Annotated in this window: 53 protein-coding genes and 5 pseudogenes (2 of these 58 running past the window's edge); 32 read left to right on the top strand and 26 right to left on the bottom strand. The window is 59.1% G+C overall.

The features are described 5' to 3' along the window. Positions 1-395 carry the final stretch of an alpha,alpha-trehalose-phosphate synthase (UDP-forming) gene (otsA, locus tag FS819_RS17985; protein WP_156549185.1) on the top strand. The gene continues 1,009 nt to the left of window position 1, outside the view, so 395 of the gene's 1,404 nt are visible here — the last part of the coding sequence; its start codon lies beyond the left edge, outside the window; the stop codon is at positions 393-395. Positions 396-459: 64 nt separating this feature from the next. Here otsA and FS819_RS17980 read toward each other — a convergent pair whose 3' ends face one another. Next, complete coding sequence (locus FS819_RS17980; RefSeq protein WP_156549183.1) at positions 460-2,043, bottom strand: peptide chain release factor 3; 1,584 nt, start codon at positions 2,041-2,043, stop codon at positions 460-462. A gap of 84 nt (positions 2,044-2,127) precedes the next feature. Here FS819_RS17980 and dut point away from each other — a divergent pair, with 84 nt between their 5' ends. Together dut and FS819_RS17970 are read left to right on the top strand one after the other, a co-directional pair. Next, positions 2,128-2,592, top strand: coding sequence for a dUTP diphosphatase (gene dut / locus FS819_RS17975; RefSeq protein ID WP_156549181.1), 465 nt, complete (start codon positions 2,128-2,130; stop codon positions 2,590-2,592). Between the two features lie 8 nt (positions 2,593-2,600). After that, complete coding sequence (locus tag FS819_RS17970) at positions 2,601-3,491, top strand: GNAT family N-acetyltransferase (protein WP_156549179.1); 891 nt, start codon at positions 2,601-2,603, stop codon at positions 3,489-3,491. A 2-nt stretch (positions 3,492-3,493) separates the two neighbouring features. On the opposite strand, the gene FS819_RS17965 is transcribed toward FS819_RS17970, so the two are convergent. Continuing rightward, entirely contained in the window at positions 3,494-4,126 is a 633-nt protein-coding gene (locus FS819_RS17965; protein WP_156549178.1) for a LysE family translocator, read from the bottom strand. A 130-nt stretch (positions 4,127-4,256) separates the two neighbouring features. Between FS819_RS17965 and FS819_RS17960 the strand changes: the two genes are divergently transcribed. Continuing rightward, the gene (locus tag FS819_RS17960) at positions 4,257-4,874 is read left to right on the top strand and encodes a LysE family translocator (protein ID WP_156549176.1); all 618 of its coding nucleotides are present in this window, start codon (positions 4,257-4,259) and stop codon (positions 4,872-4,874) included. A 135-nt stretch (positions 4,875-5,009) separates the two neighbouring features. Beyond that, complete coding sequence (gene cysK / locus FS819_RS17955) at positions 5,010-5,978, top strand: cysteine synthase A (protein ID WP_012654775.1); 969 nt, start codon at positions 5,010-5,012, stop codon at positions 5,976-5,978. 280 nt (positions 5,979-6,258) lie between these two features. Here cysK and FS819_RS17950 read toward each other — a convergent pair whose 3' ends face one another. The 9 genes from FS819_RS17950 to rsmI form a co-directional block, all read right to left on the bottom strand. Then, on the bottom strand, positions 6,259-7,791 hold the full coding sequence (locus FS819_RS17950) for a YifB family Mg chelatase-like AAA ATPase (RefSeq protein WP_070164041.1): 1,533 nt from the start codon (positions 7,789-7,791) through the stop codon (positions 6,259-6,261). A 346-nt stretch (positions 7,792-8,137) separates the two neighbouring features. Beyond that, positions 8,138-9,085: a glutathione synthase gene (gene gshB, locus FS819_RS17945; RefSeq protein WP_156549174.1), complete on the bottom strand. Its 948-nt coding sequence runs from the start codon at positions 9,083-9,085 to the stop codon at positions 8,138-8,140. 86 nt (positions 9,086-9,171) lie between these two features. Then, positions 9,172-9,663: a cupin domain-containing protein gene (locus FS819_RS17940; protein ID WP_156549172.1), complete on the bottom strand. Its 492-nt coding sequence runs from the start codon at positions 9,661-9,663 to the stop codon at positions 9,172-9,174. A 151-nt stretch (positions 9,664-9,814) separates the two neighbouring features. Then, entirely contained in the window at positions 9,815-10,921 is a 1,107-nt protein-coding gene (locus FS819_RS17935; protein WP_156549170.1) for a sn-glycerol-3-phosphate import ATP-binding protein UgpC, read from the bottom strand. A gap of 11 nt (positions 10,922-10,932) precedes the next feature. Then, positions 10,933-11,775, bottom strand: coding sequence for a sn-glycerol-3-phosphate ABC transporter permease UgpE (gene ugpE / locus FS819_RS17930; protein ID WP_156549169.1), 843 nt, complete (start codon positions 11,773-11,775; stop codon positions 10,933-10,935). A 10-nt stretch (positions 11,776-11,785) separates the two neighbouring features. After that, positions 11,786-12,667, bottom strand: coding sequence for an ABC transporter permease subunit (locus FS819_RS17925; protein WP_156549167.1), 882 nt, complete (start codon positions 12,665-12,667; stop codon positions 11,786-11,788). Positions 12,668-12,743: 76 nt separating this feature from the next. After that, positions 12,744-14,042: an extracellular solute-binding protein gene (locus FS819_RS17920; protein ID WP_156549165.1), complete on the bottom strand. Its 1,299-nt coding sequence runs from the start codon at positions 14,040-14,042 to the stop codon at positions 12,744-12,746. 173 nt (positions 14,043-14,215) lie between these two features. Further along, a complete protein-coding gene (locus tag FS819_RS17915; protein WP_234624716.1) occupies positions 14,216-14,602 on the bottom strand; it encodes a YraN family protein in 387 nt (128 codons plus the stop codon). Further along, a complete protein-coding gene (gene rsmI / locus FS819_RS17910) occupies positions 14,599-15,519 on the bottom strand; it encodes a 16S rRNA (cytidine(1402)-2'-O)-methyltransferase (protein WP_070163814.1) in 921 nt (306 codons plus the stop codon). Before rsmI ends, FS819_RS17915 begins: the two co-directional genes overlap by 4 nt. Before the next feature lie 298 nt (positions 15,520-15,817). On the opposite strand from rsmI, the gene dnaN reads away from it, so the two are divergent. The 4 genes from dnaN (at position 15,818) to pyrF (ending at position 19,067) form a co-directional block, all read left to right on the top strand. Beyond that, positions 15,818-16,936 carry a DNA polymerase III subunit beta gene (gene dnaN, locus FS819_RS17905; RefSeq protein WP_041697382.1) on the top strand — a complete coding sequence of 373 codons (1,119 nt, stop codon included), beginning with the start codon at positions 15,818-15,820 and terminating at the stop codon, positions 16,934-16,936. 241 nt (positions 16,937-17,177) lie between these two features. Beyond that, entirely contained in the window at positions 17,178-17,771 is a 594-nt protein-coding gene (pmtA, locus tag FS819_RS17900; protein ID WP_012654764.1) for a phospholipid N-methyltransferase PmtA, read from the top strand. A 13-nt stretch (positions 17,772-17,784) separates the two neighbouring features. Beyond that, complete coding sequence (locus FS819_RS17895) at positions 17,785-18,372, top strand: histidine phosphatase family protein (protein WP_156549163.1); 588 nt, start codon at positions 17,785-17,787, stop codon at positions 18,370-18,372. Next, positions 18,372-19,067, top strand: a complete 696-nt coding sequence (gene pyrF / locus FS819_RS17890) for an orotidine-5'-phosphate decarboxylase (protein ID WP_156549161.1) — start codon at positions 18,372-18,374, stop codon at positions 19,065-19,067. Before FS819_RS17895 ends, pyrF begins: the two co-directional genes overlap by 1 nt. Before the next feature lie 36 nt (positions 19,068-19,103). On the opposite strand, the gene FS819_RS17885 is transcribed toward pyrF, so the two are convergent. Beyond that, positions 19,104-20,243 carry a right-handed parallel beta-helix repeat-containing protein gene (locus FS819_RS17885; RefSeq protein ID WP_197434070.1) on the bottom strand — a complete coding sequence of 380 codons (1,140 nt, stop codon included), beginning with the start codon at positions 20,241-20,243 and terminating at the stop codon, positions 19,104-19,106. A 265-nt stretch (positions 20,244-20,508) separates the two neighbouring features. Here FS819_RS17885 and FS819_RS17880 point away from each other — a divergent pair, with 265 nt between their 5' ends. The 3 genes from FS819_RS17880 (at position 20,509) to FS819_RS17870 (ending at position 22,373) form a co-directional block, all read left to right on the top strand. Next, the gene (locus FS819_RS17880; RefSeq protein WP_156549157.1) at positions 20,509-20,799 is read left to right on the top strand and encodes a DUF1330 domain-containing protein; all 291 of its coding nucleotides are present in this window, start codon (positions 20,509-20,511) and stop codon (positions 20,797-20,799) included. Positions 20,800-20,933: 134 nt separating this feature from the next. Next, entirely contained in the window at positions 20,934-21,911 is a 978-nt protein-coding gene (locus FS819_RS17875; RefSeq protein WP_156549154.1) for a complex I NDUFA9 subunit family protein, read from the top strand. Between the two features lie 309 nt (positions 21,912-22,220). After that, a complete protein-coding gene (locus FS819_RS17870) occupies positions 22,221-22,373 on the top strand; it encodes a hypothetical protein (protein WP_085946581.1) in 153 nt (50 codons plus the stop codon). Positions 22,374-22,643: 270 nt separating this feature from the next. On the opposite strand, the gene FS819_RS17865 is transcribed toward FS819_RS17870, so the two are convergent. After that, positions 22,644-23,450 carry an undecaprenyl-diphosphate phosphatase gene (locus FS819_RS17865; RefSeq protein ID WP_156549152.1) on the bottom strand — a complete coding sequence of 269 codons (807 nt, stop codon included), beginning with the start codon at positions 23,448-23,450 and terminating at the stop codon, positions 22,644-22,646. A 173-nt stretch (positions 23,451-23,623) separates the two neighbouring features. Here FS819_RS17865 and FS819_RS17860 point away from each other — a divergent pair, with 173 nt between their 5' ends. The 14 genes from FS819_RS17860 to FS819_RS17795 all read left to right on the top strand — a co-directional run bounded on the left by FS819_RS17860 (position 23,624) and on the right by FS819_RS17795 (position 38,697). Next, on the top strand, positions 23,624-24,316 hold the full coding sequence (locus FS819_RS17860; protein ID WP_156549150.1) for a glutathione S-transferase family protein: 693 nt from the start codon (positions 23,624-23,626) through the stop codon (positions 24,314-24,316). A gap of 11 nt (positions 24,317-24,327) precedes the next feature. Further along, positions 24,328-25,500 (top strand): tRNA epoxyqueuosine(34) reductase QueG, encoded by a 1,173-nt coding sequence (queG, locus tag FS819_RS17855; RefSeq protein ID WP_156549148.1) that lies wholly within the window; start codon positions 24,328-24,330, stop codon positions 25,498-25,500. Beyond that, positions 25,497-26,369: an SDR family oxidoreductase gene (locus FS819_RS17850; protein ID WP_197434071.1), complete on the top strand. Its 873-nt coding sequence runs from the start codon at positions 25,497-25,499 to the stop codon at positions 26,367-26,369. Before queG ends, FS819_RS17850 begins: the two co-directional genes overlap by 4 nt. A 373-nt stretch (positions 26,370-26,742) precedes the next feature. Beyond that, positions 26,743-27,078 carry a septal ring lytic transglycosylase RlpA family protein gene (locus FS819_RS17845; protein ID WP_409050036.1) on the top strand — a complete coding sequence of 112 codons (336 nt, stop codon included), beginning with the start codon at positions 26,743-26,745 and terminating at the stop codon, positions 27,076-27,078. A gap of 198 nt (positions 27,079-27,276) precedes the next feature. Further along, a complete protein-coding gene (locus tag FS819_RS17840; protein WP_156549144.1) occupies positions 27,277-28,563 on the top strand; it encodes an RsmB/NOP family class I SAM-dependent RNA methyltransferase in 1,287 nt (428 codons plus the stop codon). 130 nt (positions 28,564-28,693) lie between these two features. Then, entirely contained in the window at positions 28,694-29,971 is a 1,278-nt protein-coding gene (locus FS819_RS17835; RefSeq protein WP_071202480.1) for an imelysin family protein, read from the top strand. Positions 29,972-29,989: 18 nt separating this feature from the next. After that, on the top strand, positions 29,990-31,564 hold the full coding sequence (locus FS819_RS17830) for a di-heme oxidoreductase family protein (RefSeq protein WP_156549142.1): 1,575 nt from the start codon (positions 29,990-29,992) through the stop codon (positions 31,562-31,564). After that, positions 31,564-32,688: an imelysin family protein gene (locus tag FS819_RS17825; protein WP_156549141.1), complete on the top strand. Its 1,125-nt coding sequence runs from the start codon at positions 31,564-31,566 to the stop codon at positions 32,686-32,688. The genes FS819_RS17830 and FS819_RS17825 overlap by 1 nt, the downstream gene beginning before the upstream one ends. A 5-nt stretch (positions 32,689-32,693) precedes the next feature. Continuing rightward, on the top strand, positions 32,694-33,767 hold the full coding sequence (locus FS819_RS17820) for a DUF1513 domain-containing protein (protein WP_156549139.1): 1,074 nt from the start codon (positions 32,694-32,696) through the stop codon (positions 33,765-33,767). A 48-nt stretch (positions 33,768-33,815) separates the two neighbouring features. Further along, complete coding sequence (locus FS819_RS17815) at positions 33,816-34,280, top strand: TspO/MBR family protein (RefSeq protein WP_156549137.1); 465 nt, start codon at positions 33,816-33,818, stop codon at positions 34,278-34,280. Positions 34,281-34,403: 123 nt separating this feature from the next. Continuing rightward, positions 34,404-34,841 (top strand): PaaI family thioesterase, encoded by a 438-nt coding sequence (locus FS819_RS17810; RefSeq protein ID WP_060719693.1) that lies wholly within the window; start codon positions 34,404-34,406, stop codon positions 34,839-34,841. After that, on the top strand, positions 34,838-35,476 hold the full coding sequence (locus tag FS819_RS17805) for a 5'-methylthioadenosine/S-adenosylhomocysteine nucleosidase (protein WP_156549135.1): 639 nt from the start codon (positions 34,838-34,840) through the stop codon (positions 35,474-35,476). Before FS819_RS17810 ends, FS819_RS17805 begins: the two co-directional genes overlap by 4 nt. A gap of 84 nt (positions 35,477-35,560) precedes the next feature. After that, positions 35,561-37,123 carry a glutamine-hydrolyzing GMP synthase gene (guaA, locus tag FS819_RS17800; protein WP_012654745.1) on the top strand — a complete coding sequence of 521 codons (1,563 nt, stop codon included), beginning with the start codon at positions 35,561-35,563 and terminating at the stop codon, positions 37,121-37,123. A gap of 317 nt (positions 37,124-37,440) precedes the next feature. After that, a complete protein-coding gene (locus FS819_RS17795; protein ID WP_156629734.1) occupies positions 37,441-38,697 on the top strand; it encodes a tyrosine-type recombinase/integrase in 1,257 nt (418 codons plus the stop codon). Here FS819_RS17795 and FS819_RS17790 read toward each other — a convergent pair. Further along, positions 38,687-38,959, bottom strand: a complete 273-nt coding sequence (locus FS819_RS17790) for a helix-turn-helix transcriptional regulator (protein WP_156629735.1) — start codon at positions 38,957-38,959, stop codon at positions 38,687-38,689. The genes FS819_RS17795 and FS819_RS17790 overlap by 11 nt on opposite strands. Before the next feature lie 197 nt (positions 38,960-39,156). Further along, entirely contained in the window at positions 39,157-39,384 is a 228-nt protein-coding gene (locus tag FS819_RS17785; protein WP_156629736.1) for a DUF2274 domain-containing protein, read from the bottom strand. A 188-nt stretch (positions 39,385-39,572) separates the two neighbouring features. On the opposite strand from FS819_RS17785, the gene FS819_RS17780 reads away from it, so the two are divergent. Then, on the top strand, positions 39,573-39,806 hold the full coding sequence (locus FS819_RS17780; protein WP_156629737.1) for a DUF6429 family protein: 234 nt from the start codon (positions 39,573-39,575) through the stop codon (positions 39,804-39,806). Here the strand turns inward: FS819_RS17780 and tnpC are convergent. The 4 genes and pseudogenes from tnpC to FS819_RS17760 form a co-directional block, all read right to left on the bottom strand. Further along, positions 39,787-41,211, bottom strand: a pseudogene (gene tnpC, locus FS819_RS17775) (IS66 family transposase); the annotation flags it as partial. The gene FS819_RS17780 and the pseudogene tnpC sit on opposite strands and share 20 nt — an antisense overlap. Positions 41,212-41,312: 101 nt before the next feature. Continuing rightward, positions 41,313-41,777: pseudogene (locus FS819_RS17770) on the bottom strand (IS66 family transposase); the annotation flags it as partial. A gap of 633 nt (positions 41,778-42,410) precedes the next feature. After that, positions 42,411-42,584 (bottom strand): annotated as a pseudogene (locus FS819_RS17765) (MerR family transcriptional regulator); the annotation flags it as partial. Positions 42,585-42,923: 339 nt separating this feature from the next. Then, on the bottom strand, positions 42,924-44,324 hold the full coding sequence (locus FS819_RS17760) for an IS1182 family transposase (protein WP_234624717.1): 1,401 nt from the start codon (positions 44,322-44,324) through the stop codon (positions 42,924-42,926). Between the two features lie 95 nt (positions 44,325-44,419). Between FS819_RS17760 and FS819_RS17755 the strand changes: the two genes are divergently transcribed. From FS819_RS17755 to FS819_RS17740, 4 genes are all read left to right on the top strand, one after another. Beyond that, complete coding sequence (locus tag FS819_RS17755) at positions 44,420-44,788, top strand: YybH family protein (RefSeq protein WP_156629740.1); 369 nt, start codon at positions 44,420-44,422, stop codon at positions 44,786-44,788. Between the two features lie 263 nt (positions 44,789-45,051). Further along, positions 45,052-45,873, top strand: coding sequence for an LON peptidase substrate-binding domain-containing protein (locus FS819_RS17750; protein ID WP_156629741.1), 822 nt, complete (start codon positions 45,052-45,054; stop codon positions 45,871-45,873). Between the two features lie 146 nt (positions 45,874-46,019). Then, positions 46,020-47,873, top strand: coding sequence for an ABC transporter ATP-binding protein (locus FS819_RS17745; protein ID WP_156629742.1), 1,854 nt, complete (start codon positions 46,020-46,022; stop codon positions 47,871-47,873). A gap of 79 nt (positions 47,874-47,952) precedes the next feature. Next, on the top strand, positions 47,953-49,110 hold the full coding sequence (locus tag FS819_RS17740) for a M20 aminoacylase family protein (RefSeq protein ID WP_156629743.1): 1,158 nt from the start codon (positions 47,953-47,955) through the stop codon (positions 49,108-49,110). A 168-nt stretch (positions 49,111-49,278) separates the two neighbouring features. Here the strand turns inward: FS819_RS17740 and FS819_RS17735 are convergent. The 7 genes and pseudogenes from FS819_RS17735 to trbL form a co-directional block, all read right to left on the bottom strand. Next, positions 49,279-49,721: pseudogene (locus FS819_RS17735) on the bottom strand (DUF1403 family protein). Then, a pseudogene (locus FS819_RS17730) lies at positions 49,681-50,039 on the bottom strand (DUF1403 family protein). Before FS819_RS17730 ends, FS819_RS17735 begins: the two co-directional pseudogenes overlap by 41 nt. Positions 50,040-50,210: 171 nt before the next feature. Beyond that, positions 50,211-50,456, bottom strand: coding sequence for a DUF2274 domain-containing protein (locus FS819_RS17725; RefSeq protein ID WP_156629744.1), 246 nt, complete (start codon positions 50,454-50,456; stop codon positions 50,211-50,213). Beyond that, positions 50,453-51,673 carry a TraB/TrbI/VirB10 family type IV secretion system protein gene (locus FS819_RS17720; RefSeq protein WP_156629745.1) on the bottom strand — a complete coding sequence of 407 codons (1,221 nt, stop codon included), beginning with the start codon at positions 51,671-51,673 and terminating at the stop codon, positions 50,453-50,455. The genes FS819_RS17725 and FS819_RS17720 overlap by 4 nt, the downstream gene beginning before the upstream one ends. Then, positions 51,670-52,710 carry a P-type conjugative transfer protein TrbG gene (gene trbG / locus FS819_RS17715; protein WP_156629746.1) on the bottom strand — a complete coding sequence of 347 codons (1,041 nt, stop codon included), beginning with the start codon at positions 52,708-52,710 and terminating at the stop codon, positions 51,670-51,672. The genes FS819_RS17720 and trbG overlap by 4 nt, the downstream gene beginning before the upstream one ends. After that, positions 52,707-53,396, bottom strand: a complete 690-nt coding sequence (gene trbF / locus FS819_RS17710; protein ID WP_156629747.1) for a conjugal transfer protein TrbF — start codon at positions 53,394-53,396, stop codon at positions 52,707-52,709. Before trbF ends, trbG begins: the two co-directional genes overlap by 4 nt. Next, on the bottom strand, positions 53,396-54,787 hold the full coding sequence (gene trbL / locus FS819_RS17705) for a P-type conjugative transfer protein TrbL (protein WP_156629748.1): 1,392 nt from the start codon (positions 54,785-54,787) through the stop codon (positions 53,396-53,398). The genes trbF and trbL overlap by 1 nt, the downstream gene beginning before the upstream one ends. Positions 54,788-55,425: 638 nt before the next feature. On the opposite strand from trbL, the gene ltrA reads away from it, so the two are divergent. Further along, positions 55,426-56,749, top strand: the 5' portion of a protein-coding gene (ltrA, locus tag FS819_RS17700) for a group II intron reverse transcriptase/maturase (RefSeq protein WP_156629749.1). It continues 203 nt past the right edge of the window; only the first 1,324 of its 1,527 coding nucleotides appear in the window; its start codon is at positions 55,426-55,428; the stop codon falls past the right edge of the window.

The following is a 56,749-nucleotide window of genomic DNA, read 5'->3' as shown; positions in this document are numbered from 1 at the left end:
TCCGCTATATGACCCGCTCGGTGGCACGTCCGGTGCTGGCTGGGCTCTATCGGCTGGCCAAGGTCGGGCTGGTGACGCCGATGCGTGACGGCATGAACCTGGTTGCCAAGGAATATGTTGCCGCCCAGGACCCCGATGATCCCGGCGTTCTCGTCCTGTCACGCTTTGCCGGGGCGGCCCGCGAATTGAAGGGGGCCTTGCTGGTCAATCCATACGATACGGAAGGCACAGCCCAGGCCATTGCCCGCGCCCTCGATATGCCGCTTGCCGAGCGTCAGCAACGCTGGAAAGGCATGATGGACCATCTGCTGGTCAACGATGTCAACCATTGGTGTGACACGTTCCTCTCGGATCTGATGGAAATGCCGAGGGAAAAGTCCGCCGAAGCGGCGTGAAAACAGTCTGAGACCGCATCACGATCTTTCAATCGTGATGCGGTCTCAAGCTTTTCAACAATGATCATGCCGCCTTGGCGACGTGATATTCCTTGATCGCCACCATCTTGATCGCCGGATAACGTTCTGCCTCATAGCGCAGCGAAAACGCATCCTGCGCCATGAACACCGGGTCGCCGTCCAGATCCCGGCAGATGTCACCGCGCCGCGCCGTCATGAACTTGTCGAGTTCGCCGGGTTGATCTGACGAAATCCAGCGGCAGACGGAAAAGCGCGACATTTCAAACGACACCGGCAGGGTATATTCACCCGAAAGCCGTTCCTTCAGCACATCGAGCTGCAAGGCCCCGACCACGCCGACAATGGCGGGCGAACCGTCTTCCGGCGAAAACAGCTGCACGACGCCCTCTTCGGCCATCTGCTGCAAGGCTTCCTTCAGCTTCTTGGCCTTCATCGCATCTTCGAGCCGCACGCGGCGCAGGATTTCCGGCGAAAAGTTCGGCACCCCCTGAAACACCAGCGCTTCGCCTTCGGTCAGCGTATCGCCGATACGCAGCGTGCCGTGGTTGGGAATGCCCACCACGTCGCCGGCAAAGGCGGTATCGGCCAATTGTCGCTGCGAGGCGAAGAAGAATTGCGGCGCTGTCAGGCCCATCAGCTTGCCGGTGCGCGCCAGCCGTGCCTTCATGCCGCGCTCCAGCTTGCCAGAGCAGATCCGCGCAAAGGCGATGCGGTCGCGGTGATTGGGGTCCATATTGGCCTGGATCTTGAAGACGAAGGCGGTCATCTTGTCTTCCGCCGCATGCACCTTGCGGATATCGGCCATCTGGTCACGTGGCGGCGGGGCGAAATCGCCCAGCGCATTGATCAGGTCGCGCACGCCGAAATTACGCAAGGCCGATCCGAAGAATACCGGGGTCATATGGCCTTCCAGAAAGGCCTGCCGGTCGAAGGGGCGGCAGGCTTCCTGCGCCAGCTCCAGCTCGTCGATAAAGGTCTGACGCTCGTTTTCCGGCAGGTTTTCCGCGACATTCTTCGGGCTGTTGACGGCTAAGGCCTCGACCTGCTTGTCGGAGCCACGGAAGGTATTATCGACCAGATTGTAGGAGCCGCAGAAGCTCTTGGAACGACCGACCGGCCAGGTGATCGGGGCGGTGTCCAGCGCCAGCTTTTCTTCTACTTCATCCAGAACCTCGAAAATATCCCGGCTTTCGCGGTCCATCTTGTTGACGAAGGTGATGATCGGAATATCGCGCATCCGGCAGACTTCGAACAGTTTCAGCGTGCGCGGCTCGATGCCCTTGGCGGCATCGATCACCATAACGGCGGCATCGACCGCCGTCAGCGTGCGATAAGTATCGTCCGCAAAGTCTTCATGGCCGGGCGTGTCGAGAATATTGAAGACATTGCCTTCATACTCGAACGTCATCACCGAGGTGACGACGGAAATGCCACGCTCGCGCTCGATCTTCATCCAGTCCGAGCGGGTCTGGATACGGTCTTTTTTGGCTTTTACCTCACCCGCCAGCTGAATAGCGCCGCCGAACAGCAGCAGCTTTTCGGTCAGCGTGGTTTTACCAGCGTCCGGGTGAGCGATAATAGCGAAGGTGCGGCGGCGGGAGACCGCCTCTGCGAGCGTTTCGGCCATGTGAGGAATTCCTTTTAACTGGCCGGTTATCTAGCGTTTTGGCGTTCAATATGCAATTGACCCCGGCAAACAAAGGATACCCCCATGCACGATACGTCCGCGCCACGCCTTCATCTCAAGCGTCTATCCCATGGCGAAGGGCTGGAATTGCCCGCCTATGAGACGGCGGGTGCGGCTGGCATGGACCTGCGCGCAGCGGTAACGGAGGCCGAGCCGCTGACCCTTACCCCCGGAAAACGCGCTCTGGTGCCAACCGGGCTGATTATGGAAATCCCCCAGGGCTTTGAAGCGCAGATCCGCCCCCGCTCCGGCCTCGCCTTCAAAAACGGCATCACCTGTCTCAACACCCCAGGCACCATCGACAGCGATTACCGGGGCGAAGTAAAAGTGCTGCTGATCAATCTTGGAGACGAGGATTTCACCATCACCCGTGGCATGCGCATTGCCCAGATGGTGATTGCGCCGGTGACGCAGGCGCAGGTGATTGAGGTTACAGAAACATCGGATACGGTGCGGGGTACGGGCGGATTTGGCTCGACGGGGGTCTGAGCGACATCATGAAGCCGGACGGGCTAACATTGCGACAAGGATATTTCAACGATCCATCGGCTTTTCAAGGGCTTGTTGATCTGCTGCATGACGTCTTCGGTATCGATATCGGTGCGCAGGAACAACTTGGCGGCCCCGATCCCACATGCATGCCGTTTGGATATTTTGACCGGTCCGGCCGCTGCATTGGTAATTTTTCAGTCTTCGTCATGCCCCTCATGATTAATGGGACGACGGTAACTGCTGCGGGCTATCAATCCGGCGCAGTCCGCCCGGAATTCCGGGGGCGTGGCCTTTATCGCGACCTGATGCAGCGGGCCTATGCGTGGGCAGAGCAAGCAGGATATCGAACCGGAATTCTCCTGACCGACAAGCCCGCGCTCTACCAGTCTTATGGTTTTCGCGTTGTAACGCATCGTAAATTTGGTGGCCCGGTTCCGGCCTTTCAGCCGATTATCAACGGCAACGCACGAAAACTCGATCTCGGCAAAGCGGCGGACCTCGCCCTTTTGCGTGACATGCTCGCCTGTCGCCAACCAGTCTCCAACCACTTCGCCGTTGTCAGCCAAGCAGAGATGTTTCTGCTCAATGCTCATTTCGATGCATCGATTACGTTGAGCCTATTGCCTTCTCTCAAGGCGGTTATCGCATGGAAATGCGCCAACGATGGCGGTGTGAAGCTTCTGGATATTGTCGCTCAGGATATTCCGCCGTTAAGTGCCATCCTATCGCATCTCAATATTCAAGCCGACTCTGTGGAAACCTATTTTCCACCTGATCGCCTCTCGTGGGAAAGCCAGCCTGTACCTTACGAAGGCTCCTGCTCCTTGATGATGTCGGGCCTCGGGCTGGAGGCCGCAGTTGGGCCACTCATGCTGTCGCCTATGGCCGATTTTTAACATCAGCGCTGCGCCTGCGTTGCCATCCTCACCGCCAGCACAGCCAGTACCGTACCCATCAGCCAGCGCTGCACCATGATCCAGAGCGGGCGGCGGCTGAGGAACAGGGCGATGGAGCCGGCAGTCAGCGCGATCACTCCGTTGATCGTCGTACCGATGGCGATCTGGGTGAGGCCGAGAAACAGTGATTGCAGAAAAACGCTGCCGCTGTTCGGATCGATGAATTGCGGTAGCAGCGACAGATAGAGAACAGCCACTTTCGGATTGAGAAGATTGGTCACGAGGCCCATGGCAAACAGCCGTCTTGGGCTGTCCTTGGGCAGGTCGCGCACCTGAAACGGCGAACGACCGCCGGGCCTGACCGCCTGCCAGGCAAGATAAGCGAGATAGGCCGCACCGGCCAGTTTCAGCGCCTCATAGGCATAGGGCACGGCCATTAGCAGCACCGTAATCCCCAGCACCGACATCAGCATGTAGATCAGGAAGCCCAGCGCGACACCACCCAGCGAAATCAGTCCGGCCATCGGTCCCTGACAAATGGAACGCGACACGAGATAGACCATATTCGGGCCGGGTGTCAGCGCCATGCCAAGGCAGATCAGGGCAAAGGCAAGAAGTGACGTGGTGGTGGGCATGATGTCTCCTTGGCGGAAAGCTATATCCACTGAAAGAGCAGAAAGTGCCGTACCGGGCAATTTCAATCGTGTCACCGTTGCAAGTTGCAGCCGGGCGGATTAGCACTGCGTGTATTGATGGAGTGATTTCATGACCCTTGCCAGCCTGCTTGCCTATGCCGGAGCCCTGTTCATTGCCGCTGCCATTCCCGGCCCGGGCATGACGGCGATCGTGGCGCGGGCGCTTGGCTCCGGCTTTCGCCCGACCTTTTTCATGGGACTGGGTTTGATTCTAGGTGATCTCTGCTACCTGACCGCCGTCATTCTGGGCCTTGCCTATATTGCCCAGACCTTCGTGACGCCGTTCATGATCATCAAATTCGCAGGCACGCTCTATCTGGCCTATATCGCCTGGAAGCTCTGGACGGCAGGGCTTTTGCCGCAAAATATTGAGGCACGCAAAAGTGCGGGCGTGTTGGCGTCCTTCCTATCCGGCCTGTTCGTGACGCTTGGCAATCCGAAGACCATGCTGTTCTACGTGGCCCTGGTGCCGACCCTCATTCCACTTCAGGCCATCGGCCCGTCGGATTACGGGCTATTGGTCGGCACGACTTTCGTCGTGCTGATGGCCGTACTCATTCCCTATATTCTTCTGGCTGCCAAAGCCCGTCTGCTTCTGAAACAGCCATCGGCGCTGAAACTGCTCAACCGGGCCGCCGCCAGCATTCTGGCCGGAACCGCCGCCTATATCGCCACAAAGGCGGCGTGAAATAAACATTTGTTTCCGCTGGCTTTGCAGCGGGTTTTTTCTCCCCGAAACCACGGCGATAGGCAAAGGGTTCTGGTCGCTTGGGTGATTTGGTCCTATTGTCCCTGCAAAGCCCGTTATTCTGGAGGACCACACATGTCTGAAGCAAAGAAGCCTGGCCGCGGCCGCATCTATGGTTCGATCACCGAGACCATCGGCGATACGCCGATCGTGCGGCTGGACAAGCTGGCGAAGGAAAAGGGCGTCAAGGCTCATCTTCTGGCCAAGCTGGAATTCTTCAACCCGATTGCCTCCGTCAAGGACCGTATCGGTGTGGCGATGATCGAGAGCCTGGAAACCCAGGGGACGATCACACCGGGCAAGACCGTTCTGGTCGAGCCGACCTCCGGCAATACCGGCATTGCGCTCGCCTTTGCCGCCGCCGCCAAAGGCTATCGCCTGATCCTGACCATGCCGGAAACCATGTCCATCGAGCGTCGCAAGATGCTGGCTCTGTTGGGCGCCGAACTGGTGCTGACCGAAGGTCCCAAGGGCATGAAGGGCGCGATTGCCAAGGCCGAGGAACTGGCCGCGACCATTCCCGACGCGATCATCCCGCAGCAGTTTGAAAACCCGGCCAATCCGGAAATCCACCGCAAGACCACAGCGGAAGAAATCTGGAACGACACCAATGGCGAGGTCGATATTTTCGTTTCCGGCATCGGCACTGGCGGCACGATTACCGGCACCGGCCAGGTGCTGAAAGCCAAGAAACCGTCTGTTCAGGTGATCGCCGTGGAACCTGCCGACAGCCCGGTTCTGTCGGGCGGCAATCCCGGCCCCCACAAGATCCAGGGCATCGGCGCCGGTTTTGCACCGAAGATCCTCGATACCGGAATCTATGACGAAGTTGTCACCGTTACCAATGACGAGGCGTTTGAACTGGCCCGGCTGGTCGCCCGGCTGGAAGGCGTGCCAGTCGGCATTTCCTCAGGTGCCGCCCTCACCGCCGCCATCAAGGTTGGACAGCGCCCGGAGAATGCCGGAAAGACCATCGTGGTGATCATTCCCTCCTTTGCCGAACGGTATCTGTCGACGGCACTGTTTGCAGGCCTTGGCGAATAATCACATTCAATGCGCTGTGCCATACATTGGCGGCATCAAACAATGAAGACGAGGGCTACAGCATAAGGTGTAGCCCTCAGTTTGTTGACAAACCCCGATCTCGGCATTTCGTCATCCTCGGGCTTGTCCCGAGGATCTGTTGTGGCTGATTAAGCCATTGACGTTGTTACTTAAATTGACGTGCGTAGATACTCGGCACAAGGCTGAGCATGACGTCGAGGATAAATGCAGCCTTTGTCAGCAGTCTGAGGGCTACAGCAGCAGGCGCAGTCCTGTTTCGTTATGCAGCAGCCGTCAGGCGTTCCGAGGGAATGCGGTAGGAAATTGCCTCGGCCAGATGAATCCGACCAAGTGCCTCTGAGCCATCCAGATCGGCCAATGTCCTCGCCACTTTCAACACTCTATGATAGGCGCGGGCCGAGAATTTGAACTTCTCCGCTGCATCTCGCAACAGCTGCAAACCGGCAGCGTCCGGTGCGGCCAGTTTTTCAATCAGCGCCGTCGAGCACCGTGCATTCATGCGGATTTCAGGCACGCCCGCCTCGATAAACCGTTCCGTTTGCCGCTGTCGAGCGACAGCGACGCGGCGGGCGACATCGGCGCTTTTTTCGGCTGCCATCGGCTTGATCAGGTCCATGGCCGAAACGGCGGGGACATCGATGCGAATATCGATCCGATCCAGCAGCGGACCGGAAATCCGGCCCTGATATTCGGTCAGGCAGCGAATGCCGCGCGCGCAGGTATGCCCCGGCTCACCCGCCATACCGCAACGGCAGGGGTTCATCGCGGCAATCAACTGAAAACTGGCCGGATAGGTGACGCGGTGATTGGCGCGGGCAATGACGCATTCGCCGCTTTCCAGCGGCTGGCGCAAGGCATCCAGCACTTGTGGAGAAAATTCCGGAAATTCATCGAGAAACAACACGCCGTTATGGGCAAGCGAAGCCTCGCCCGGCCGGGCGCGCAAGCCGCCGCCAACCAGCGCCGCCATGGTGGCGGAATGATGCGGCGTGCGAAACGGTCTACGGTCCGACAATTTTCCACCCGCCAATTGCCCGGCGATGGAATGGATCATCGACACATCCAGAAGCTCTGGCGCCGACAGGACCGGCAGAATGGACGGCAGGCGGGCCGCCAGCATGGATTTCCCCGATCCTGGCGGGCCAACCATCAGCAGGTTGTGGCCCCCGGCAGCGGCCACTTCCAACGCCCGCTTGGCGCTTTCCTGACCGCGAATATCGGCGAGGTCAGGCAGGTTGCCCGGCAGCGCCCGGCTGGCCGGGTTCGGGCGCGTCAGAACTTGGGTGCCACGAAAATGATTGGCGAGCGCAATCAGGCTGCGGGGGGCGAGAATATCCATGTCTGAGCCCGCCCAGGCTGCCTCCGGGCCGCTATCCGCCGGGCAGATCAGCCCTTTGCCAAGTGCATTGGCTGCCATCGCCGCTGGCAGAGCACCGGCAACGGCAGCAATCGTGCCATCCAGGTTCAGCTCACCAACCACAAGATAATCGCCCAGCACATCGGCAGGAATGGCGCCGAGCGCGGCCATCAGGCCAAGGGCGATGGCCAGATCGAAATGCGACCCTTCCTTGGGCAGATCCGCAGGCGCCAGATTGATTGTGACCCGCTTGGGCGGCAGCGCCAGTCCGGAGGCATGCAGGGCCGCCTGAACTCGTTCCCGGCTTTCGGCCACCGCCTTGTCCGGCAGGCCGACGATCTGCACGCCGATCTTGCCGGGTGCGACCATGACCTGCACATCGACAGGCACGCCATCAATGCCCTGAAACGCAACCGTACCCACCCGTGCAACCATATCCCAGCCCCCTTGCCGGCAGCGGTCCATCCGCCCCTACGCAATTTCATGGATTTCGCCGGACGAAAAAGAGAAAATGCGTTTAAAATCAATATTTTAAATCAAGACATCGAGCAAAGTCCGTAACGGGCATGCTGCAATTTCCTGCAACCGTAGTTTTGCATGAAAAAGAAGTGACGACAAGAACAATAAATGAACAAAGACCCGTTTCGAGGGCAAAATGGTTGTATTCGGTTGTGCTTTCAGAACAAAAGGGAACGCTTCCAGCACCCCGCAACGCCAAAGTTTTATCAAACCCAACGTGGCGGGGCGCAGAAAACACTCTCCGATCAATTGTCGAACAGGATCAGGACCGCTTTTTCTCGATGGCGTTCCAAAGCAAGCTGGCGATATCGGCGCCACCGAAATTCTTGACCTCGCGGATGCCGGTTGGCGAGGTAACGTTGATCTCAGTCATATAATCGCCGATCACATCGATGCCGACCAGCAGGAAGCCGCGTTCGCGCAGCGCAGGCCCGATCCGGGCGCAGATTTCACGCTCGCGAGTCGTCAGTTCCGTTGGTTCCGGCTTGCCTCCCGCATGCATGTTGGAGCGCGCATCATGCTCGGCAGGCACCCGGTTAATCGCGCCGACGGGTTCACCGTCCACCAGGATGATCCGCTTGTCGCCCTTGCGCACGGCAGGCAAATAGCCCTGGGCGATAAAGGGTTCGCGGAACATCTGGCCGAACATTTCCATCAGCGAGGAAAAATTGCGGTCGTCACGGGTGGAATGGAACACCCCTGCCCCGCCATTGCCGTAGAGCGGCTTCAGGATAATATCGCCCTGTTCGGCCCGGAAAGCGGCAATTTCCGCCGGGTCGCGGGTGATCAGCGTTGGCGGCATCAGGTCGGCATATTCGGTGACGAAGATCTTTTCCGGCGAATTGCGCACCCAGGCCGGATCGTTGACAACAAGCGTCTTCGGGTGAATGCGCTCCAGCATATGGGTGGCGGTGATATAAGCCATGTCGAATGGCGGGTCCTGGCGCAGCAGCACCACATCCATCGTCGACAGATCGACGCGCTCCGGGCTGCCGAGGGTGAAGTGATCGCCCTTCACATCGCGCACTTCCATCGGCTCCACCGTCGCATAGACGCGGCCATCGCGCATGGTCAGCCGGTCGGGTGTATAATGGAACAGCTTATAGCCGCGGGCCTGAGCTTCCAGGCTCATGGCGAAGGTGGAATCCCCTGAAATATTGATGGAGGATACATGGTCCATCTGGACGGCGACATTGCGGATCTGGGCCATAATCTTTCTCGCGTTGCATTTGGAGGAAGATTTAGGACGCGGCGACCGCGAACGCAACGTCCGGCAGAGGCCAAATTTTCAACCGCTCAAATCGGGGCGCGTGATCCACTCCGCAGAGCATTTCGAAGCCGGTAAAGCGTTGCGATTGGCTCCGGGAAAGGCTTACGCAGAAAGGCGATCTTGCGCACATAGGTCTCGATGCGCCAGGTGGCCCAGGTTCCGCCCTTGAAATAGGCGATATCGCCGGTCTTCAGCAATCGCTCGGTGCCATCCTGCGCGGTCACATGCACTTCGCCCTCCTGGATCACCACGGTCTCGTCCCAGCCGAAATACCAGCGGAAACTTCCAGCGGTGCAATCCCAGACAGCTGTAGAGCTTGCTTCATCAGGACTTTGCGAGTGATTAGCCAGCCGAGCCTGCGGATCACCCTCGAGTATCCAGTCCGGATTGATTGGCGCCGGTTGCAGGCTCAAATTCCCGGCATTGGCGGCGACCAGCGGTGGCGTGTCTTCCGCTCTAAAACGCGGCAAAGCCATGGCTGCCCCGGCCATGGCTGCGAACAAAAGCTTGACTGGCATAGACGTCCCCCTTGTAGTCCCGTAATTTTATGAGACTTCTATCAAATTCGGGTTAATCCAGTCACATGCATTTTAGCGTTTGCCCAGGAAACCGGTAAAGGGGAAAAGGACAATCGGCTCTCGCTGACACTGGCGTGAGCCGACCCGCGTTTCAGGCCTCTACAGTCTCAGCCTGAGCCCCGAAGGTCATCTGAGCCGTGGCAAACGGCAGAGCAAGACGGCGGCCTTCCCTGTCGAAGAAATGGAATTTTTGCGGATCGACCCCAAGCCGCATCTCATTCGACAATACGGTCGAAACCGGTAGGGAGGCGCAAATCGCCTGATCGCCGACAAAACCGTGCACGAGACGGACGGCCCCCAGTTCTTCCACATAATCGACCCGGAACGGCAGATAGGGCTGGCCGGGAGCTGCAACCGTCAGATCTTCGGCCCGAAGGCCGATCGTCACTTCGCCGCGATAATCGGTCTCGCCCTCGAAGGTGAAGCTGACCGGCCAAAGCGACAGACGATTGCCATCCAGGCGGCCAGTGACAAGGTTCATGGCGGGAGAGCCGATGAAGCTGGCGACAAAGGTCGAGGCGGGCGCGTGATAGACTTCGAGCGGCGTGCCGATCTGCTCGATCCGGCCACCGTTCAGCACCACCAGCCGGTCGGCCAACGTCATGGCTTCCAACTGGTCATGCGTCACATAGATCGACGTCGTACCAAGTCGGCGTTGCAGCTTGCGGATCTCAACGCGCATGGAGACGCGCAGCTTGGCATCGAGATTGGACAGCGGCTCATCGAACAGGAAAACGGCCGGTTTGCGCACGATGGCACGACCCATGGCAACGCGCTGGCGCTGGCCACCGGACAGCGCCTTGGGTTTGCGATCCAGATAGGGTTGCAGTTCCAGCATCCGGGTGGCCTCAGCCACCCGGGCTTCGATTTCCGCCTTTGGCGTCTTACGGTTCTTCAGGCCATAGGCCAGGTTCTGCCGCACGGTCATATGCGGGTAGAGCGCGTAATTCTGGAAAACCATGGCAATGTCGCGGTCCGCCGGTTCAACCGTGTTGACCACCCGGTCACCAATGCGCACCACGCCCTCGGATATGCTTTCCAGCCCAGCCACCATGCGCAGCAGGGTGGATTTTCCACAGCCGGAGGGGCCGACCAGCACGATAAATTCGCCGTCATTGATCTGGATGTCGACGCTGTTGACCGCACGCACACCGCCGTCATAGATTTTCGAGACCTGATTGATATCGATGGAAGCCATGGGACTGTCCTTTACTTGTCGGTTTCGGTGAGACCCTTGATGAACCAGCTCTGGAACACCACCACGATAATAATCGGGGGCAGCATAGCGAGCACGGCCATGGCAAAGGCTTCGTTATAATCGGGAATCTGTGCGCCCACCCAGACCTGAAGGATCTGCTTGATACCGCGCATCAGCGTGTAGAAGCTCTCATCCGTGGTCATCAGCATGGGCCAAAGATACTGGTTCCAGCCATAGACGAACATGATGATGAACACCGCCGCAATCATGGTGCGCGACAGTGGGATCAAAATATCGATCAGGAATTTGAACGGACCGGCACCGTCGATGCGGGCGGCTTCCAGCAATTCTTCCGGTACAGATTTAAAGAATTGCCGGAAAAAGAAAGTGCCCGTGGCAGACGCCAGCAATGGCAGGATCAGGCCGGTGTAGGAGTTCAAAAGGCCCAGATCACTCGCCACCTTGTAAGAGGGGATGATGCGCACTTCCAATGGCAACAGCAGCGTGGTGAAGATGATCCAGAACGCCAGTGTGGCAAAGCGAAAGCGGAAATAGACAATGGCGTAGGCCGCCATCATGGAGAGCACAATCTTGCCAATGGCAAAGCCAAGGCCAAGGATCAGCGAATTGAGCAGCATGCTGAGACCCGTGACCTTGCCGTTAAAGCCGGTCTGGGCAAACAATACCTTGTTATAGGTCTCGCCCAGATGCCCGCCCATGGAGAGCATCAGGCCCTTCTGGTGGATTTCGGCGGCCGTATGGGAGGAGGTAGCAAAAGCCACCACCAGCGGGCCGATCATCATGATCACGCCGATGATCAGAATGACATGGTCGAAGAGTTTGGTTTTATACATGGTCTTCTCCTCAACCGTAATGGACGCGCCGCTCGATGAAGCGGAACTGGATCATTGTCAAAACCAGCACGACGACCATCAGGATCACCGACTGCGCGGAAGAAGAGCCGATGTCATTGCCGCGGAAGCCATCGAGATAGACCTTGTAGACCAAGGTGATCGGGTTATCCGCCGCCTTGTCCTTGACGATCACATCGATCACCGCAAACGTATCGAACAGCGAATAGGTCATGTTGACGACCAGCAGGAAAAACGCCGTTGGTGTCAAAAGCGGCATGGTCACGGTCCAGAACCGGCGCGTGCCGGAGCGGCAATCCAATGTGGCGGCTTCGCGCACCGAAGCCGGAATGCCTTGAAGACCAGAGAGAATGAAGATGAAATTGTAGGGAATCTGGTTCCACACGGCGATGGCCACCATGGCAAAGGCGGTGTCGAAATAATTGAGGCCGACCTTCATGTCCCAGCCAAACAGCGCCACGAATTTCACGAACGGACCGATATGCTGGTCGAAGAACATCATGCCGATCAACCCGGCCACCGGCGGCGCGATGGCATAGACGACGATCAGCAGGGTTTTGTAGGCCGATTGTCCGCGGATCACGGCATCAGCCTTGACGGCGAGCACGGTTCCGATCGACAGCACCAAAAACGTCACCAGGACACTGAAGCACAGCGTAAACAGCGCGATTTTTCGATATTCTGGGGAGCTCAGCATATCGGTATAATTGGCCAACCCTACAAAGGTCGCGCCAAAGCCGAAGGGATCTTCGATGTAAAAGGACGATTGGATGGCCTGCACCGCCGGCCAATAGAAGAAGATGGCCACGATGCAAAACTGCGGAGCCAGGAAGAAATAGGGCAGAAATCGCGAGTTGAACTGGACACGCTTCATCGCGGCAACCTTTCAAAGCAAGTCCCGGAGGCGATGGATCGCCTCCGGGTGACATCATCTCTGGATTTTTAAGGTATCAGCCTGCGGTCTTGGCAAAGCGCGCCAGGATTTCGTCCGCTTCCTTCTTGATGGTTTCCATCGCCGCCTTTGGCGTGACTTCGCCTGAGAAGATCTTGTTGTATTCACGTTCCATCACCGAGCGGATCTGCGGGTAGAAGCCAAGGCGATAGCCCTTGTCCCACTCAGCGCCCGGCAGCGACAGCTGCTTGATGCCCACTTCGGCAACCGGGTTCTTCTCGTAATAGCCTTCCTTCTTGGTCAGCTCGTAGGCAGCCGTGGTGATGGCAACATAACCGGTGGACTGGTGATAGAATTTCTGGATGTCAGGCGAGGTCAGGAAGTTGAAGAAAGCAGCTGTGCACTTGTTTTCAGCTTCCGTCTTGCCGGACATGGCATATAGGGCAGCGCCGCCGATGAAGCTATGCACGCCTGCACCCTTGATGGAGCCCCAGTATGGCAAAAACGTTGCGGAAAATGGCATGGAAGCCGTCTTCTGCAAGCCACCGAACGAGCCGGAAGAGCCAACCCACAGAGCAACCTTACCTTCTTCAAAAGGCTTCTGGTTGTCGTTCCAGCCTGCGCCGTAATAGGCGAAGTAACCTTCGTCCTTCCAGGCCTTCAGCTTGTCATACATCATCACATGGTTTGGATCGGTCACGTTGATGGTGGTCCCCGCAAGACCGTCATAACCATTGTTGTTCGAAGCAAACTGGATATTGTTGCGCGAGAAGAAGTTCTCGGTGAATTCCCATGTCAGCTGCGACTGAACCAGCGGAATATAACCGGCAGCCTTCAGCTTTGGTGCAATGGCTTCAAACTCTTCCCAGGTCTTTGGCGCTTCAACGCCAGCCTTTTTCAGGGCTTCGGTGTTGATATAGAGAATAGGCGCCGAGGAGTTGAATGGCATGCCGACAAATTTGCCGGTCTTGTCGGCGTAGAAGTAGCGAACACCTTCGATGAAAGCGCTGCGGTCAAACTTGTAACCAGCTTTCAACAGCAGATCTTCCGCCGGAATGGTCGCACCCTTGGCATTGATGATCGTGGCGGAGCCAGCATCGAACACCTGAAGAATGTTGGGCTGATCGTGCGAACGGAATGCCGCGATGCCAGCCGCCAGCGCTTCTTCGTAGGAGCCCTTCGACACAGGCGTCAAAACGCATTCGCCCTGGGACGCGTTGAACTTCTGCGACAGTTCATTGATGACTTCGCCGTTGCGGCCACCCATGCCGTGCCACCAGCTGATGTTGGTTGCGGCAAATGATGATGTGGTCGATACGGTCACGGCCAGCGCCGCCATCGAAAGCTTTTTGAACATGGTAGATCCTCTCCGCCAATCTGGGGTGAGCATGCCCATAGTGAGCCAAGATGACAGAGAATTGAATATTTTGTGACAGCACAGTCATATTGGCAGTGAAAATGAATTCCTCACAAAATATCCCATGTAAATGCTTACTATAAATACTCGGTATACTCTGGGGTAGTGGATTATCAAAAAGCACCAGAAAAGTGCCGGGGCCAGCGCCAGGGCAAGACCGCGACAATGTCGCAGCGGATCGACAGGCGGCTGGCATCCGGCTGACGGCACAGCCAGAGATCTCCGGCAGCGCGAATGCGGCGCTGGCTCTCAAAACTCACCGCGTCGACGGCGGATTGCTGCGTGGCACGCGCCTTGACCTCGACCAGCACGACCAGATCGCCGCGCCGAACGATAAGGTCGATTTCACCTGAGCGGGTTTTGTAACGCAAGGCGACGATCCGGTAACCCTTCAACAGCAGATAGGCAGCCGCCAGATATTCCGACCAACGGCCACGCCGCTCGGCCCGCTTGCGCGCTGCGCCGGATGTGTCTTTCGGCCTTTTTTCCTGAACCCTCACCCGGCCTTCAACTCCAGCAGGCGTTGATAGAGATCCTTGCGCGGCAGGCCGGTCTGGCGGGCGGCCTCAGTTGCCGCCCCCGCTGTCGGCAAGGTTTGCGCGAGCTGCACCAGCAACCGGTCGACATCGGCGGCATCGGGGGGGCCGGAGGGAAGCGGCGGCCCGACCACCAGCACGATTTCACCCTTGACCTGGCGCTCGTCATCGTACCAGTCGGATAATTCTGCCAGAGTGCCGCGCCGGAATTCCTCGAATGTCTTGGTCAGTTCGCGGCAGACGCAGGCGCTGCGCTCCGCGCCCAACACCTCGCGAGCGGCGGCAAGGGTCGCGCCGATCCGATGCGGCGATTCAAAGAAGATCAGCGTTGCCGGTGTTGCCGCCCATTGCGCCAGCCGGTCACGGCGGGCCTTGTCCTTGGTGGGCAGAAAGCCCGCAAACAGGAAGGCATCGTTGGGCAGGCCGGAGCCGACCAGGGCGGCAAGCGGCGCTGATGGCCCCGGCAATGGCACAACCCGCAGCCCCGCCTCGATGGCAAGCTTCGCCAGCCGATATCCCGGATCGGACACCAGCGGCGTCCCCGCATCGGAAACCAGCGCCACGGATTTACCTGAGGCCAGCGCCTCGATCAGCTTCGGTCCGACCTCTTCGGCATTATATTCGTGGTACGCATAAGGACGGGTGGTGATGCCATAGCGATCCAGAAGCACGCGGGTGACGCGGGTATCCTCGCAGGCCAGAACATCGGCCCCGGCCAGCACTTCCAGAGCCCGCAGCGTGATGTCGGAGAGGTTGCCGATCGGGGTTGCCACCAGATAGAGCGCCGGCTCGATTGGCCGGGCCGTGACCGGGCGATCATGCAGCCGGAAACTTTTCTGCCCGTCATCCGGCGTGTTCACAGTCTCTGCCACGGCACTCATCCCATTCTCTCTTCATTCGGATAGTCCTTGGCCGGACCTGTCCACACAGGCGCATGACATGCATGGCCTGCCCTTGTTATGGGCGAGGCGGGCCGCCCCCGCAAGCGCCCCTGCACGCCAAGGAGCGTGATCTGTGGTGGAAAGCCTCGGCCAAGGCGTGCCAAAAGACGGCAGGCCCTTGCATTTTGATCGTCTTTGCTGCCATTTTGCCCGTCCGAATAAAGCCGGGCATCGTCGCCCGGATCAAGGCAAGCCGATCCCGAATGCCGGATCGCACAGGTCGAAAGTGGCAGCGTCGATGCGTATTACTCTTGAACGGTCCAATCTTCTGAAGTCCCTGAACCATGTTCACCGGGTGGTCGAGCGGCGCAATACCATTCCGATCCTGTCCAACGTGCTGCTGCGCGCCGAAGGCCAGAGCCTGTCGATGAAGGCAACCGACCTTGATCTGGAAGTCACCGAAGCGACCCCGGCCAATATCGAGCAGGCGGGCGCTACTACGGTTCCGGCGCATCTGCTGTATGAAATCGTCCGCAAATTGTCTGACGGTGCCGAGGTGCTGCTCTCGACCAATCCGGATGGCGCCAGCATGACGGTCGCCTCCGGGCGGTCAAAATTCTCGTTGCAATGCCTGCCGGAGCAGGATTTTCCCGACCTGACCACCGGCAGCTTCAGCCATTCCTTCAAGCTGAAGGCCTCGGACCTGAAAATGCTGATCGATCGCACCCAATTCGCGATCTCGACAGAAGAAACCCGCTATTATCTGAACGGCATTTACCTCCACACGATTGAAGCCGATGGCAAGCTGAAGCTGCGCGCCGTCGCCACCGATGGCCACCGCCTGGCCCGCGCCGACGTGGAAGCGCCATCCGGTTCGGAAGGCATGCCGGGCATCATCATTCCGCGTAAGACGGTTGGCGAGTTGCAGAAACTGGTCGATAATCCCGATCTCATCGTGGCGCTCGAAGTGTCCGACGCCAAGATCCGCTTCAATATCGGCGAGATCGTCATGACCTCGAAGCTGATCGACGGCACCTTTCCCGATTATCAGCGGGTCATTCCCCAGGCCAATGACAAGGAAATGCGGGTTGATTGCCAGACCTTCGCCCGCGCCGTTGACCGTGTTTCCACCATTTCGTCGGAACGTGGCCGGGCGGTGAAGCTCGCCATCGGCGACGGCCATCTGATGCTGACGGTCAACAACCCGGATTCGGGCAGCGCCACCGAGGAAGTCGCCGTCGGCTACGAAAGCGATGCGATGGAAATCGGCTTCAACGCCAAATATCTACTCGACATCACCGCGCAGCTGTCCGGTGAAGAGGCGATTTTCCTTCTGGCCGATGCCGGATCGCCGACCCTGATCCGCGATACGGCTGGCGACGACGCGCTTTACGTGCTGATGCCGATGCGCGTTTAAAAAATCGATCCTCTCATCAATCCATAACGCCGTCCCGTCTGCCACACGGGACGGCGTTTCTGTTGCATACTGCCCCGAAAAAATCTGGCTGGTCTGCGTCTTTTGCAACACCGCCCAGCTTGGGCCGGACACAAATTTTCACATGCGCGCCATTTTGTCTTGTTTTCGCGACAAATCGCATCAACATGCCGATTATGCGCCCATGATCGGCGCAGCATATCTTTTTAGGAGATGACGGCGAATGAAGCTCAACCTGAAGCAGCGGCTGGAAAAGAAGTTCGATGAGGAAATCCGTTTCTTCAAGGGCATGATGCAAGGGCCGAAGCTGGTGGGCGCCATCGTGCCGACCTCCACCATTACCGCCCGGCGCATGGCCAGCATCATCACGCCGGAAAGCGGGTTGCCGGTACTGGAACTGGGACCGGGAACCGGCGTGATCACCAAGGCGATCCTGGCGCGCGGCATCAAGCCAGAGAAACTGGTGTCTGTCGAATATTCCGCCGACTTCCACCGGCATCTGACCGAGACGATCCCCGGCGTGAATTTCGTCCACGGTGACGCCTTCAACCTGGAAAAGACATTGGGTCCGCTGTCCGGCCTGTCCTTTGACTGCGTGATTTCCGCCATGCCGCTCCTGAACTTCCCGATGCAAGAGCGCATCCGGCTGCTGGAAGACCTTTTGGACCGTATGCCGCATGGACGGCCCTTCATGCAGATTTCCTACGGGCCGATGTCGCCGATTATCGCCAAAGGCGGCAGCTATTTCATCCAGCATTTCGATTTCGTGGTCCGCAACATTCCGCCAGCCCAGCTCTGGATCTATCGCCGCCGCTGAAGAGACCCAAGACATGTTCGCCGTCTACATCACCCATCCGCAGGTCCGGATCGACCCGGACGTGCCGGTGCCGCAATGGGGACTGTCCGATCTGGGGCAGGAGCGGACCCGCCGAACAGCCGATGCCGCCTGGGTGCGCCAGCTTGGCCGCATCGTCAGCAGCCCCGAGACCAAGGCCGTGGAAACAGCGGCGATCCTGGCGGGTGCGGCCAATATCGGTGCCGAACAGATCGAGACCATGCATGAAAACGACCGCTCCGCGACCGGCTTTCTGACCCCGCCGGAGTTTGAAAAGGCGGCGGACTGGTTCTTTGCCCATACTGAGGAGAGTTTCTACGGCTGGGAGCGGGCCATCGATGCGCAGGCCCGGATCGTCAGGGCGATCCAGGATGTTCTTGGCAGCCACGATCCGGCTGTTCCTATCGCCTTCATCGGTCATGGCGGCGTCGGAACCCTGTTAAAATGCCATCTGCAAGGCCAACCAATTAGTCGAAGCGGCGATCAGCCGCCGGGCGGCGGCAATCTCTTCTGCTTCACTCTTGCGGATCTGACCGTCACATGCGACTGGACCGCCATGGAAATCTGGCAGGGAGATCGTTGATGGATGCGCGCAATCGTTTGATCGTTGGGCTTGACGTTGCCACCGTCGCTGAGGCGGAAAAACTCGTCTCGACGCTGGCCGAAGACGTGACTTTCTACAAGATCGGCTATCAACTGGCCTTCGCAGGCGGGCTGGAATTTGCCCGAGACCTCGCCCAAAGCGGCAAGAAGGTCTTTCTGGATATGAAACTGCTCGATATCGACAATACCGTCGCCTCGGCAGTGGAAAATATTGTCAGGATGGGCATGACCATGCTGACGCTGCATGCCTATCCGAAGGCGATGCAGGCCGCCGTGGAAGCAGCCCAGGGGTCGGGTCTCTGCCTGCTTGGCGTGACCGTCTTAACCTCGATGGATGACCAGGATCTCACCGATGCTGGTTATCAGGGCGATGCCCGGTCGCTGGTTTTGAAGCGGGCCGCCCAGGCAAAAGAAAAAGGCATGGGTGGTATTGTCTGCTCAGCGCAGGAAGCTGAGGCTGTGCGCGCCATTCTCGGCTCCGAAATGGCCATTGTCACGCCCGGCATCCGCCCCGCTGGCACCGATGCCGGTGACCAAAAACGGGTGATGACACCAGCAGACGCCATCCATGCTGGCTCCAGCCACCTGGTTGTCGGTCGCCCGATCGTCAAGGCAGACGATCCGAGAGCCGCAACCCAGGTCATTCTCGCCGAAATGCAGGCCGCTTTCACCTGAGGTCCATGAGGCTCAGCTGGGAAGCTCGGCCGGTCCTCAGTGCTTGGCGCTATTGCCGCTCAGCACATTGTTTTCGCCATTGTCACGGATCAGGTCGGCATCTCCACCGATGATCTGGTTGCCGCTGACAGTATTGAAATCGGCAAAGCTGTGGTTGTCGGCACCGCTTCCGAAAGGGGCGGGCGGGTCCTGGTAGCAATAGAGATTGCGCCAGGCCTCGCGAGCATTCAGCCAGATGGCCGGGCGCGGGCGAAAAGCGTCTTGGTAGGTGAATTTATTATCGGCGATCCGGTTATGCTGCGGTGTCTGGTGGCGGATCGTGCCCCCCTCGCCGCAATTGCGGTAGAGAAAAATTCCGCCATGCTGCGCGTTGGCGAAGCTATTTGCTTCGATGACATTATGAGCCGATCCGTCCACCGCGATCATTTCGCGGCTGCGCGTCGCCAGTTCGAGACTATTGCCTGAAATGGTGTTATGCGCGGTCTCCGCATCGAGATAGATCGCCGATCCCTTGGTTTGCCCTTGGATGGTCGAGTGCGACAGGGTCACATGGGTGACACCGGGCGCGACATAGAGCGGGATTGGGCCATCGGCGACAATCGACAGAGTGTCCAGGACGATGCCTGAAGGTGCGACTGACTGGGCATATTCGGTATGATTGCGATTGAGCGAGGATTGCCGCACCAGGTCCGCCTCACCATTGGCGCCAAGCCCCATGATGTGGATGGACCCGTAGATCTTGCAATTGCGGATCACGATGTCGTGCGGAACGCTCCAGCTGCCATCATCCTTGCGCAGCGAGGCAATGCGGATGGTGGGCGGCGCGCCCTTCGGCACGTTTCCAGGTAGGCCGATAACGCCGCCATGGCAATCAATGCTGACACCGCTGGCATCGGCCCCCAGCAATTCCAGATTTTGCATCACCAGATCATCACGGGTCAGGTCGACCTTGCAGGCCAACCGCAAGACGCTCTCGGCCTCAAGCGGTGTGTCGCGCAGCGCCTCATAGACCGAGGGAGCGCAGGGCTTGGCAACCGCGCCATGGGTGGCAGCAGGCGCGGAGGCCGCGAACGCACTGCCTCCCATCAGCGAGACCTTGGTAAAGGGGACCGGCAGCAAAGGAACGAACAACAGGAAAAACAACAGGACCGGCGCGAGCCTTGGAAGCCTGTTCATCTCCCTGCTCATTTCATTGTGTATCAGGTTGCGGATATTGACCACCTTGACCCCGTCTCCGATTGGTACCCCAGACGGGCTGGCCGTCGCGCTGAATTTGACAATGCCTCACTCTTGCGGCCAAAGCCAAGGCCACAAAACATCGCACAAGCGCCCTTTCCATCCTTCAAACCATTGGCCGCCCATATTGGCCGCCCGTACTGGCCCACTTGACCTTGCAGCAAAATTCACCGATCACCAAAGAGAAACCGAAAGAGGTGATTTGATGGCAAAGGGATATTGGATCGCGCGCGTCGATGTGCGTGATGCGGAACGCTACAAGGATTACGTCTCGACGGCAAAGCCGGCTTTTGAGCGTTTCGGCGCGGTCTTTCTGGCCCGTGGCGGCAAGACGGATGCCGTGGAAGGCCAAAGCCGGGCCCGCAACGTGGTCATCGAGTTTCCCTCCTTCCAGGCCGCTTATGACTGCTATCACTCGCCGGAATATCAGGCCGCCGTCAAGATCCGCCAGGACGTCGCCGACGGTGAGATTGTCCTGGTCGAAGGCAACCTTTGATCCCAGTTTCAAAGCGGTTCTATTAACTCTGGTCCCAGACATCGAACAGCATGATTCTGCTTCACCTCGCTGCGCATTAGCGATATGAGACAGCAGATGAATTGGTCCGATATTCCGATCCGCAGGAGCTCTCTATGACGTTCGCAAATCTTCCGCCGCTCGTTACCGTTTTCGGAGGCTCCGGATTCGTGGGCAGGCATGTGGTGCGGGTGCTGGCCCAACGCGGTTACCGGGTGCGCGTCGCCGTGCGCCGCCCCGATTTGGCCGGTTTCGTGCTGCCGTTCGGCAATGTCGGACAGATTTCACTGTCTCAGGCCAATCTGCGATACCGCGACAGCGTCGCAAAGGCCGTTGATGGCGCGTCGGTTGTCGTCAATTGCGTCGGCATCCTGCTGGAATCTGGCCGCAACAAGTTCGACGCCGTGCAGGATTTCGGCGCCCGTGCCGTGGCCGAAGCAGCAACCGCAGCCGGTGCGAGACTGGTGCATATCTCGGCCATCGGCGCCGATGCGAAATCGGCCTCCAGCTACGCAGCCAGCAAGGGCCGGGGCGAAGATGCCATCCGCCAGGTCGCCCCGGGCGCGGTCATCCTTCGGCCATCCATCGTTTTCGGCCCCGAGGACAGCTTCTTCAACAAGTTTGCCGCCATGGCCCGTCTGTCGCCCGTCCTGCCCCTGATCGGCGGCGGCAAGACGAAATTCCAGCCGGTCTTCGTCGAAGACGTGGCCGAAGCCGTGGTCAGAGCCGTCGATGGCAAGGTATCTGCCGGTCTCTATGAGCTGGGCGGACCGGAAGTTCTGACCTTCCGGCAATGTCTTGAGGAAATGCTGCGGGTTATCGACCGCACTAATCCGCTGGTGTCGCTGCCCTTCGGTATCGCTTCGCTGCTTGCCTCCGTCGCCTCGGCTATTCCGCTGATCACCCCGCCACTGACCAACGATCAGCTGACGCTGCTGAAAAGCGATAACGTCATCTCCGAGGCCGCCAAGAAGGAAGGCAGGACGCTCGCAGCCCTTGGCATTACGCCGACAGCCGTTGCCGCCGTTCTGCCCTCCTATCTCATCCATTTCCGTCCGCATGGACAGTATAGCCGCTCCGGCAAGGCAGCCTGATCGGCATCGGATTGAGAATCACTCTTGGGACTTGTTCATGCGCTCCATACAGCGCATGAACGGCGGGTTAGGGTTGGTCAGGGGGAAGCTGAATCCAGCTTTCAAGGGACGACAAACTCCGCCTCCAGAACGGCTTTGGCTTTGTGTCGGCGTTGCACAAAAGACGCAGAAATTAATTAGTTTCATTAACCGCCAATTCAGCACATTCCGCTATTGATGTTGAGGTGGGCCATGCGTAAAGACGGATCGATGCATGGGGCCAGCGTTCTTCGCACCCGCCATTTCACATTCTTCTGAGGTACTGATTTCATGGGCAAATCTATCGCACTGTTTTTTGCGTGTGCGGCATTGGTTGTCATCGCAGGTTCCTTCGTCGCTCCATCGACGGTCGCGGCCCGCAAGGGCAATTGCGCCCCCGCCTACGGTGTTGACCCTTGCAGCACGGGCTCGATTGCCCGCTGAGACCTGCGGGTCATCCTGTTCCCCGTCAGAGAACCTTTCCAGGAACCGTAAAAAGCGGTTTTCAATCAGGTTATGCGTAAAGCAAAGAGATAGTTTCTCTCGCTTACGTTTCCGGAAGCGCGTTTCCATTTTTCTCTGAAAAACTCTACAGCGCCGTGCGTTCATAAAACGCGCGGCGCTGTAGGAATTTTAGGAATTCGTGTACATCACGCCGCCAATCATTTGGCGACGCGCTACAGGGTGGGCTGGGCAAACCCCCATGGATTTGTCTTATCCCCAGACCAGAAGACCGATCAGACCCACGACGCCGACGGCGATCCGCCACCAGGCAAAGGGTGCATAGCCGCGGCGGGAGACGAAATCGAGCAGTCCACGCACCACGAACAGCGCCGAAATGAACGCCGCGAGGAAGCCGGCGCCGATCAGCAGGCCGTCATCCATGCTGAGCGCGTTGCGGTTCTTGTAGAGATCCAGCACGAAAGCCCCCAGCATGGTCGGCATCGCCAGGAAAAACGAAAACTCGGCAGCGGAACGCTTGTCGGTGCCCATCAGCAGCGAGCCGACAATGGTTGCGCCCGAACGCGATGTGCCGGGAATCATCGCCAGGCACTGGAACAGGCCGATCTTCAGAGCCAGCGACATGGGATAATCCATGACGTCGGTATAGCGGGGATTGAAGGTCATCCGGTCAACCCACAGAAGAATTACCCCGCCCAGGATCAGCATCACGCAGATCAGCATCGGGGTTTCGAACAGCACCGCCTTGATGAAGTCATGGGCCAGCGCGCCGATAATCGCAGCGGGTAGGAAAGCCACCAGCACAGCCAGGACGAAATGGCGGCTTTTGGGATTGCTGGGCAAAGACAGCGCAATCCCCAGCAATTTCTGGATATAGACGGCCAAAATAGCAAGAATGGCACCGAGCTGAATCAGCACTGCAAAGGTGTTTCCGGGCGATTTGAAGCCGAGAAAATGACCGGCCAACAGCACATGCGCCGTCGAAGACACCGGGATGAATTCCGTTAGGCCCTCGATAAGACCGAGAAGAAGGGCGCTGACGATCGATTGATCTTCCATGGATTGTCCTTTGATAGGCGTGACAAGGAAAGCGATTCGCTTGTATGACGGAATGAAATTCCTATAGACGCAAGGTTGGCCCCCTGGCCAGATGTTATGGCCAGATGGAATGGCCAGCCAAGAGAAACCAGACAGCCCCGATCATCGCCCCCAACCGGAACAGTGCCCCATCAATGCCCACTTTGTATCACCATCCGATGTCAACCACGTCCCGCTTTGTCCGATTGATCCTGTCGGAATACGGTTTTCAGACAGATCTGGTCGAAGAACAGACCTGGGAAAAGCGCCGGGAATTTCTCACGCTCAATCCCGCCGGCACCCTGCCCGTCTATGTCGATGACAATATGCGCACGCTGTGTGGCTGTACGGTCATATCGGAATTTCTGGACGAAACCCATGGCGTGTTGAAGCGGGACCGGAGGCTTTTGGCCGAAGACCCCTTCCAGCGCGCCGAAATCCGCCGGCTGGTGGACTGGTTCCTGCAAAAGATGGAACAGGACGTTACCCGGCCACTGGCCCGCGAGCGGGTATTCAAATTGCAGATCCCCAACGGTCTCGGCGGCGGCGCACCGGATTCCAAGGTGCTGCGCACCGCCCGTGGCAATATTCGCCAGCACATGAAATATCTGAGCTGGCTGGCTGGCTCGCGTACATGGCTGGCTGGCGACCGGCTCAGCTATGGTGATCTTGCTGCCGGTGCGGCGGTATCCGTGCTGGATTACCTCGGCGAGATCGACTGGGCCGAATCACCCATTGCCAAGGACTGGTATCAGCGGCTGAAATCGCGCCCCTCGTTCCGGCCACTGCTGGCCGAGCGGGTGCGCGGCCTCACCCCGGTTTCCCACTATGCGGATCTGGATTTCTGACGGAAAAAACCATGGCAAAGGAAGGCAGCCCGGAGCGGACGGCAGAAAAGGCCAGGGCGCGGGCCGCAAAGCTTTCCGCCTTCATCCGCCAGGAAGCAGCCGACAAGGGTTTCGACCTCTGTCGGATCACCGGGCCGGAGAGCATTCCCCAGGCCCCTGCCCGGTTGCTGGAGTTCGTGGACGCTGGCTATCACGGCACCATGGCCTGGATGGAGGAGACGCGCGAGCGGCGCGGCGATCCGAAAGTGCTGTGGCCGCAGGTCCGCTCCATCGTGATGTTCGGCCTGAATTATGGCCCTGAGACCGATCCGCGCGCTCTACAGGCGCAACCCGACAAGGCGGCGATTTCCGTCTACGCCCGCAACCGTGATTATCACGACATCATCAAGGGCAAGCTGAAGGAAATCGCCACCCGCTTTGCCGCCCGGGCTGGTGAGGATGTGAAAGTCTTCGTCGATACGGCACCTGTCATGGAAAAGCCGCTGGCCGCTGCCGCCGGGCTTGGCTGGCAGGGCAAGCATACCAATCTAGTCAGCCGCGATTACGGCTCCTGGCTGTTTCTCGGTAGCCTGTTCACCACAGCCGAGCTGGAACTGGACACGCCGGAGCGAGATCACTGCGGCTCCTGCCGCGCCTGTCTCGACGCCTGCCCGACAGCGGCCTTTCCGGCCCCGTACCAGATCGATGCCCGCCGCTGCATCTCTTATCTCACCATCGAGCATAAAGGCGTGATCGACCGCGACCTGCGCCCGGCGTTCGGCAACCGCATCTATGGCTGCGACGATTGTCTGGCCGCCTGTCCCTGGAACAAGTTTGCGGCGCAGGCGAGGGAGATCAAGCTTCAGGCCCGCGAAGACCTGACGGCACCGGACATCGCCTTTTTGCTGACCCTTGACGATCCGGGCTTCCGCAGCCATTTCAGTGGCTCGCCGGTCAAGCGGATCGGACGCGACAGGTTTGTGCGCAATGTGCTGATCGCTGCTGGCAATTCGGGACTGTCAACGCTGATCACCCCCTGCCTGGACCTGCTCGCCGATGCCTCACCGGATGTGCGTGGCATGGCGGTCTGGGCGCTGTCGCGCCTGATGCCGTCGCAGGCGTTTCGCGCTCTCGCACATTATAGAGAGAATGAGCCCGATAGCGATGTCAGGGCGGAATGGATAGCAGCCGGAGTGACCCCATGAGAGTGATGATTTTTGGCGCCGGATATTCCGGCAAGGCGATTGGCCAGCACTTTATCCAGCAGGGCATTCCCGTCAGTGGCACGACGCGCTCACCGGCCAAGGCAAAGGCTTTGAGCGATCTCGGCATCGAGCCGCTGGTGTTCGACGGCCAGCGTCTGTCAGACGAGATCATCAAGGCCATGGCCTGCGCCACCCATGTCGTCCAATCGATTGCTCCGGGCAGCGACGGCGACCCGCTGCTGCGGCTGACGGAGGGCCAGTTGAAGACATGGATGCCGCAAGTGCAATGGCTGGCCTATCTGTCGACCGTCGGCGTCTATGGCGACCACCAGGGCGCCTGGGTGGATGAAGACACGGTCTGCAAACCAGTCTCGGTACGCTCGGTGGAGAGAGTGGAAGCAGAACAGGCCTGGGACAGGGCAGCGCTTGCGGCAGGTGTGCCGCTCTCGACACTGCGGCTGTCAGGCATTTACGGGCCGGGTCGCAACGGTCTTGTCAATCTGGCCGAAGGCACTGCGCGGCGTCTGGTGAAAAAGGATCAGGTGTTCAACCGTATTCGCGTCGAAGATATTGCCACCGCGACATGGCTTCTGGCTGGGCAAAACGAGCATGGGATCTTCAATATCACCGACCACGAACCCGCCCCGCCGCAGGATGTAGTGGCAGAGGCTGCCCGGTTGATGGGGGTCGAGCCGCCGCCGGAACAGGCCTTCGAGACAGCGGAACTGTCGCCGATGGCGCGATCCTTTTACGGCGAGAACAAGCGGGTGATGAACGCCAAAATCAGGGCGCTGGGCTTTGCCTTTGCCTATCCCGACTACCGGGTTTCACTCCACCAACTCTGGTCTTCCGGCAGCTGGCGAGGATAGATCAGCACATTCATTTCTGAATGACCCGCTATTTCGCTCAAAAATTGCGCCAATTTCGCCATATTCCAGTGACTGCCCCAGCATTTGGAGCGTATTTTTTCGATACAACGGAAAAATATTTCGTGATCGATTAGAATTTCCATAGCGCGCAATATTTTTGCGTTTTTAGGCTGTTTTTAAACAGTTTTTCTAAATTCATTCCAAAACGTTAATTTGACCCTATCATCACAAATATATCTTAACGTAACATTCCGTGATCGACTAAGGCACTTTTTTGCCATTTTTGCCTACCTTTAAGCCTCCCTACGCAAATTTCATCTCAGAAATAGCAAAGGGAAACGAAAACTTGGTGCCTTTAAGTCGGTCAGTCCTCATCGCAGCAGCTATTACCTCTTTTGTTGCTTTCAGCCCTATCCAGGCCTTTGCAGCAAATGGCTGCGGTGGCGCTTCCTGGTATGCCCTATACTCGCGCACTGCTTCCGGCGAACGTATGAACCCCACCACATTGACCGCCGCTCACAAGTGGCTGCCCTTCGGCTCCAAGGTCAAAGTCACCAACCGCAACAATGGCAAGACGGTCGTGGTGCGGATCAATGATCGCGGTCCATTCATCAAGGGCCGGGTTCTGGATCTCTCGAAGGCCGCAGCCGCCGATATCGGCATGGTCGGCAGCGGCACCGCCAAGGTCTGCTACGAGTTGATCGGCTAGGTTTGTCGGTATTCAGGCCTGGTTGGGCTGCAAACGGCAGATGGATTAAACACCCGCAAAAGCGTTCTGTTATCCTGATGCTTATTGCTTCTATCGAAAATCTGCCCCCACTTTTTGATGGGATACAGCAACGCAGCTTGCCCCAACGGCATTTCATCGCTACCACGCAAGGTCTGATGGATCACCAAGGAGAAGACCATGCGTTTGGGCGGAAGGCTAGCCGGGGCAATAGAAGTTCTGAGCGATATCGAGACACGCCGCAGGCCAGTGGCCGACGCCCTGAAAGATTGGGGCCTGGCGCACCGCTTCGCCGGATCAGGTGACCGCGCCGCCATCGGCAATATCGTCTATGACGCCTTGCGCATGAAGCTTTCTCACGCCTACATCATGGATGACGACAGCCCCGCAGCACTCGGCTATGCCGTATTGTTGCGGCAATGGGGAATGGCCCCCGAAAACCTTGCCGCCGACCTCGATGGCGACAGTTTTGCCCCCGTTCCCCTGACCCAGGCACAGACGGCGGCCTTTGCCAGCCGCACGCTGGAGGACGCACCGCAGTTTATCCAAGGCGATATTCCAGAATGGGTCGTTCCATCCTTCGAAGCTGTGTTTGGCGAAAACTGGCTGCGCGAGGCACAGGCGCTCGCCGTGCGCCCCAGCCTCGATCTGCGCGCCAACACGCTGAAGGCCAATCGGGACAAGGTCCTCAAGGCGCTATCCCATACGCAGGCAAGACCTGCCACCATTTCCCCCATCGGCATCCGCATCGAGCCGGGCGAAGGCCCGTCGCGCCTGCCGAATGTGACCGCTGAGCTTGGCTTCCAGAAGGGCTGGTTCGAGGTTCAGGACGAAGGCTCTCAGATCGTCTCGGCGCTGGTCGAACCGGCAGAAGGTCACCAGGTGCTGGATTTTTGCGCTGGCGGCGGTGGCAAGACGCTGGCCATGGCAGCCGCCATGGGCAACAAGGGTCAAGTTCATGCCTATGATAGCGACCGCAAGCGGCTGGCGCCGATCATCGAGCGGCTGAAACGGGCAGGCACGCATAATATCCAGGTCCATGACCGGGTGGCCGCTCTGCAATCTATGACAGGACGGTTCGACAAGGTGCTGGTCGATGCTCCCTGCACCGGCACCGGAACCTGGCGCCGCAGGCCCGACACCAAATGGCGGCTGACTGACCGCAATTTGCAGGAGCGGATCGAACAGCAGAGCCAAGCCCTTGCCGAAGCCGCCACCTATGTCCGGTCCGGCGGCGAGTTAATCTACGTCACCTGCTCGGTGCTGCCAGAGGAAAACGACCGGCAGATCGAAGCCTTTACCGCCGCCCATCCGCAATTTTCACCGATGCCGATGCTGGAGCGCTGGACGGCGCTGTTTGGCGCTTCGGTCGCAAAGCCCACCTCTGCCAATGGCAAAAGCCTCACCTTGAGCCCTGCCGCAACAGACACGGACGGGTTTTTCTTCTGCCGGATGGTCAGGGCTTGAAATCAGGATGCGCCCTAAATATTAAGGGCTATTCCTGATTGTTTGACACTAGTTTAATTTTGTTCCATGACATGCCCACAGACCACATCCACAGTTCATAAGCGGCGCCAAAGGCGCCAGAGGAGAGGGCATGTCTCGACCATTCATGATCGGCGCCGGACTGGCGCTTTTCATCGCTTCGACCAGCTTTGCTGCCCCGGCAGCAAAAGCGCCGGAAGCAGATGCAGTGCTGAAGCATTATGCAGAGCTGGCAGAGGCGAAATACCAGGATTCGCTCACCACAGCCAAGACGCTGGATGCTGCCGTTGACGCGCTGCTTGCCAAGCCCAGCAAATCGACGCTCAACAAGGCTCGCTCCGCCTGGATCAAGGCTCGCGTGCCCTATCAGCAGTCGGAAGTCTATCGCTTCGGCAACAAGATCGTTGATGACTGGGAAGGCAAGGTCAATGCCTGGCCGCTGGACGAAGGCCTGATCGACTATGTCGATAAATCCTACGGCACGGAAAGCGATACCAATGCGCTGTACACTGCCAATGTGATTGCCAATACCAAGATCAAGATCAACGGCGAAGAGGTGGATGCCACCAATCTGACACCGGATTTTCTGGCCAACAAGCTCCAGGAAGCCGGTGGCGTCGAGGCCAATGTGGCAACCGGCTACCATGCCATCGAATTTCTCCTCTGGGGACAGGATCTGAACGGCACCGGCCCAGGTGCTGGCAACCGTCCGTTTACCGATTACGACCTGAAGAATTGCACCGGCGGTCATTGCGACCGGCGCGCCCAATATCTGAAGTCGGCCTCGACCCTGCTGGTCTCCGATCTTCAGGAAATGGTCGATGCCTGGAAGCCGGAAGGCGAAGCAACCAAGACCTTGCTGGCCGACCCGACCTCTGGCCTCAAAGCTATTTTGACCGGCATGGGCTCGCTGTCCTACGGCGAACTGGCTGGCGAGCGCATGAAGCTCGGCCTGCTGCTGCACGATCCGGAAGAAGAGCATGACTGCTTCTCCGACAACACCCATAATTCGCATTATTACGACGCACTCGGCATCCGTTCGGCCTATACCGGCAAATATACCCGCACCGACGGCACCAAGATGACTGGCCCGTCCCTGTCGGACCTGGTTGCCGCCAAGGACAAGGCGCTGGACAAGGAAATGAAGTCCAAGCTGAACACCACCATGAAGGCGATGACCGCGCTCGTGAAACGCGCCAAGTCCGTCGAGCATTACGACCAGATGATTGCCGAGAACAACAAGGACGGCAATGCCACCGTTCAGGCTGGCATCGACGGCCTGATCGACCAGACCAAGTCGATCCAGCGCGTCGTGGCGGCCCTTGATCTCGGCGAAGTCAAGCTGGAAGGCTCCGACAGCCTCGACAACCCCAGCGCCGTCTTCAAGTAAGAACGGATTGAAAATCAGATGGCCGCTGCACACACACTGGCGGCGGCCATTATCATGGGGATGCCGAACGTGCGGCTGACGACAGCGACGATAATCCTGCTTGGCGGCCCGCTTTTGGTGGGAACCGGATGGCCGTCAATCACGCACGCAGCAGAGCCGCGCCCAGACCTCACAGTGGCAGATCGCATCAAGGTCAACGCCGCTACATTACCCGCCAACGACTTTTCAAAAGCCGAAGCCTTCGAGGCGATGACAGCGGGCGCTGCGAGTTCTACCGGTCCAGCCGATGCCAAGGCCTTTACCCATCCGCTCGCCACTTTGAGTTTCGAACAGCAGCAGCAATTTTCACTTGGCGAAGCACTTTTTCAAAAATTCTGGGTCTCCTCTCCCTCCTCCACCCAGGCCTCGGACGGGTTGGGGCCGCTGTTTAACGCCCGATCCTGCGAAAGCTGTCATCAGCGCGGCGGTCGTGGCCATCCGCCCGGACCGAATGGCGATACCACCTCGATGTTTCTGCGGCTGGCTCGCCCCGCGCATACCGACGAGGAAAAGGCTGCGATTGCCGCCTTGAAGGCACTGAATTTTGGCGATGACACCTATGGCCGGCAATTGCAGGACCGCGCCGTACCCGGTCTTGCCGCCGAAGGGCGGCTGGCCGTGACCTATCAACCAAAGACCGTAACGCTTGGCGGTGGTGAAACGGTAACGCTGCGGGTTCCCACCTATACCATTGAGGCGCTCGGTTATGGCCCGCTTGGAGCCGACACCACGCTATCGCCGCGCATCGCCAATCCGATGATTGGCATGGGCCTGATCGAGGCGATTGCCGACAAGGATATTCTGGCCAATGCCGAACGGCAGGCCCAAGCGGGCAAGGGCATTTCGGGCACTGTTGCCAAGGTGCGCGATCACCTGACCGGCGACATCAAGATCGGACGTTTTGGCTGGAAGGCGGAAAATGCCACGGTCCGCGATCAGGCGGCAAGCGCCTTGGCCGGGGACATCGGCATTTCCTCTCCCGACGATCCGCGCCATGCTGGCGATTGCACGGCAAACCAGCCGCAATGCCTGGCGCTGCCGAACGGCGTACAGGCAAGGCTTGGACCGGTCGAGGCGCCGCCGCCGGTGCTGGATCTGATGACCTTCTATAGCGAAACGCTGGCCCCTCCCAAGCGCCGCGACGTGACAAAGTCGGAAGTATTGGCTGGCAAGGCGCTGTTTTATGCATCTGGCTGCGCCAGCTGCCACCAGCCGAAATATGTGACGCGGCGCGATACCGCCAACCCGGCCCTTTCCTTCCAGCTGATCTGGCCCTATTCCGATTTCCTGCTGCATGATATGGGTCCCGATCTGGCCGATGGGCAACAGGTGGGATTGGCCAGCGGCCAGCAATGGCGCACGCCGCCGCTCTGGGGCCTCGGTCTCACAGCCAAAGTGGGCGGTCGCCAGGCCTATCTGCATGACGGGCGCGCCAACTCCCTGCCAGAAGCTATTCTCTGGCACGGCGGCGAGGCGGAAAAAGCCCGCAACGCCTTTGCATCCATGACGCCGGGCGACCGCAAGGCGTTGATTACATTTCTGGAGTCACTCTGATGCCCAATGCTCGATGCCGGATTTTGACCCTCGCCCTGACACTGTCCCTCCTCCCATTCCAGGCCCTGCCAGCCTTGGCCCAGGACGCCGCCCCCCATGCGACAGCCCTGCAAACCGCCGCTGTTCCAGATGTGATGGCAAAGACCGTGGATGGCTTTATCCGCCCTGGTTACCGCAATTTCCTCGACAAGGCCAAGGCCCTGCATGCCGGGATGAATGCCCTATGCGCGACCCCTTCCGACCAAACCGTCAAAGCCGCGAAGGATGGCTTTGAGCAGGCCGTGCGCGCCTGGGCGCGGATCGAGATCGTCCGGGTCGGGCCGGTGATCGAGGAAAACCGCTTTGAGCACATCCTGTTTTACCCGGACCGCAAGGGGCTGGCACTGAAGCAGATCCAGGGTGCCATCGCTTCCAATGACGACAGCTTTACCAAGCCGGAAGCCCTGCATGAGAAAAGCGTGGCGATCCAGGGCCTTGGCGCGCTGGAATATGTGCTCTACGGCACCGGCTCTGAGACTTTGAACCAGGCAGACGGTGCGTTCCGCTGCCGCTATGGCGCGGCGATTGCTGGCAATATCGAAAACATGGCCGGTGAATTGTCCAGCCTCTGGGAAGCGCCCGGCGGCATCCAGACCGCCTGGAAACAGCCCGGCCCGGACAATGATGTCTTCCGCACCCCATCGGAGGCCGTCACCGGCCTGCTCGGCATTCTCGTCCACGGAACCGAGACCGTGCGCGATGAGCGGATCGAAACATTCTTCAAGGGTGCAGGCGGACGGATCGCCCCCAAGCAGGCGATTTTCTGGCGCTCCGGCCTGACCTTCGTCAGCATGCAGGAAAACCTGACCGGTCTCAAACGGCTTCTCAACGACACAGGGGCTGCAAACCTGTTGCCGGAGGGCAAGCGAGGCGTAATCGCCGCCATCAATACCCAAGCCGACCAGCTGATCCAGACCACCCAATCCATCACACCGGATGTGGAGGCGGCAGTCGGCCAACCCGACAACCGCAAGAAGCTGGTCAGCCTGCTGGATGACAGCCGCAGCATGATCACCGATCTCAGCGACGGGCTGGGCGGCGGCGTCGGCCTCAGCGCCGGTTTTTCCTTCGCGGACGGGGATTGATCCCTATGCGCGGCGCGTTGATGGACCGGCGACACTTTCTCAAAGCCGCAGGCGCCGTTTATCTGGCCGGGCTGACAGCGGCGCAGGCGCAAGCGCTGACGGCAACCGATGCCGTCTATGCCTCCGCCTTTCGCTCCGAAGATGGAGCATTTGGCGCCGCCCTGCTCAGCGAAGACGGTCGGATCGTTGCGCGTGTAGCCCTGCCAGGCCGCGCCCATGGGCTTGCGGCCAGCGCCAGTAAGGTGGCCGCCTTTGCGAGGCGGCCCGGCACATTCGTCTTCATCTTCGACCGGCAACAGCGGGTGGCGCCTGTGGTCGTAAACGCCCCGGCGGGCCGCCATTTCTACGGCCACGGGCATTTTTCGCCCGATGGCAAGCTACTCTATGCCAGCGAGAACGATTTCGACAACAATCGCGGCATGATCGGGCTTTACGATGCGACAGACGGATTTCGCCGGATCGGCGAATTTTCCGCCCATGGCATCGGCACCCATGACATGAGCGTCAGCGATGACGGCAGCCTGCTGATCATCGCCAATGGCGGCATCGAGACCAATCCCGATTTCGGCCGCACCAAGCTCAATCTCGACCATATGCAGCCATCTCTGGTGCTGGCTGACGCCAGGACCGGCGCATTGATTGAAAAACACGCGCTGCCCGAAGCCTTGCGGCAGCTTTCGACCCGGCATATCGATCTCGATGCGCGTGGCCGGATCTGGTTTGCCTGCCAGTATGAAGGCCCCCGCCGCGACCTGCCGCCACTGGTCGGCCATTTCAGGCGCGGCGAAGCGCTACACTGGCTCGACCTGCCTCCCGATATCACCCGTGGGCTTGCCAATTATGTCGGGGCGATTGCCATCAACCGTCGCGAGGGACTGGTCGGTATCACCTCACCAAATGGCGGCCTTTCGGTAACGCTGGATGCCGACAGCGGCAAAGTGCTGAACACCGCCAGCCTGAGCGAGGCGGCTGGTATTGCGCCTGCGGCCCATGGCTTTGCCACGTCTTCCTATGATGGCCGGTTCCTGGACAGATCAGAGACCGTAAATTGGGACCAGCACATCATTCGCATCGGATGATGGCTCATCCTCTTCCATCCAGGGCTTGATGCTATAGATAATTAGTTCATGCGTAACGCTCTCACCAATCTCATCTTCATGGCCGCCGTCACCGGTATCGGCACAATGATCGGCCTGACCAATCTACCGGGCGACTGGTATGACGGGCTGGAAAAGCCATTCTTCAATCCGCCGGGCTGGATTTTCGGACCGGTCTGGACCGTGCTTTACGTGCTGATTGGCCTTGCGGGCGCTCGGATCTGGCAGCGGACGCGGCAATCGCGGGGCGCATCGCGCGCCATGGCGCTGTGGTTTGGCCAGATGCTGCTGAATTTCCTCTGGTCTCCGGCGTTCTTCGGTGCACAGAGCACCGGTCTCGCCCTGATCGTCATTCTGCCAATGCTGGCGCTGATCTTTGCCTTTGTCTGGCAGGTCCGCCGCCTGGATCGGGTGGCTATGCTATGCTTCATCCCCTATGCCGCCTGGGTTGCTTTCGCCACCGTGCTGAACGCAGCGCTTTTCCTGCTGAATTAACCACCCCTGCAAAACCGCCGCGCCCAAAGCCCATCAACAGGCCAAACCCCATCAACAGGCTTGCCGAACCGGTTCTGTCATGCCAAATGGCAGGCAGACGAGAGGGAAAGAGGCGGCAGCCACATGGACGCGGATATCCAGCAGCGGATCACGGCAAGCTTTGCGCGGCAGGGTGCCATGCAGACCATCGGCGCGGAACTGACCCGCATCAGCCATAAAATGGTGGAAATCGAACTGGCGTTTCACGACAAGCTCACCCAGCAGCATGGTTTCCTGCATGCAGGCGTGATTTCTGCCGCCCTCGACGCAGCTTGCAGCTACGCCGCCTATACGGTGATCGCGCCGGAGACTTCGCTGCTGACCATTGAATTCAAGGTCAACATGATGTCGCCGGGGCGCGGCGACCGTTTTCTATTCCGGGGCGAGATCACCAAGCCCGGCTCCACCATTATCGTCGCCGATGGCCGTGGCTATGCCATCTCCGACGGCCCAGCCAAATTAATTGCCTCGATGACCAGCACACTGATGGTGATGCGAGGCCGTGAGGATATCAGGGAATGACATTTGAACTGAAATCGGTTTGCAGCAAGTCTATTCTGTTCATCATGGCAGTCGATGCCGAATATGGACCGCTCCTGCGCCTGCGCATCCAACCGCTGATGACCGGGGTAGGTCCGGTGGAAAGCGCCATCGCCACCACCAATGCCCTAAGAGACCTCCAGGCGGCAGGAACGCTGCCCGATCTCGTCGTCTCGCTGGGTTCGGCAGGCTCGGCACGGCTGGAACAGACTGCGGTCTACCAGGTCTCCTCGGTCGCCTACCGGGATATGGACGCCTCGCCGCTTGGCTTCGAGAAAGGCTGTACGCCGTTCCTCGATCTGCCTGCTACGGTGGACCTGCCGCTGCGCATTCCCGGCGTTGCCGTGGCCAGCCTGTCGACCGGCGGCAATATCGTCTCAGGCCCGGTGTATGATAGCATCGCCGCTGACATGGTCGATATGGAAACCTATGCGGTGCTGCGCGCCTGTCAGGCCTTCAACCTGCCGCTGATCGGCCTTCGCGGCATTTCCGATGGCAAGGCGGAGCTGAAACATGTCGGCGACTGGACGGAGTATCTGCATGTCGTTGACCGCAACCTGGCCCAGGCGGTGGACGCTTTGGTCAAGGCGGTGGAAGACGGCACCTTCTGGTTCTGATCCGGCCCAGCCGAACACGAGATTTTTTGCCATGCCGGCATTTCCCGGATTGCCACGGACACTGCTTTTCATTAAAGGCTCGACATGACCCAGACAGCACATCCCGACAGCGTTCTCATCATCGATTTCGGCAGCCAGGTAACGCAGCTGATTGCGCGGCGCGTTCGTGAAACCGGCGTGTATTGCGAAATCGTCCCTTTCCAGTCATCCGAAGAGGGCTTCGCGCGGTTGAAGCCGAAAGCGGTTATCCTGTCTGGAAGCCCCGCCTCGGCACTGGATGAAGGCAGTCCCCGCGTTCCCCAGGTGATTTTCGACAGCGGCCTGCCGATCTTCGGTATCTGCTATGGTCAGCAAACCATCTGCGCCCAGCTGGGCGGCAAGGTGGAAGCCGGTCATCACCGCGAATTCGGTCGCGCCTTCCTCGAAATCGAGCAGGATTGCAAGTTGTTCGAAGGTCTCTGGTCGGTTGGCTCACGTCATCAGGTCTGGATGTCGCATGGCGACCGCGTTACCGCGATCCCGCCGGGCTTTCGGGTTCTGGCCACCTCGTCCAATGCGCCCTTCGCGTTCATTGCCGATGAGGCCCGCAAATATTACGCCGTGCAGTTCCACCCGGAAGTGGTGCATACGCCTGACGGCGCCAAGCTGATCCAGAATTTCGTCCATAATATCGCTGGCATTACCGGCGACTGGAGCATGTCGGCCTACCGCGCCAAGGCCGTCGAGCAAATTCGCGCCCAGGTCGGCGACAAGCGGGTGATCTGCGCCTTGTCCGGCGGCGTCGACAGTTCGGTCGCAGCCCTGCTGATCCATGAGGCGGTCGGCGACCAGCTGACCTGCATCCTGGTTGACCATGGGTTGATGCGCAAGAACGAGGCGGCGGATGTCGTCGCCATGTTCAAAGAACATTACAATCTCCACCTGATCCATGTCGATGCCATCGACCGCTTCGTTGGCGAGCTCGAAGGCGTGTCCGACCCGGAAACCAAGCGCAAGATCATTGGCCGCCTGTTCATCGAGACCTTCGAGGAGGAAGCCAAGAAGCTTGGCGGCGCAGACTTCCTCGGCCAGGGCACGCTCTATCCAGACGTTATCGAGAGTGTCTCTTTCTCCGGCGGCCCTTCTGTCACCATCAAGAGCCACCACAATGTCGGCGGCCTTCCAGACCGGATGAACATGAAGCTCGTGGAGCCGCTGCGCGAATTGTTCAAGGACGAAGTGCGGGTACTCGGCAAGGAGCTTGGCCTGCCAGACTCATTCATTGGCCGTCACCCCTTCCCCGGCCCCGGCCTTGCCATTCGCTGCCCCGGCGGCGTGACCCGCGAAAAGCTCGACATCCTGCGCGAAGCCGACGCCATCTATCTGGACGAAATCCGCAAGGCCGGCCTTTACGATGCGATCTGGCAGGCCTTCGCCGTGTTGCTGCCGGTCCAGACCGTCGGCGTGATGGGCGATGGCCGTACCTATGAATTCGTCTGCGCACTGCGCGCCGTCACCTCCGTCGACGGCATGACCGCCGACTTCTACCACTATGACATGGAATTCCTCGGCCGCGCCGCCACCCGCATCATCAACGAAGTCCGCGGCATCAACCGCGTCGTCTATGACGTGACCTCCAAGCCGCCCGGCACGATTGAGTGGGAATGATTCAGGCCCATCCGAACGCCGCCGAAACTACGCTATGGTACGATCTAAGTCATTGAAATAAAAAGTTATATCTCATCGTCTATCGGCATCTATCGCAGGGCATGCGAATGGAATGACGGTACGGATGACGGTATGGCCGAATCTTGATCGACTACCAAAATCATTATACCGTCAGGCTCAAGAGAGCCTTGACGGTATATTTTTTGGCCATACCGCGTTGAAATTAAAGCGATAGTTCATCTTCAGAGAGGGTGATTTTGGCCTGACGGTATAATTCGAGACTCTCCCTTGGAAGTCGTCCATTTTTGGAGGGAGTTATGCTGACGGATGCCGCTCTTAAAAGCCTGAAACCAAAAGATAAATTGTACAAAGTTGCCGACCGTGACGGTATGTACGCGCTCGTGCAGCCATCAGGCAAAATCGTGTTCCGCTACGACTATCGCTTGAACGGTCGGCGTGAGACCGTCACGCTCGGACGCTATGCCCCAACCGACCTTTCTCTGGCACGGGCGCGCGAGAAGCTGATCGATGCCAAGCGAGCGATCGGCGAGGGCCGTTCGCCGGCCCATGAGAAGCAGCGCGAGAAGCGTCGCCTCAAGGAAGCCAAGAGCTTCGGCGAGTTTGGCGAGCGTTGGGTGCAAGAGGCGAAGATGGCCGACAGCACCAGAGCCATGCGGCGCGCAATCTTCGAGCGCGACATCCTACCGACATTTCGAAATCGACTGCTGACGGAGATCGCGCCGAACGATCTGCGGGCGATGTGCGCGAAGGTCAAAGAGCGCGGCGCGCCGGCCACGGCGGTTCATGTCCGTGACATCGTGAAGCTAATCTATTCCTTCGCGATCCTGCACGGCGAGAAGGTAGCCAATCCGGCTGACGAGGTTGGACCGTCCTCGATCGCAACCTTCGTGCCGAAGGATCGCTCGCTCTCGCCCTCGGAGATCCGGGTCATGCTCGGGCAACTTGAGCATGTGCCGACGCTGCCGACGATTCGGCTCGGTCTGCGCCTCATCCTGCTTACGATGGTCCGCAAGAGCGAACTCCAGGATGCGACGTGGGACGAGGTGGATTTCGAGAACGCCGTCTGGTCGATCCCCAAGGAGCGGATGAAGCGCTCGAAGGCACATAACGTCTATCTTGCCCAGCAAGCGATCGACATGCTCATCGCACTGAAGACGTGCGCGGGTAACTCGAAATATCTGCTTCCCTCGCGGTATGACGCCGATGCTCCGATGTCGCGCGCCACGTTCAATCGAATCACGACTGCGGTGGTGGTGCGTGCGAAGAAGGAGGGATTGCCTCTGGAGCCCTTTACGGTCCACGATCTTCGGCGAACCGGCTCGACGCTTCTCAATGAGTTGGGTTTCAACAGTGACTGGATCGAAAAATGCCTCGCCCATGAGGACGGTCGTTCGTCGCGTGGTATCTATAACAAAGCCGAGTATGAGCATCAGCGGCGTCACATGATGCAGGAATGGGCGAACCTTGTGGACGCCTGGGTCGTCGGACAGAAATACACCCCGACACTATATCCGCCATCAATGGATCTGCTTGTGCCGGCACCTACCGTGTGACCGACCTCGTCTTTCTCAGATATACGTCGGGAGACGGTGCGCGTTTGACTGCCTTTGCATTTGAAGCGCGACGACGCATCGCTAGCCAGGCTTCGACTTCCGCCAGATCCCATACGACGCAGCGGGAGGTCAGATAGAACCTCTGCGGAAATTCTCCCCGCTGTTCCATGTCGTAGATTGTGGTGTCGGCAAGTGGCACAATCTCGCGGAGTTGGCTCCGACGAATAGTTCGTTTGCTCAAGGCTGATTGCGGATGACTCATGGTGACTCCTCAGTTCTAAAATCTGAGGATGATAGAAGCCGATAGATGTTAGGGTTGGGAATACCGGGCCGAATGCCAGCGTAGAAACGGCGGTGTTGGCGTAGGAAACGGATGGTTTACGCAATGCCATCGGCAGACCTTTATGGTCACCATAGCAATGCTCAATGTAAGGTCACGCCTGCCTGGGCCGCACGCGATCAGGCGCTTTCAGCGTTACGCGTCGCCTTCGCAAAAGCCCCATCGGAGGCGATGAACCGCCCCAGCATCAGCACGATCAGGCGGACGGGATCGGTCGGCGGGTGGCCGTTTTCGCGGCCGAGCACGTCGGCATAGGCGGCGAGATCGCGGTGCAGGACGGAGGGCAGTTCCACCGTCACCTTCACCGGTTTGTCGTCGGCGATCGGGCCGAGCTTGAGCTTGGTCATGGCGTCGCTCCATAGGGTTCGAGCACGAGATCGCGGGTGACGATGACACGGACGAAACCCCGGCCAGATGGTCAGCGTCGGGACGATGTTGAGCTGGCGCTGGACGATCTGTCGGCCAGTCTGGCGGATTGTATCCATCCGAGGTGGGCCGCAGGACTTAATGGAGCTCGCGTGGTAACGTCGGGTTCATGGAGATCGACGAGGACAAAATCGACGATGCGGTTCTGGCACTGCTGTGGCTGACGCTTCACGACGAGCGTTGGGCCTGGAAGGGGTTTGACTGGGCGACGACGGACCGCTTGCATCAGAAGGGCCTGATTAGCGACCCGGTGAACAAGTCGAAGTCGCTGGTGCTGACGGACGAGGGGCTGCGGCGGTCGGAGGAGCCATTTCGGAAGCTGTTTACGCGGCAGCCGCAATAGCCGCGCCACGCAAGGCCTTCCAGTTCCAAGGCAAGAGCTCCTGCAGGTGGGAGACGGGCAGATCGGCGATGCGGGCCAGCACATCGGACAGCCATGCTTTTGGATCGATGTCGTTGAGACGGGCCGTGGTGATGAGCGTGAGCATGATGGCAGCCCTGTCGGCGCCACGATCGGAACCAGCGAAGTTCCAGTTTTTTCTTCCGCAGGCCACGCCGCGCAGGGCTCTTTCCGCCGCGTTGTTCGTCATACAAATCCTGCCGTCATCGGCATACCGGGCAAAATCGTCCCAGCGCGACAGCATGTAGTTGATGGGTTCGAGCACTGGCGAGGATCGCGACAGGCCTTCGAGTTCCAGCCTGAACCAAGCCTCCAGCTCGTTGAGCAGCGGCTTGCTCTTTTCCTGACGTACTGCAAGGCGATCTTCGGCATTCCGGCCGTTGATCTCGCGCTCAATGGCGAACAGCGCATTGATGCGCTTGACCGCTTCCAGCGCCGTCGCCGAGACAGACCTTGCCCCTTTGCCCCGCCGGGCACTGCGCGAGACATCCGCCAGCTCGAAGAACTTTCGCCGCGCATGGGCAAAGCAGAAGGCCGGCGTCACCGGGATTTGTTTCTTGGTCCGGTCGAAGAGCGGCCTCTCGGCGCATGCAAGCATGCGCCTGCCGGCTGAGAGATTGAAGCCGTTATAGCAATCGGCTTGCAGGATACCGCTGAACTCGGCCAAGTGCCGTTGCGGATGTTCACCCCGCCGGTCGCTGGAGGCGTAGAAGACGGCCGCCGGCGGCGACGACCCGCCAAATGGCCTGTCGTCGCAAACGTAGGTCCATATTCGGCCGGTGGTACACTGGCCCTTGGCGAAAATCGGGATGGTCGTGTCGTCGCCGTGCAATCGCTCAGCGGCAAATACATGGGTCTCGATGAGATCGAAGAGCGGCTTAACGGCGGCGCTGACATAGCCAACCTGGTCGGCAAGCGTCTGGGTGGACAGATCAATCCCCTCGCTGCGGAAGCGGCGGCTTTGGCGGTTAAGCGGCTGATGCTCGGAGAACTTGTCGACGACGATGGTGGCGAGCAGGTTGGGACCAAGGAAGCCACGCGGTGTGGCATGGAAGGGTGCCGGCGCTTGACTGATGCAGCCGCAGTCCCGGCAGGTAAACTTTTCCCGCACGGTCTCGACCACCTTGAAGCGGCGAGGGATCTCCTCCAGCGTCTCAGTGATATCCTCGCCGAGCTTCGACAGCCGTTCGCTGCCGCAGTGATTGCAGGCAACTGGCGCGTCGATGACGACGCGCTCGCGCTCGATATTCTCTGGCCAGGGTTTACGCACTGGCCGCTTGCGGGTGAAGGCACGCACGACTTGGGTTTTGGCAGCCGCCGCTTCTGAAGCGATCTCGTCTTCGGTCGCATCGTATGCGCCGTCCACGCCCCATCGATTTTACAATTTCGGCTACCGGGTAAGGCAGCCTGAGGGCCGGATATGAGCTCACCGGATAGTATCTGACGAGCTCATTGTGGGGCCTTGATGCGGGCGGCGTAGGCCCAGGGCATCAGGGCATCGATGTCCTTGGCGAGGTGGCCGTTTGCGAGACGGGTGAAGAGGTCGCACAGGTAGGCATAGGGCTCGACGCCGTTCATTTTGCACGTGCCGATCAGGCTGGCAAACCGGGCCCAATTACGGCCCCCTTCGTCGTGCCCGGCAAAGAGCGCGTTGCGGCGGTTCATGGCCGGTCGACGGATCGCGTTTTCCACCAGGTTGGAGTCGATATCGACATGGCCATCGTCCAGGAACAGCCGGAAGCCCTCCTGCCGCGTCAGCATATAGGTGAGGGCTTTTCCGAGGTCGGACTTGCGTGAGACACGCGAAGCCTGGGCCGCGATCCAGGTAAAGAACGCGTCCACCAGTGGAAGGGACATCCGCTCATAATCGGGTTCGCCGCGCTGATGTTGGTCGATAATCTCCTTCAAAAGAGCTCTGCTGTTTTCCACCGGCCGCTTGTCCCTGATCCGTTCCGCAAGTTTGTCTTCCAGCGCGGCTACGACGCTCTCCTCGACACGGGGCGCTGCCTGTTCATAACCATTCTGGTGGAGCACGAGGCCGGATACGGAACCGTTCTCATCGCGAGTAAAGGCGAGTTGCGCCTGGACCGCCTTGTAGAAAAAGCGGTCGATGTCCTCGGGAAAGATTTCCAGCTCCGCTTGGCCTGTCAGGCGCGAGAAGAGGCAGCCATCTCTCACTGTGATGACATAGGCGAGTCGATCAAGGAGGTAGTAACCCTCATACTCGGCATAGAGAGTAAGGTCGATCTTCTGCTCTGTCCGAGGCCTTGCCTGTTCGTAGCGGCGCCACGCGATGGTATCGGAGGAGATATCGGTCATGTTCGTGTCCTTTGCGAGTTTAAGGAGTTCCTCGATCGAAAGGGGGGCTCCTGCGGCAATCTTCGTCCTCAGAGTGTCAACGATGGCTAGACTGTGCTGGGTGCGTCCGAGCTGTTCCTGTAAGGCGAGGTTCTGCATGGAGAGCATGCGGTCAAGATCGGCCGCTTGCCCGGCCAACAGTCGGGCGATGTGTTGCAGGCTCAGGCCCAGGCGCTTCAACGTCAGAATCTCGTTCAGCCGTGCGATTTCGTTGGCTCCATAGAGCCGCCAGTTCTTTCCCGTCCTGCGAGGGCGGATGAGGCCGGTTTGCTCATATAGCCGGAGTGCACGGACAGTGAGGCCAATGCGTTTGGCGCATTGCGCAGCGGTCAACCACGTCTCTTCCTTGATGTCATTCCGCATGAAGCCTCCAAAGTCACGAACCTCATCTAAGGTATGACGTTGGGTACGGCTCAAGCAGAAATTTAAAGAACGTTCTGTAGCGCAACGATTCCGAGAGAATGGTCTCTCTCTTATGTCGCGAAATTCCCGACATTTTTTCGATTTTTATAGCTGACTTTTGCAGCGTTCGAAATTCAAGCAGACCGTGTCAAAAGTCGCTGATAGCTGAATAGCAGTTGTCATAAGGTGGCCTTGGGGATTTTCGGCGCTGCTGGTGCTGATTGGCGCTATGAGCTTTCTTTGGTCGTTCTGGCCGCTTTTTGGCGGGAATGTACTATTTTTGCAGGATATTGGCATCTCTCAGGCCCTGACAGCGGCGATCAGGCCCGGAACGCCGACGAGGGTGATGGCTCTTCGAATGTTATAGGCGAGCGCCGTCAAACTGAATTCACCTCGGACGTTGTGCAGCCTCCGCATTAGGAAAGCGCCCTGGTACATCCACTGTTTGATCGTGCCGAACGGATGCTCAACGGTTTCGCGTCGCTGGTCGAGCACTTCGGGCCTGGCTGCAAGGCGCGCTGCCATCCGATCCAGAACGGCCTCGTTCTCGACACGGCCGACTCGTCGATATCCATGGGTGCAATACGCCTTCAGATCGCAGGATCGACAGGCCTCCCGGTTGCAGTATTCGACAAGCTTCAGGTCGCGGGTTTTCTTCTCATATCGCGGTGAGAGGTGCTGTCCAGCCGGGCAGACGTAGACATCCTTCTCGGCATCGTAGCGGAACTCGTCCTTGGAAAAGAACCCCTCGCGGACGGCGGCTCCTCGCAATGGCTTGGGGACATAGGCGGTGATGCCCGCTTTCTCGCATGCCTCGATATCCTCGACTTTGAAGTAGCCGCGATCGGCAACCACCTCGATCTGCTCAACGCCGAGATTGTCCATCGCCGCCTGCGTCGTCTGCGTCAGCAGTCCCATGTCGACGACCTGACTGCTAACCTCCTGTTCGGCGATCAGCTTGTGCTTCACATCGACGGCAAGCTGTATGTTGTAACCGACGCCCACCTTGGTCATGCGCGCCATGGCGCGGCTATCTGGATCGGTGAGCGATATCTGGTCTTCGCCGGTGCGATCCAGTTCATCGAGCAGAGCCTTGTGGCGGTCACGCTTTCCTTTGATCGCAGCGATCTTCTCAGTGAGGTTTTTTGCTCGGGGTCCGCCGCTTCCGGTATTCTCTTCCTGTGCATCGCCGTCGTCGAGCCGCTTCATGTACTCGGTCAGTCGTTCGTCTGCCTCGCGGATGAACTTTGTCAGCGCCGCCCGCGTGAAGTTGCGGTCCTTGTTATTGACTGCCTTGATGCGTGTGCCATCCACTGCCAGCAATTCCCGGCCGAACAGATCGAGCTGGCGGCACAGGATGATGAACTCCCGGAACACCTGCCGAAAGGCGGCATGATTTACCCGGCGAAAGTTGGCAATGGTCTTGTGATCAGGCTTCAGGTGGCGCAGCAGCCAGATCGCTTCGATGTTGCGATGCGTCTCGGCTTCAAGTCGACGGCTCGACCTAACCCGGTTCAAATATCCATACAGGTAGAGCTTCAGCAGATCGGCCGGGTCATAACCGGGCCGACCCGTCACCTTGGGCTCGACACGCATGAAACCAGACGTCTGCAAATCCAGCCCGTCGATGAAGGCTTCGATGAACCGGACCGGGTTGTCCGGGCCGACGTAATCGTCCACCACTTCAGGAAGAAGCAGCATTTGCGAGCGGTCTGTTCCTGATAAATGTGCCATGGCAAAATATACCATGCAGTCACAAACATCGGAATCCCCAGTCAGCATGAAAGGAGAGCGGTATGCATCCCCAGGACCACATGAAACTTTACGAAGCCAGAGTTAATCTGCGGCGCTTCGATGAGGTTGCCCCGCTTATATCAGCTGAGGCGGTCTTCTGGTTTACCGACGGCACCTATCGCGGGATCGACGCAATCAAGGCTGCGTTTGAAGAGACGTGGCGCAAGCTTCATAACGAGGTGTATTGGCTGGAGGATGTCGACTGGATTGCGGTGAGCCCTACCGTCGCAAGCTGCACATACCGCTTCCGATGGAAGGCCGACATTGATGGGAAAACCTACGAAGGCGACGGTCGCGGCACTACTATATTGAAAAAAGAGGACACGCAGTGGAAGATCGTCCACGAGCACCTCAGCCGCTTTCCAAAATAATCAAGCTACTTTTGACACGGTCTGTGGGATTTTTGCGACGGGAGCGGCTGCGTCCGACCCAAGACAGCCTCTCGCCCAGCCTAAAATTGACAAGCAACAAACCTTCTGCGCACAATCGAAGCCCGGTAGATACAGCCTGCTGCTTGCGCCCCGTCGGGGTACGGTGAATGTATCGAGCCACTTATGGCTCCCTTTGCCCGAACGAACGGGTCAGCAACGCAAGCCCCTGACGCTCTCTGTTCGTTTACGCAAAGGATCATCTCATGCGCGATTTCCGTGATGCCAAAGCTATGGCGAAAACGCTACGCGAAGCGCTTCACGCCAAATCCATCACCTTCACCAACAGTGAGAGCCAGGAGCTCGTTGCTCGAATTCTTGGCTATCGAGACTGGAACGTATTGGCCGCAAGGATCCAAGCGACCCAGTCGTCTGCGACCTCGGTGCAGGCTAACACGCCTTTTCCAGCCGGGTTGGATATTCCCATCGTTCCTATGCGGGACATGGTCCTGTTTCCGCACATGATCTCGCGGATTTTCGTGGCGCGCGACAAAACCCGGCAGGCCGTGGAACACGCCCTTGTCGGCGATCGGCGCATTGTCGTAGTCACTCAGAAGCGCGGTATCGACGATCGGCCCAACACCCTTGATGCCCTTTATCCGGTGGGCGTTATAGCAAACGTGGTCGATCGCCAGACACAGGTAGACGGGACGCTTAAGGTCACAGTCTGCGGGCTTCAGAGAACAGGCATTGTCCGCGTTACCGATGGCGAATTCCTGGCAGCGAAGGCTGCGCCGATTGAAGAGCAGGGCAGCCAGTCGGCGAAAGCCGCCACTCTTTCGAGTGCGGTTCTCGATGCGTACCAGACTTACGCCGATGTCGATTTTTCGGCGCTTCCGCCAGGGTCCAAAGCCCGTTTCGGCCTACCTTCGATCGGCGATCCGAGCCTATTGGCTGACACAGTCGCTCCATTGCTGTCGATCAGTATCGAACAGAAGCAGCAACTCTTGGAAGCAAATGACGTGGTGGTTCGCCTCGAAAGAATCATCGAGTTGATGAACGCTGGCCACCCCAAAGCTGTCGCCTAAAGATTTCTTCGCTTTCACGCGCCAGTCCAGCAACAGTCTCCATCTGCAGAAGGGCCTGCAAAATCGGGCCCTTCTGACCATCGCGCTAGATTCCGTCAACTTAGAGGATACACTAGCCATGCAACTGGGGCGGAAGAGATTTAAAAATGTTTGGCCGGATTTTAAAACTGGATCTTGCGATAAATTGGGGCCGGGTCGCACCGGTGATCGTTCTTTCGGCCGTCGCAGCTGTCCTGCCCGTTGCTGTGCCGCTTCTGCTCGGCCATGCCATCGACGCCGCACTGCAAGGCAAAGGCGTGCTCGAACTCTTGCCGACGCTCGGATTGATACTGGTTCTCGCCATTGCCGGCGCTACTGCGGAACTGTTGACCAATGCACTTGGCGCCAGGGTCGGATACGGAATTTCGTGGGAACTTGCGCGTAAGCTTTATGCCAGCCTGCTTCGGATGCCGCTCCTCAGCTATTTCACGATCAATCCTGGCGTCCTCAACAGCCGGCTGACTAATGACATGCGGATGGTCGATCCACTGTTCGTCTCGATCCCTATTGCGTTCATTCACGGGTGGGCCGGTCTCCTGGCTGTCGCCATCGGACTGGCGTTCATTAATGTATGGTTCCTTGCTGCCTTCATCCTTGTTCCGATCGCACTTCTGGCAGTGCGTTTCGCTGAGGGGAGGATTAATGCAACGATCCGCGAATCTTACGAGGTCAATGCGCGGGTCGCCCTCCAGATCGAAAGCACAACCAGCGGCGATGCTGTCAGCCTGGTCCGCCAGGCACAGGCTACTGAGGCCGAAGAGAGGCGCTTTGCCGATCTAGCGGAGAGGTCGGTCGAGATCGCATCCCACATGGATGTCTGGCGTGCCATGATCGTCGTGGCATACCGGCTTTGCTTCGATCTGATCACCGTGCTGTTCCTAGCAATTGGCGTCTTTCTCGCATCAACCGGGCGTGCGTCGATCGGCAGCGTCGTATCTGCCTTGTTCTTTGTCGGCCTGGTGCGTCAGCCTCTGGGAGAGGTGGTTGGGCAACGTTATCCGTTAATCCGAGCCGGCATGGGTCTCGGCAGGGTGGAGGAAGTTCTGGCATCATCCAACACCGGTCTCACAAACATTGCCGCTACCGCGTGCCGTCACCCGGTAGACGTAACCAAGCCGCAGTTGATCTTCGAGAACGTGGGGTACGCTTATCCCACTCGCGGTGACGTGGCCGTAAAAAGCCTCTCCGAGGTGGCTGCCGCCAATTCAGCTATGAGTGGATTCCTCGCCGGGGTATCGCTGACAAAGTTGGTGGAAGCGACGCCCGTCGAAGAGGCGGGGGATGCGTCATGGGTGCTTGACGACGTTTCCTTCTCGGTTTCCTGCGGCGAGACGGTGGCCGTTGTCGGAGAATCCGGGTCTGGCAAATCCACGATCATCACGCTGGCATGCGGCATCGCCCGGCCGGGGCGAGGGCGTGTTCACGTAGGCGGTGTCGATACCCTCGACATGACAGAAGAAGACGTCTGGAAGTCCGTGTCGCTGGTAAGCCAGGACATATATCTCCGAGATGCGACGCTGCGGGAAAACCTGAACTACGGCCGCGAGGATGCAACCGACGAGGAATTGATCGGCGCTCTGGATGTGGCAGGGCTCGGGGACTTGTATAAGCGGCTCTCGGAAGGGCTCGATACGAATGTCGGCCAGCGCGGAAAACGTTTTTCAGGGGGCGAGCGCCAGCGCGTTGCGATCGCGCGGGCTGTTTTGCGAGACCGTCCGCTGCTAATCCTCGACGAGGCAACATCACACCTCGACACACAGCGCGAGGAAGGCATTCTCGATGCGATCGAAACTGTTGCCAAGAACAAGGCCGTCCTTGTCGTCGCGCACCGATTGTCTGCTATCGAGCGAGCAGACCGGATCGTGATGCTAGACAAAGGTCGGATTGTTGAACACGGGCGGCACGGGGAACTGATAGCTGCGAATGGTCCCTACTCTCGTATGCACCGCGTGACGAGTTAGGATTACAGTCGCGAAAAGCGTGATTGTGCGACGTTCGCGCAAAACTCGGGATTAGGCGACAAGGCAATAGAGGGCTCTTATGGACAGCACGGATTCCGAATACGCAGATGTAGTCGAATGGCGGCGAGATCTTCACGCGCATCCCGAGCTTCAATATGAAGTCCACAGAACGGCGTCGCTAGTCGCTTCTAAGCTTACCGAGTTCGGGTGCGATGAAGTGGTAATGGGCATCGGACAAACAGGCGTCGTCGGCGTTATTCTCGGCCAGAAGCGGACCAGTGGCAAGGTTATTGGCTTACGGGCAGATATGGATGCGCTGCCGATCGAGGAGGAAACCGGCACACCTTGGGCCTCAAAGATTAAGGGTGTGATGCATGCCTGCGGACATGACGGCCACACAGCGATGTTGCTTGGTGCTGCACGGGACTTGGCACGGACCCGCACTTTCGATGGGACTGCGGTTGTCGTTTTCCAGCCGGCCGAGGAAGGAGGTGGCGGAGGAAAAGCTATGGTCGACGATGGCCTCATGGATCGGTTTGGGATTGCCGAAATCTATGCCATGCACACAGAACCGGGCTTGCCGATCGGACAGTTCACCACCGCAAGTGGGCCACTGGCAGCATCTGCTGACGGCTTCAGGATCAAGATTGACGGCAAGGGCGCACATGGGGCATCCCCCCATGTGAGCGTCGATCCTCTGGTGGTCGGCGCAAATATCCTTTTAGCACTCCAGACAATTGTTTCCCGCAACGTCCATCCTCGCCAGTGTGCCGTCGTCACTGTCGGCTGGATGGCGGGCGGCAAGGCTGGGAATGTCATTCCTCAGTCGGCCGAGATGGGTGGGACGACCAGAACGTTTGACCCTGCCACCAGAGATATGATCGAGACGCGCCTGACCGAAATCGCGAAAAAGGTTGCCGAAGCCTATGGGGCGAAGGCAACGGTCACTTACAAGCGGATGTTTCCGCCAGTCGTGAACCATTCAAGTGAAACTGCCTTCGCGGTGAGCGTGGCAAGATCATTGGTCGGTGACCGGAATGTCAACGCCAGTATGGAGCCGCTGATGGGATCAGAAGATTTTGCGTTTATGCTCGAAGCCCGTCCCGGCAACATCATGCTCATTGGAAATGGGGATGGCGCATCCGTTCATGACGCACGGTTCGACTTTAATGATGAAGCCATCCCGTTCGGCATCCAGTATTTCAGAGGAATAGTGGAGCGCGGCATGCCTCTCTAAATTAGAGGATCGAAGCTTCCCTTTGTCGCGGAAATCCTAAATTTGTAGCTGCAAAAGTCGAGCTTGTTAATTTTTCGTGTGAATTTGATCCATTTTTTCATTTCGCCGTGATCCACTCAGGCCGAGTAAAGTTGTTTGCGGACAATTCACTACACCGGATCTGGTGGGCTAATGCGAAATGAAAAAACGGGGCAAAGCCTGTTGAAACTCAACAGCGGAGCGAAGGGCGGCGTCGACGCCATCGGCCAGCGCCGGGCAGATCGCTTTGGGATACGCCGGCTCCCCGGGTCGAACGCGGCCTCGACCGCCGCCGATCGTGCGGAAGGCCGGGCCAAACCGTTCGGGGAGCAGCAGCGGCACGGGTTTCGGCAGTTGAGCTTTTGCGCCAAGATGAGATCGGCGAGCCCCAGTGCCAGCGCTTCGGCATCCGGGCAGGCAACGCAAATCGCCGCTATAAGGTCCGCCGCGACGAAAGGCGCTGCTTGCCCGGACTGATTTGCAGAATCGACGATTGCGGGAATCGAGGCAAGGCTGTCGTGCCAAGCGATCCCCAAAAGCCCGGCAAGCTCCTTAACGAAGGGTGTGGTGATTGTCCCAGATCGACGCGCCACCAATCGTGTTGCCAAAAAGCAGGTTGCCGCCCGGGCCGGGATCGTCGCCGGCGGCTGTTAGCAGAACCGCATCCCGGATGGCGGCGTCTCCCTCGTTCCGTCCGAGCATCCGAGCGGCGACGGCGACCGATTTGAGTGCGAGACGATCGCACCAGCAGCCGAGCCAGGGCGAGTCAGATCATCAGGTGATTTCAAGCCGATACCAGCGGCGAAGGCGGCGTCGGATTCGCTGATGTCACGGCCGCGCACCAGCGCCCAGCTCGGCAGGCGGGGTGACCAGTTAGCTGCCGTTGCGACGAAAGGTGCGCGCGAATCCATGGCGCAGAGCATAGTTCATGCGCGCGCTTTGTACCATCAAGATCACACTGAACCGCACGCCCTGTCGTGATAGAATTATGTCCGATAATCTTGCCTTATCAGACCATTAACTCCTTGACGTGATCATATGCCTCCTATGATTTGAAGTCACCAGATGTTCGCTCCAACCAATCACTTCGCTACAATACTCTTATACAGGCCGTCACGCTTCGCCTTTGCGAACCCCTTGTCCGTAGCCATGAATCTCTGGAGCATCGGAGCAACGAGTTTGCCTGGATCGGGTGGAGCGTCTTCGCCGACGGCGCGCCCGAGAATAGCAGCATACGCCTGCAAATCCCGGAACACCGGCGCTGGCAATTCGATGGTAATCTTGATGGGCTTGTCGTCTGGAATAGCAGACAGCTTCAATTTGGTCATGTCGGTTCCCTCGTCGTTCCATAGGGTTTCATCACCAGATCGCGGTTGACGATCACACGCACCGGGAAGCCCGGCCGGATCGTCAGCGTCGGCTGAATGTTGAGCTGGCGACCAACGATCTGCTGGCCGACGTCGGACACGCTGTCCTGGGCACTCTCGCGGATGGCGCGAGCGATGTCGCTTTCGTCATCTGACGAGAGTTCCGTACCTATACCGAGCAGCGTCGAGAGCGCGGCGGCCTTGAACAACTGCCCCCAGTGATAATCGACTTCGTCCTCGAGCCCGGAGAACCCTTGAGTGTCGGCGCCCTGCAGCCGCTCCAGCACAATGGAAGAACCGTCCGGCATGATGAGGCGGTTCCAGACCAGCAGCACACGGCTCTGCCCGAAGGCAACCTGACTGTCGTATTGACCGATCAGGCGTGCGCCTTGCGGAATGAGGAGATACGAGCCGGTGGGGCTGTCATAGACGTGTTCCGTCACCTGCGCGGTGATCTGGCCGGGCAGATCAGACTTGATTCCAGTGATCAGGGCCGCGGGAATGACGGTGCCAGCCTGCACGACATAGGGAGATGCCTTCTCTTGTACCCTATCGGCGCTCACCGTGCGCCGGTCAGTCTCGCCGTTGAGGAAGGTGAGCTTGCGATCCTGCATGTTCTGCGCGGAACCGCCGTCAAGCGGCGGCGTCTCGGACGGAATCGGCAGACCGGTGGCGGAATCGACACCGGAGGCAGGTGCTGTGGGGGATCCGATCACCTGGCTTCCCGTCGTCCTCTCGCCACGACTATCGGTGAACAGCTTTGCCAGGCGGGCAGCTTCGATCTCGGCAAGGCGGCGCTGCTCCTCGGGATCGACGCGCGGCGTCTGAATGCCGGGTGTTGCGACTGGCCTCCCTTCCTCCTGCGCACGCAAAATCGGCCGACCGAGATCTCCCGGAAGGGCCGGACCAAGCTTCGGAATGCTGGTATAATCTCTCGGCAGACCGGCCAGGCCATCGGCCGGCGTCGCGTTGTCGGTGTTATAGAGTTCCGTCGCAGACTGGTTGCCGCGCCGGTTCGTATCGAGCGCCCAGAATAGCGCCGCCGCAATGGCGATACTGGCCACGCCGCCAAGACCGATCAGCACCTTGCGCGACAGCCGCGTGACGCGTCGCGGCTCGGGCCGCAGGCGCAGTTCGGCCTGAAGGCTCGCGTCAGGTGATTTTGCAGACCCTGTCATCGGCTGCGCTCCGAGGAGAACAGCGTGGTCCGCTTCACTACTGATCGACCATCGGTACGGACGATGCGAACACGCTTCTGGCTGTCCTTGTCGCCAAGCCGGAGTTCGGCAGCAGCGAACAGCCGATCGACGACATAATAGTTCTGACGGGCGCGGTAGTTGACCAGTTCGGAATTGCCGGACGGTCCGATCACGAACAGCGGCGGCATTTCGCCCTGTCCGATGCCGGAGGGGAACTCGATGTAGACTTTTGCGCCATCGTCGAAGGCGCGCATCGGCCGCCAAGGTGCTGTGTCGCCTTCGATGCGGTAACGGAAGTTTAGCTTCGAGATGTCGATGCCGGTGGCGACGGATTGCGTCTCTGCCGCTCTCGCATTCTGCCGTCGCAGCGCGATCAACTGGTCCTGCGGATATTGCCATGAGACCGATGCCATGTAGGTCGAAGGTGTGGAGCGCAGTTCCAGATGATAGGTGCGTCGATCGGTGTTGATGACCAGATTGGTCTGGAGATCGGCCCGCGTCGGCTTTACCAGGATATGCACCTGCTTTGAAGCTGCCGTGCCGCTTTCGGTATCGCCGATGATCCAACGCACGGTGTCGCCTGCCGCAACAGGGCCGGAGCCGACCAACTGTTCGCCGGCCTGGAGGGCAATGTCCGTCACCTGTCCCGGTGCTGCATAGACCTGATAGAGCGCGCCGCCCGAGAAGGGATAGACCTGCACGGCGTTGATGAAGCCGTCGCGGACCGGCTGGATGCGGGCAGCTTCGTTGGCAGCGCTGATCCGGGCCTTCGGATCGACGGATTCTGCCTTCGCCTTCTCCCCGTTGATTGGCTTCAACTGGCCGGGCAGCGGCAGGGGCTTCGGCAGCTCGACCACCTTCACCCGGCCTACCGGATCGGCATTCAGCACGGCCGGTGCCGCATCGTCGTAGTCGATCTCCGGCGGAATGTACTTTTTCGCGCAGCCCGCAAGCGCCGATGCGGATAATAGCGTTGCCAGCAGCAGTGATGCACTTTCCCTGTATGCCCCCTTCATTGCGAAAGCTCCTTCGACCAGTTGATTGCGTTGACGTAGACACCGAGTGGGTTGGCGCGCAGCTTTTCAGCGGTGCGCGGTGGCTGGACCCCGACGGTCAGAATTGCGGTCCAGCGTTCGGTGGTGGAAAGCTGGCCGTTCTCAAACTGCCGCTCGGTCCAGGCGATGCGGAAACTGTCGGGCGAAGCGCGGATGACGCTGGAGATCTCGACGGCGATCTGGCTCTTGCCGACCTTCGTGAAGGGGTCGTTTGCACGCGCGTAGTCGTTCAACGCGATCGCCCCGCGATCGGTGGTATATTCGTAAGCGCGAAGCCAGTTCTGCCGCACAATGACGGGATCGGCCGGGATACTGCGAACCTGTTCGATGAAGCGGGCCAGGTGCCAGGCGATCTGTGGATCGGTCGGCCGATAGTCGGTCACAGCAGAGGCAACGGCCTGCGCCTCCCCGAACTTGTCGATCTGCACCACCCATGGCACCACAGTCCCACGCGTCGATTGCCAGACCAGCGCCGATGCAAAACCGCCAGCCAGAAATAGAGAGCCGAAGGCCATCAGCCGCCAGTTTTTCGCCTGCACACGGGCGGACCCTATGCGCTCGTCCCAGACCTGCGCGGCCTTCTGGTAGGGCGTTTCAGGTTCCGGGGTCCGTGCGTAGCGCACGGAAGGTCGCCTAAAAATGTTCATCAACGGTCATCCTGATTGAGAGAAACGGACATGGATCCGCCGCCGTGATCCGCGGAGCGGACCGTATGGGCGGCTGTGCTGACACCGTGACTGACGGTGCTGCTCCGCTTCATGCGCTGTGCCCATTCGGGCGGGGCCGAGGAAGAGACGTCAGAGCCGGAGACGGTGGCGGAGCTTGCGGACTGCGAACCGGCAAACGATGGATCGTTGGCGGCTTCGGCCACACCGGCACCGACGTCGTTCTTGCCGCCGGTTGCCTTCCACGCGCCTGCCTGCCCGGACCTATAGCTGGCGCTCATGGATTGTGATGCGCCGGACGCCATGGCCCTGCCCTTGTTCATCGCAAGACCAGCGCCTGCTTTTGCGACACCGGCAAAACCGGCAGCACCACCGCCGGTCCCGGACGATCCCACAGATGCTTCACTAAGCCCGTAAGCGGTCCTGGCGCCACCAGCGAGTGTTGCCCCTCCCCTTGCCGCACCGCCGGCAGCACTTGCGGCAGCACCCAGCCCAGCTTTGGCCCCCATGTAGCCTGCGGCTCCCAGACCGGCCGCGGCAAGGCTCGTTCCGACGGCAGCACCCGCACCAAGTTGCGGAGCGCCGGACACCAGGCCACTGGCGATGCCGGGACCGAATATCGACAGGCCCATCAGCGAAAGCGCGCCCAACACCAGCGACAGTGCTTCGGTGACGGTCGGCTGTTCGGAAAAGCCGGATGTGAACTCGTCGAACAGGCCGGAGCCGATGCCCACGATGACGGCCAGCACCAATATTTTGACGCCGGAGGCGACGATGTTTCCGAGTACCTTTTCGGCGAGGAAGGATGTCTTGTTGAACAGTGCGAAGGGGATCAGGACGAAGCCGGCGAGCGTCGTCAGCTTGAATTCGATCAGCGTGACGAAAATTTGGATGGCGAGAATGAAGAAGGCGACAAGAACGATGATCCAGGCGACCATCAGCACGAAGATCTGCACGAAATTCTCGAAGAAGGCGATGTAGCCCATCAGATCGCCGGCGGCCTCAAGGATGGGATTGCCGGCATCGATGCCGACCTGCGCGACGCGACCGGGCTGCAACAGTTCCGAGGCTGACAGACTGGAACCGCCGGCCTTGAGACCGAGCCCGGAAAAGCTTTCGAAGACGATGGCCGCGAGCTTGTTGAAGTTGCCGATGATGAAGGCGAAAAAACCGATATAGAGCGTCTTCTTAACCAGCCGCTGCAGCACATCCTCATCCGCGCCCCATGCCCAGAACAGACCGGCCAGCACGATATCGATGACGATCAGGGTTGAGGTCAGGAAAGCAACCTCTCCGCCGAGCAGGCCGAATCCGCTGTCGATATAGGCGGTGAAGGTTTCGAGGAAACGGTCGATGATGCCGGTATTGTTCATGCGCGTTAGGTCCTTATCAAAGAAAGGAGTGCTTTGATTTTATTGTCGTTTCTGATCTCGTGGGGTGAGAGACCCTGCACGCCGTGTGACGCAACATGCGGCGATAAGCAGATGGGTGAGGCAAACCGGGTGCTTCCGGGGAGCCGTAAATCAGCAGAACCCATCAAAGCCGGACGGGCGGGGACTTCCGATCCCGTGAGCGGTCCGGCCAGCAAGCCTGCCATGGCGAGGGAAACCGAACCGATGGCGGACGCCTCGTCAGACACTGGAACTCGCCAACTCGGAAGTAGGCGGGTCGAGCCGTGGTGCGAACCACGGGACGGTGGAGCGTTGGTCCGTGCTATGGACACACGGACTGGGGACGCGCAGCATGCTGCGCGCCAGCCCCGATATGAGTTTGCGTGGTATCGAGGCCAGATTCCACACGGGGTACAGTCGGCGCCTAAAGCGGGCGAGAGATCAGTTGCGGAACCTAAGAACCTTGTCGTCGCTTCCGGAATTTTCGGACCCCGGATGGCTGAAGCGACCAGCGATCGCGATGATGGGGGACGGAGCCTTCGTAGTAGTCCGAGGACGGGAAAGCCGTCCACATGGCGAAGGGAGGCAGTGGATATAGCTTGCAGGCAGGAGGTGGACGTATGTCCGGCGAGGTGAATACTTCGTTCGTCCTCGACATGCAGCGCAAGCTGTATCGGTGGAGCAGCGAGAACCCTGACAAGGTGTTCGCTGATCTGTTCAATCTCATATGCGACCGCAGAACCCTGAATGAGGCTTGGCAAAGGCTCGCCCGCAACAGCGGCAGCCGAACGCCTGGAACGGACGGGATGACGCGGCGCACGGTCGAACAGCGCCCCGGTGGCGCAGCGACGCTCCTTGATGAAATACGCGAGGCGCTTCGTAACGGAACTTATCAACCTCAACCCGTCAGGCAACGGCTCATCCCGAAGCCTGGCAAACCGGGGAAATTCCGGCCACTCGGCATTCCCACGCTGATCGATCGTCTGGTGCAAATGGCTATGAAGCTGGTCTTGGAGCCCATCTTCGAGGCGGATTTCTACCCGACCTCCTATGGGTTCAGAAAAGGCCGAAGCACCCACGATGCTCTGGCGAGAATCCAGAGATTCCTTCACCCGACGAAGCGCGGACCCTCGGTCTACCGCTACGCCATAGAGGGCGACATCAAGGGCTGCTTCGACGCAATCGATCATCATGTCATGATGGAACGGGTGCGACGACGCATCAGCGACCGCAAGGTGCTGGGGCTGATCCTCGCGTTTCTGAAAGCCGGCGTGATGATCGAGGGGACCGTTCGCCACCCGGTAACCGGCTCGCCGCAAGGCGGTATCATCTCGCCGATGCTGTCGAATATCTACCTGACAGCCATCGACGAACGGTACGGGCGATGGTCCATGCACCCCCGTGAACCAAGCAGAAACGCCGCCGCCCGAAGGGTCAAGGACCACAAGAAAGGCAGATCGGTGTTCTACATAGTGCGATACGCGGACGACTTTGTCGTTCTCGTGGACGGCATGAGGGAGCAAGCGGAAGCGGAAAAGCTCTCGCTGGCGGAGTTCCTGAAAACGGAGCTTCGCATGGAATTGTCGATGGAGAAGACCCGGATCACCGACGTCAGGGAAGGCTTCGACTTCCTTGGCTATCGAGTGGTGCAGACCAAGGCGCTCCGCACGGGACGCCCGGTTGGCAACCTCTTCATACCGAAGAGCAAGCTCAACGATCTGCGCCACAAGATCAAGGTCTTGGTGAAAGACATCCCCACGGGATGGCCGCTCGCCGAACTGATCGACAAGCTCAATCCTATCCTGTTGGGGTGGAGGAATTACTATCGCTACGCCACAAGGGCGCAGCGGGACTTCACTCACCTCGACCACTGGATATGGCAGCGTGTATGGCGCTGGATCAGGAAGAAGCACCGAAAGGGGTCGTGGCCAGCGCTGCGACACC

This window comes from Allorhizobium sp. Av2 (genome assembly GCF_021462805.2).
Lineage (GTDB): Bacteria > Pseudomonadota > Alphaproteobacteria > Rhizobiales > Rhizobiaceae > Allorhizobium > Allorhizobium vitis_G.
This window is presented reverse-complemented; position numbering and strand designations above follow the sequence as displayed.

Bases quoted from the DNA above. Each gene is read 5' to 3' on its own strand.
- FS819_RS17790 (WP_156629735.1), bottom strand. From the start codon at position 38,959: ATGAGTCATCCGCAATCAGCCTTGAGCAAACGAACTATTCGTCGGAGC.
- gshB (WP_156549174.1), bottom strand. From the start codon at position 9,085: ATGGCCCAGATCCGCAATGTCGCCGTCCAGATGGACCATGTATCCTCC.
- FS819_RS17740 (WP_156629743.1), top strand. From the start codon at position 47,953: ATGGACAGCACGGATTCCGAATACGCAGATGTAGTCGAATGGCGGCGA.
- FS819_RS17940 (WP_156549172.1), bottom strand. From the start codon at position 9,663: ATGCCAGTCAAGCTTTTGTTCGCAGCCATGGCCGGGGCAGCCATGGCT.
- FS819_RS17745 (WP_156629742.1), top strand. From the start codon at position 46,020: ATGTTTGGCCGGATTTTAAAACTGGATCTTGCGATAAATTGGGGCCGG.
- dut (WP_156549181.1), top strand. From the start codon at position 2,128: ATGCACGATACGTCCGCGCCACGCCTTCATCTCAAGCGTCTATCCCAT.
- FS819_RS17820 (WP_156549139.1), top strand. From the start codon at position 32,694: ATGCGCGGCGCGTTGATGGACCGGCGACACTTTCTCAAAGCCGCAGGC.
- FS819_RS17860 (WP_156549150.1), top strand. From the start codon at position 23,624: ATGCCCACTTTGTATCACCATCCGATGTCAACCACGTCCCGCTTTGTC.
- FS819_RS17885 (WP_197434070.1), bottom strand. From the start codon at position 20,243: ATGAACAGGCTTCCAAGGCTCGCGCCGGTCCTGTTGTTTTTCCTGTTG.
- FS819_RS17870 (WP_085946581.1), top strand. From the start codon at position 22,221: ATGGGCAAATCTATCGCACTGTTTTTTGCGTGTGCGGCATTGGTTGTC.
- pyrF (WP_156549161.1), top strand. From the start codon at position 18,372: ATGGATGCGCGCAATCGTTTGATCGTTGGGCTTGACGTTGCCACCGTC.
- FS819_RS17850 (WP_197434071.1), top strand. From the start codon at position 25,497: ATGAGAGTGATGATTTTTGGCGCCGGATATTCCGGCAAGGCGATTGGC.
- ugpE (WP_156549169.1), bottom strand. From the start codon at position 11,775: ATGTATAAAACCAAACTCTTCGACCATGTCATTCTGATCATCGGCGTG.
- FS819_RS17935 (WP_156549170.1), bottom strand. From the start codon at position 10,921: ATGGCTTCCATCGATATCAATCAGGTCTCGAAAATCTATGACGGCGGT.
- FS819_RS17755 (WP_156629740.1), top strand. From the start codon at position 44,420: ATGCATCCCCAGGACCACATGAAACTTTACGAAGCCAGAGTTAATCTG.
- FS819_RS17920 (WP_156549165.1), bottom strand. From the start codon at position 14,042: ATGTTCAAAAAGCTTTCGATGGCGGCGCTGGCCGTGACCGTATCGACC.
- FS819_RS17840 (WP_156549144.1), top strand. From the start codon at position 27,277: ATGCGTTTGGGCGGAAGGCTAGCCGGGGCAATAGAAGTTCTGAGCGAT.
- FS819_RS17805 (WP_156549135.1), top strand. From the start codon at position 34,838: ATGACATTTGAACTGAAATCGGTTTGCAGCAAGTCTATTCTGTTCATC.
- FS819_RS17980 (WP_156549183.1), bottom strand. From the start codon at position 2,043: ATGGCCGAAACGCTCGCAGAGGCGGTCTCCCGCCGCCGCACCTTCGCT.
- FS819_RS17780 (WP_156629737.1), top strand. From the start codon at position 39,573: ATGGAGATCGACGAGGACAAAATCGACGATGCGGTTCTGGCACTGCTG.
- FS819_RS17925 (WP_156549167.1), bottom strand. From the start codon at position 12,667: ATGAAGCGTGTCCAGTTCAACTCGCGATTTCTGCCCTATTTCTTCCTG.
- FS819_RS17815 (WP_156549137.1), top strand. From the start codon at position 33,816: ATGCGTAACGCTCTCACCAATCTCATCTTCATGGCCGCCGTCACCGGT.
- FS819_RS17960 (WP_156549176.1), top strand. From the start codon at position 4,257: ATGACCCTTGCCAGCCTGCTTGCCTATGCCGGAGCCCTGTTCATTGCC.
- FS819_RS17825 (WP_156549141.1), top strand. From the start codon at position 31,564: ATGCCCAATGCTCGATGCCGGATTTTGACCCTCGCCCTGACACTGTCC.
- FS819_RS17880 (WP_156549157.1), top strand. From the start codon at position 20,509: ATGGCAAAGGGATATTGGATCGCGCGCGTCGATGTGCGTGATGCGGAA.
- FS819_RS17830 (WP_156549142.1), top strand. From the start codon at position 29,990: ATGGCCGCTGCACACACACTGGCGGCGGCCATTATCATGGGGATGCCG.
- FS819_RS17865 (WP_156549152.1), bottom strand. From the start codon at position 23,450: ATGGAAGATCAATCGATCGTCAGCGCCCTTCTTCTCGGTCTTATCGAG.
- FS819_RS17720 (WP_156629745.1), bottom strand. From the start codon at position 51,673: ATGACAGGGTCTGCAAAATCACCTGACGCGAGCCTTCAGGCCGAACTG.
- FS819_RS17750 (WP_156629741.1), top strand. From the start codon at position 45,052: ATGCGCGATTTCCGTGATGCCAAAGCTATGGCGAAAACGCTACGCGAA.
- FS819_RS17795 (WP_156629734.1), top strand. From the start codon at position 37,441: ATGCTGACGGATGCCGCTCTTAAAAGCCTGAAACCAAAAGATAAATTG.
- FS819_RS17725 (WP_156629744.1), bottom strand. From the start codon at position 50,456: ATGACCAAATTGAAGCTGTCTGCTATTCCAGACGACAAGCCCATCAAG.
- FS819_RS17970 (WP_156549179.1), top strand. From the start codon at position 2,601: ATGAAGCCGGACGGGCTAACATTGCGACAAGGATATTTCAACGATCCA.
- rsmI (WP_070163814.1), bottom strand. From the start codon at position 15,519: ATGAGTGCCGTGGCAGAGACTGTGAACACGCCGGATGACGGGCAGAAA.
- FS819_RS17835 (WP_071202480.1), top strand. From the start codon at position 28,694: ATGTCTCGACCATTCATGATCGGCGCCGGACTGGCGCTTTTCATCGCT.
- queG (WP_156549148.1), top strand. From the start codon at position 24,328: ATGGCAAAGGAAGGCAGCCCGGAGCGGACGGCAGAAAAGGCCAGGGCG.
- FS819_RS17875 (WP_156549154.1), top strand. From the start codon at position 20,934: ATGACGTTCGCAAATCTTCCGCCGCTCGTTACCGTTTTCGGAGGCTCC.
- FS819_RS17895 (WP_156549163.1), top strand. From the start codon at position 17,785: ATGTTCGCCGTCTACATCACCCATCCGCAGGTCCGGATCGACCCGGAC.
- trbF (WP_156629747.1), bottom strand. From the start codon at position 53,396: ATGAACATTTTTAGGCGACCTTCCGTGCGCTACGCACGGACCCCGGAA.
- pmtA (WP_012654764.1), top strand. From the start codon at position 17,178: ATGAAGCTCAACCTGAAGCAGCGGCTGGAAAAGAAGTTCGATGAGGAA.
- FS819_RS17760 (WP_234624717.1), bottom strand. From the start codon at position 44,324: ATGCTGCTTCTTCCTGAAGTGGTGGACGATTACGTCGGCCCGGACAAC.
- cysK (WP_012654775.1), top strand. From the start codon at position 5,010: ATGTCTGAAGCAAAGAAGCCTGGCCGCGGCCGCATCTATGGTTCGATC.
- FS819_RS17810 (WP_060719693.1), top strand. From the start codon at position 34,404: ATGGACGCGGATATCCAGCAGCGGATCACGGCAAGCTTTGCGCGGCAG.
- FS819_RS17965 (WP_156549178.1), bottom strand. From the start codon at position 4,126: ATGCCCACCACCACGTCACTTCTTGCCTTTGCCCTGATCTGCCTTGGC.
- FS819_RS17785 (WP_156629736.1), bottom strand. From the start codon at position 39,384: ATGACCAAGCTCAAGCTCGGCCCGATCGCCGACGACAAACCGGTGAAG.
- trbL (WP_156629748.1), bottom strand. From the start codon at position 54,787: ATGAACAATACCGGCATCATCGACCGTTTCCTCGAAACCTTCACCGCC.
- guaA (WP_012654745.1), top strand. From the start codon at position 35,561: ATGACCCAGACAGCACATCCCGACAGCGTTCTCATCATCGATTTCGGC.
- dnaN (WP_041697382.1), top strand. From the start codon at position 15,818: ATGCGTATTACTCTTGAACGGTCCAATCTTCTGAAGTCCCTGAACCAT.
- trbG (WP_156629746.1), bottom strand. From the start codon at position 52,710: ATGAAGGGGGCATACAGGGAAAGTGCATCACTGCTGCTGGCAACGCTA.
- FS819_RS17950 (WP_070164041.1), bottom strand. From the start codon at position 7,791: ATGGTTGCACGGGTGGGTACGGTTGCGTTTCAGGGCATTGATGGCGTG.